The organism is Streptomyces sp. NPDC001904, assembly GCF_040297005.1.
GTDB lineage: Bacteria > Actinomycetota > Actinomycetes > Streptomycetales > Streptomycetaceae > Streptomyces.
Genome location: NZ_JBEOYI010000030.1, coordinates 1 through 56,220, shown reverse-complemented (window position 1 = coordinate 56,220; position 56,220 = coordinate 1). Strand labels below are relative to the sequence as shown.

54 protein-coding genes (1 of these 54 only partly in view) are annotated in these 56,220 nt (G+C 71.5%); 32 read left to right on the top strand and 22 right to left on the bottom strand.

The features are described from left to right. The 4 genes from ABT127_RS33660 to ABT127_RS33645 form a co-directional block, all read left to right on the top strand. Window positions 1–28, top strand: the final stretch of a protein-coding gene (locus ABT127_RS33660; RefSeq protein WP_351458498.1) for a hypothetical protein. 128 nt of this gene lie to the left of the window's left edge; 28 of the gene's 156 nt are visible here — the last part of the coding sequence; the start codon falls outside the window, past its left edge; the stop codon is at window positions 26–28. Beyond that, the gene (locus ABT127_RS33655; RefSeq protein ID WP_351458496.1) at window positions 25–705 is read left to right on the top strand and encodes a hypothetical protein; all 681 of its coding nucleotides are present in this window, start codon (window positions 25–27) and stop codon (window positions 703–705) included. Before ABT127_RS33660 ends, ABT127_RS33655 begins: the two co-directional genes overlap by 4 nt. 131 nt (window positions 706–836) lie before the next feature. After that, window positions 837–1,463, top strand: a complete 627-nt coding sequence (locus ABT127_RS33650; protein ID WP_351458494.1) for an ArsR/SmtB family transcription factor — start codon at window positions 837–839, stop codon at window positions 1,461–1,463. A 6-nt stretch (window positions 1,464–1,469) separates the two neighbouring features. Then, window positions 1,470–2,288, top strand: coding sequence for an SRPBCC family protein (locus ABT127_RS33645; protein WP_351458492.1), 819 nt, complete (start codon window positions 1,470–1,472; stop codon window positions 2,286–2,288). A gap of 23 nt (window positions 2,289–2,311) precedes the next feature. Here ABT127_RS33645 and ABT127_RS33640 read toward each other — a convergent pair whose 3' ends face one another. Then, a complete protein-coding gene (locus ABT127_RS33640; RefSeq protein ID WP_351458490.1) occupies window positions 2,312–4,174 on the bottom strand; it encodes a DUF8508 domain-containing protein in 1,863 nt (620 codons plus the stop codon). Between the two features lie 285 nt (window positions 4,175–4,459). Here ABT127_RS33640 and ABT127_RS33635 point away from each other — a divergent pair, with 285 nt between their 5' ends. Then, window positions 4,460–5,908, top strand: a complete 1,449-nt coding sequence (locus tag ABT127_RS33635) for a hypothetical protein (protein WP_351458488.1) — start codon at window positions 4,460–4,462, stop codon at window positions 5,906–5,908. 188 nt (window positions 5,909–6,096) lie between these two features. On the opposite strand, the gene ABT127_RS33630 is transcribed toward ABT127_RS33635, so the two are convergent. From ABT127_RS33630 to ABT127_RS33615, 4 genes are all read right to left on the bottom strand, one after another. Next, on the bottom strand, window positions 6,097–6,543 hold the full coding sequence (locus ABT127_RS33630; protein ID WP_351458486.1) for a hypothetical protein: 447 nt from the start codon (window positions 6,541–6,543) through the stop codon (window positions 6,097–6,099). Window positions 6,544–6,554: 11 nt separating this feature from the next. Beyond that, window positions 6,555–7,694, bottom strand: a complete 1,140-nt coding sequence (locus tag ABT127_RS33625) for a chymotrypsin family serine protease (RefSeq protein WP_502971826.1) — start codon at window positions 7,692–7,694, stop codon at window positions 6,555–6,557. An 89-nt stretch (window positions 7,695–7,783) separates the two neighbouring features. Then, on the bottom strand, window positions 7,784–8,002 hold the full coding sequence (locus ABT127_RS33620) for a hypothetical protein (RefSeq protein ID WP_351458480.1): 219 nt from the start codon (window positions 8,000–8,002) through the stop codon (window positions 7,784–7,786). 210 nt (window positions 8,003–8,212) lie between these two features. Next, on the bottom strand, window positions 8,213–8,977 hold the full coding sequence (locus tag ABT127_RS33615; RefSeq protein ID WP_351458478.1) for an SDR family NAD(P)-dependent oxidoreductase: 765 nt from the start codon (window positions 8,975–8,977) through the stop codon (window positions 8,213–8,215). Window positions 8,978–9,091: 114 nt separating this feature from the next. On the opposite strand from ABT127_RS33615, the gene ABT127_RS33610 reads away from it, so the two are divergent. Beyond that, window positions 9,092–10,552 (top strand): alkaline phosphatase PhoX, encoded by a 1,461-nt coding sequence (locus tag ABT127_RS33610; RefSeq protein ID WP_351458475.1) that lies wholly within the window; start codon window positions 9,092–9,094, stop codon window positions 10,550–10,552. Between the two features lie 4 nt (window positions 10,553–10,556). On the opposite strand, the gene ABT127_RS33605 is transcribed toward ABT127_RS33610, so the two are convergent. Beyond that, complete coding sequence (locus tag ABT127_RS33605) at window positions 10,557–12,032, bottom strand: amino acid permease (protein WP_351458472.1); 1,476 nt, start codon at window positions 12,030–12,032, stop codon at window positions 10,557–10,559. 502 nt (window positions 12,033–12,534) lie between these two features. Here ABT127_RS33605 and ABT127_RS33600 point away from each other — a divergent pair. The 3 genes from ABT127_RS33600 (at window position 12,535) to ABT127_RS33590 (ending at window position 16,814) form a co-directional block, all read left to right on the top strand. Beyond that, complete coding sequence (locus ABT127_RS33600) at window positions 12,535–14,112, top strand: TROVE domain-containing protein (protein WP_351458469.1); 1,578 nt, start codon at window positions 12,535–12,537, stop codon at window positions 14,110–14,112. A 102-nt stretch (window positions 14,113–14,214) separates the two neighbouring features. Then, window positions 14,215–15,453 (top strand): TerD family protein, encoded by a 1,239-nt coding sequence (locus ABT127_RS33595; protein ID WP_351458595.1) that lies wholly within the window; start codon window positions 14,215–14,217, stop codon window positions 15,451–15,453. A 92-nt stretch (window positions 15,454–15,545) separates the two neighbouring features. After that, entirely contained in the window at window positions 15,546–16,814 is a 1,269-nt protein-coding gene (locus tag ABT127_RS33590) for an amidohydrolase (protein ID WP_351458466.1), read from the top strand. 8 nt (window positions 16,815–16,822) lie between these two features. On the opposite strand, the gene ABT127_RS33585 is transcribed toward ABT127_RS33590, so the two are convergent. From ABT127_RS33585 to ABT127_RS33560, 6 genes are all read right to left on the bottom strand, one after another. Further along, window positions 16,823–17,812: a zinc-dependent alcohol dehydrogenase family protein gene (locus tag ABT127_RS33585; RefSeq protein WP_351458463.1), complete on the bottom strand. Its 990-nt coding sequence runs from the start codon at window positions 17,810–17,812 to the stop codon at window positions 16,823–16,825. Continuing rightward, window positions 17,809–18,642: a carbohydrate ABC transporter permease gene (locus tag ABT127_RS33580; RefSeq protein ID WP_351458460.1), complete on the bottom strand. Its 834-nt coding sequence runs from the start codon at window positions 18,640–18,642 to the stop codon at window positions 17,809–17,811. The genes ABT127_RS33585 and ABT127_RS33580 overlap by 4 nt, the downstream gene beginning before the upstream one ends. Continuing rightward, window positions 18,639–19,577, bottom strand: coding sequence for a carbohydrate ABC transporter permease (locus ABT127_RS33575; RefSeq protein ID WP_351458457.1), 939 nt, complete (start codon window positions 19,575–19,577; stop codon window positions 18,639–18,641). The genes ABT127_RS33580 and ABT127_RS33575 overlap by 4 nt, the downstream gene beginning before the upstream one ends. Further along, on the bottom strand, window positions 19,574–20,944 hold the full coding sequence (locus ABT127_RS33570; RefSeq protein WP_351458452.1) for an ABC transporter substrate-binding protein: 1,371 nt from the start codon (window positions 20,942–20,944) through the stop codon (window positions 19,574–19,576). Before ABT127_RS33570 ends, ABT127_RS33575 begins: the two co-directional genes overlap by 4 nt. Window positions 20,945–21,048: 104 nt before the next feature. Next, window positions 21,049–21,810: a DeoR/GlpR family DNA-binding transcription regulator gene (locus tag ABT127_RS33565; protein ID WP_351458449.1), complete on the bottom strand. Its 762-nt coding sequence runs from the start codon at window positions 21,808–21,810 to the stop codon at window positions 21,049–21,051. 263 nt (window positions 21,811–22,073) lie between these two features. After that, window positions 22,074–22,919 (bottom strand): NAD-dependent epimerase/dehydratase family protein, encoded by an 846-nt coding sequence (locus ABT127_RS33560; protein ID WP_351458446.1) that lies wholly within the window; start codon window positions 22,917–22,919, stop codon window positions 22,074–22,076. Window positions 22,920–23,118: 199 nt separating this feature from the next. Here ABT127_RS33560 and ABT127_RS33555 point away from each other — a divergent pair, with 199 nt between their 5' ends. From ABT127_RS33555 to ABT127_RS33490, 14 genes are all read left to right on the top strand, one after another. Further along, window positions 23,119–24,078, top strand: a complete 960-nt coding sequence (locus ABT127_RS33555) for a 5-dehydro-4-deoxyglucarate dehydratase (protein ID WP_351458443.1) — start codon at window positions 23,119–23,121, stop codon at window positions 24,076–24,078. Continuing rightward, window positions 24,075–25,235, top strand: coding sequence for a hypothetical protein (locus ABT127_RS33550; RefSeq protein WP_351458440.1), 1,161 nt, complete (start codon window positions 24,075–24,077; stop codon window positions 25,233–25,235). Before ABT127_RS33555 ends, ABT127_RS33550 begins: the two co-directional genes overlap by 4 nt. Before the next feature lie 86 nt (window positions 25,236–25,321). Further along, entirely contained in the window at window positions 25,322–25,906 is a 585-nt protein-coding gene (locus tag ABT127_RS33545; protein WP_351458437.1) for a TIGR03086 family metal-binding protein, read from the top strand. A 193-nt stretch (window positions 25,907–26,099) separates the two neighbouring features. Continuing rightward, a complete protein-coding gene (locus ABT127_RS33540) occupies window positions 26,100–26,762 on the top strand; it encodes a GntR family transcriptional regulator (protein ID WP_351458434.1) in 663 nt (220 codons plus the stop codon). After that, window positions 26,759–27,676 carry a dihydrodipicolinate synthase family protein gene (locus ABT127_RS33535; RefSeq protein WP_351458431.1) on the top strand — a complete coding sequence of 306 codons (918 nt, stop codon included), beginning with the start codon at window positions 26,759–26,761 and terminating at the stop codon, window positions 27,674–27,676. Before ABT127_RS33540 ends, ABT127_RS33535 begins: the two co-directional genes overlap by 4 nt. Next, window positions 27,673–29,415, top strand: coding sequence for an L-arabinonate dehydratase (gene araD, locus ABT127_RS33530; RefSeq protein WP_351458428.1), 1,743 nt, complete (start codon window positions 27,673–27,675; stop codon window positions 29,413–29,415). The genes ABT127_RS33535 and araD overlap by 4 nt, the downstream gene beginning before the upstream one ends. Window positions 29,416–29,610: 195 nt before the next feature. Next, a complete protein-coding gene (locus ABT127_RS33525) occupies window positions 29,611–30,558 on the top strand; it encodes a carbohydrate ABC transporter permease (protein WP_351458425.1) in 948 nt (315 codons plus the stop codon). Continuing rightward, complete coding sequence (locus ABT127_RS33520) at window positions 30,555–31,454, top strand: carbohydrate ABC transporter permease (RefSeq protein WP_502971824.1); 900 nt, start codon at window positions 30,555–30,557, stop codon at window positions 31,452–31,454. The genes ABT127_RS33525 and ABT127_RS33520 overlap by 4 nt, the downstream gene beginning before the upstream one ends. Next, window positions 31,451–32,770 carry a Gfo/Idh/MocA family protein gene (locus ABT127_RS33515; protein WP_351458422.1) on the top strand — a complete coding sequence of 440 codons (1,320 nt, stop codon included), beginning with the start codon at window positions 31,451–31,453 and terminating at the stop codon, window positions 32,768–32,770. Before ABT127_RS33520 ends, ABT127_RS33515 begins: the two co-directional genes overlap by 4 nt. Continuing rightward, window positions 32,767–33,618, top strand: coding sequence for a DUF6807 domain-containing protein (locus tag ABT127_RS33510; RefSeq protein WP_351458420.1), 852 nt, complete (start codon window positions 32,767–32,769; stop codon window positions 33,616–33,618). The genes ABT127_RS33515 and ABT127_RS33510 overlap by 4 nt, the downstream gene beginning before the upstream one ends. After that, the gene (locus tag ABT127_RS33505) at window positions 33,615–35,201 is read left to right on the top strand and encodes a glycoside hydrolase family 43 protein (protein ID WP_351458417.1); all 1,587 of its coding nucleotides are present in this window, start codon (window positions 33,615–33,617) and stop codon (window positions 35,199–35,201) included. Before ABT127_RS33510 ends, ABT127_RS33505 begins: the two co-directional genes overlap by 4 nt. Window positions 35,202–35,229: 28 nt before the next feature. Next, entirely contained in the window at window positions 35,230–36,579 is a 1,350-nt protein-coding gene (locus tag ABT127_RS33500) for an ABC transporter substrate-binding protein (protein ID WP_351458414.1), read from the top strand. A 35-nt stretch (window positions 36,580–36,614) separates the two neighbouring features. After that, on the top strand, window positions 36,615–36,764 hold the full coding sequence (locus ABT127_RS33495; RefSeq protein ID WP_351458411.1) for a hypothetical protein: 150 nt from the start codon (window positions 36,615–36,617) through the stop codon (window positions 36,762–36,764). 19 nt (window positions 36,765–36,783) lie between these two features. After that, window positions 36,784–38,082 (top strand): pectate lyase family protein, encoded by a 1,299-nt coding sequence (locus ABT127_RS33490; RefSeq protein ID WP_351458408.1) that lies wholly within the window; start codon window positions 36,784–36,786, stop codon window positions 38,080–38,082. A gap of 132 nt (window positions 38,083–38,214) precedes the next feature. Here ABT127_RS33490 and ABT127_RS33485 read toward each other — a convergent pair whose 3' ends face one another. Next, window positions 38,215–38,910: a rhomboid family intramembrane serine protease gene (locus tag ABT127_RS33485; protein WP_351458405.1), complete on the bottom strand. Its 696-nt coding sequence runs from the start codon at window positions 38,908–38,910 to the stop codon at window positions 38,215–38,217. Then, window positions 38,907–39,224, bottom strand: a complete 318-nt coding sequence (locus ABT127_RS33480; protein ID WP_351458402.1) for a hypothetical protein — start codon at window positions 39,222–39,224, stop codon at window positions 38,907–38,909. Before ABT127_RS33480 ends, ABT127_RS33485 begins: the two co-directional genes overlap by 4 nt. 251 nt (window positions 39,225–39,475) lie before the next feature. Between ABT127_RS33480 and ABT127_RS33475 the strand changes: the two genes are divergently transcribed. Together ABT127_RS33475 and ABT127_RS33470 are read left to right on the top strand one after the other, a co-directional pair. Next, window positions 39,476–40,270, top strand: coding sequence for an HAD family acid phosphatase (locus ABT127_RS33475; RefSeq protein ID WP_351458399.1), 795 nt, complete (start codon window positions 39,476–39,478; stop codon window positions 40,268–40,270). 197 nt (window positions 40,271–40,467) lie between these two features. After that, the gene (locus tag ABT127_RS33470) at window positions 40,468–41,010 is read left to right on the top strand and encodes a hypothetical protein (RefSeq protein WP_351458396.1); all 543 of its coding nucleotides are present in this window, start codon (window positions 40,468–40,470) and stop codon (window positions 41,008–41,010) included. Window positions 41,011–41,022: 12 nt separating this feature from the next. On the opposite strand, the gene ABT127_RS33465 is transcribed toward ABT127_RS33470, so the two are convergent. Together ABT127_RS33465 and ABT127_RS33460 are read right to left on the bottom strand one after the other, a co-directional pair. After that, window positions 41,023–42,483, bottom strand: a complete 1,461-nt coding sequence (locus ABT127_RS33465; RefSeq protein WP_351458393.1) for a peptidoglycan D,D-transpeptidase FtsI family protein — start codon at window positions 42,481–42,483, stop codon at window positions 41,023–41,025. A gap of 116 nt (window positions 42,484–42,599) precedes the next feature. Next, on the bottom strand, window positions 42,600–43,382 hold the full coding sequence (locus ABT127_RS33460) for an IclR family transcriptional regulator (RefSeq protein ID WP_111666988.1): 783 nt from the start codon (window positions 43,380–43,382) through the stop codon (window positions 42,600–42,602). A 170-nt stretch (window positions 43,383–43,552) separates the two neighbouring features. On the opposite strand from ABT127_RS33460, the gene ABT127_RS33455 reads away from it, so the two are divergent. The 5 genes from ABT127_RS33455 (at window position 43,553) to ABT127_RS33435 (ending at window position 48,476) form a co-directional block, all read left to right on the top strand. Then, window positions 43,553–45,070 (top strand): aldehyde dehydrogenase (NADP(+)), encoded by a 1,518-nt coding sequence (locus ABT127_RS33455; RefSeq protein ID WP_351458390.1) that lies wholly within the window; start codon window positions 43,553–43,555, stop codon window positions 45,068–45,070. 5 nt (window positions 45,071–45,075) lie between these two features. Further along, entirely contained in the window at window positions 45,076–45,681 is a 606-nt protein-coding gene (locus ABT127_RS33450; RefSeq protein ID WP_351458387.1) for a DUF1349 domain-containing protein, read from the top strand. A gap of 349 nt (window positions 45,682–46,030) precedes the next feature. Next, window positions 46,031–46,501, top strand: coding sequence for a GNAT family N-acetyltransferase (locus ABT127_RS33445; RefSeq protein ID WP_351458384.1), 471 nt, complete (start codon window positions 46,031–46,033; stop codon window positions 46,499–46,501). Window positions 46,502–46,594: 93 nt separating this feature from the next. Beyond that, complete coding sequence (locus ABT127_RS33440) at window positions 46,595–47,314, top strand: DsbA family oxidoreductase (RefSeq protein WP_351458382.1); 720 nt, start codon at window positions 46,595–46,597, stop codon at window positions 47,312–47,314. An 82-nt stretch (window positions 47,315–47,396) separates the two neighbouring features. Continuing rightward, window positions 47,397–48,476 (top strand): aminotransferase class V-fold PLP-dependent enzyme, encoded by a 1,080-nt coding sequence (locus ABT127_RS33435; protein WP_351458379.1) that lies wholly within the window; start codon window positions 47,397–47,399, stop codon window positions 48,474–48,476. A gap of 10 nt (window positions 48,477–48,486) precedes the next feature. Here the strand turns inward: ABT127_RS33435 and ABT127_RS33430 are convergent, their stop codons facing one another. Beyond that, window positions 48,487–48,987, bottom strand: coding sequence for a MarR family winged helix-turn-helix transcriptional regulator (locus ABT127_RS33430; protein WP_351458376.1), 501 nt, complete (start codon window positions 48,985–48,987; stop codon window positions 48,487–48,489). A 151-nt stretch (window positions 48,988–49,138) separates the two neighbouring features. Here ABT127_RS33430 and ABT127_RS33425 point away from each other — a divergent pair, with 151 nt between their 5' ends. Continuing rightward, entirely contained in the window at window positions 49,139–50,203 is a 1,065-nt protein-coding gene (locus tag ABT127_RS33425) for an alkene reductase (protein WP_351458374.1), read from the top strand. Window positions 50,204–50,277: 74 nt separating this feature from the next. Here ABT127_RS33425 and thpD read toward each other — a convergent pair whose 3' ends face one another. The 5 genes from thpD to ABT127_RS33400 all read right to left on the bottom strand — a co-directional run bounded on the left by thpD (window position 50,278) and on the right by ABT127_RS33400 (window position 54,928). Then, window positions 50,278–51,159 (bottom strand): ectoine hydroxylase, encoded by an 882-nt coding sequence (gene thpD / locus ABT127_RS33420; RefSeq protein WP_351458371.1) that lies wholly within the window; start codon window positions 51,157–51,159, stop codon window positions 50,278–50,280. Window positions 51,160–51,164: 5 nt separating this feature from the next. Continuing rightward, entirely contained in the window at window positions 51,165–51,563 is a 399-nt protein-coding gene (locus ABT127_RS33415) for an ectoine synthase (protein ID WP_018533388.1), read from the bottom strand. A gap of 37 nt (window positions 51,564–51,600) precedes the next feature. Continuing rightward, on the bottom strand, window positions 51,601–52,872 hold the full coding sequence (ectB, locus tag ABT127_RS33410; RefSeq protein ID WP_351458368.1) for a diaminobutyrate--2-oxoglutarate transaminase: 1,272 nt from the start codon (window positions 52,870–52,872) through the stop codon (window positions 51,601–51,603). A 57-nt stretch (window positions 52,873–52,929) separates the two neighbouring features. Continuing rightward, window positions 52,930–53,454, bottom strand: a complete 525-nt coding sequence (gene ectA / locus ABT127_RS33405; RefSeq protein WP_351458365.1) for a diaminobutyrate acetyltransferase — start codon at window positions 53,452–53,454, stop codon at window positions 52,930–52,932. A 373-nt stretch (window positions 53,455–53,827) separates the two neighbouring features. After that, a complete protein-coding gene (locus tag ABT127_RS33400; RefSeq protein WP_351458589.1) occupies window positions 53,828–54,928 on the bottom strand; it encodes a pyridoxal-phosphate-dependent aminotransferase family protein in 1,101 nt (366 codons plus the stop codon). A gap of 78 nt (window positions 54,929–55,006) precedes the next feature. Between ABT127_RS33400 and ABT127_RS33395 the strand changes: the two genes are divergently transcribed. Continuing rightward, the gene (locus tag ABT127_RS33395) at window positions 55,007–56,101 is read left to right on the top strand and encodes an amidohydrolase family protein (protein WP_351458363.1); all 1,095 of its coding nucleotides are present in this window, start codon (window positions 55,007–55,009) and stop codon (window positions 56,099–56,101) included. The last annotated feature ends 119 nt before the right edge of the window (window positions 56,102–56,220 follow it).

The window sequence follows — 56,220 nt, the reverse complement described above, 5'->3', positions numbered from 1 at the left end:
GCCCCTCGAGGTTCCGGCCGTCCGATGAGACTCCGGCTCCCCGAGGAGAGCCCGAGGGAGCCGCCCACCGGATTCAAGATCGCCCACCCCGTGCTCCACACGGACGGTGGGCGCGCCGGTTTCCTGGGCGTCTCGCTCGGCGCCGCAGCGCCCTACGGAGTGCTCGACCAGGCGCGGTGCGTGTACGGGAGGCGGCACCGCGTCCCCCACCGGCGCTGCGACTGCGGCTTCCATTGTGTGCACGAACGCGCCGTCGCCGAGGGGCTGCTGGTGCTCGCCGAGCACCGCAAGACGGTGCTCCTCGAGGTCTCCGTGCTAGGCCGCTACATCCGGTTCGAGCGGGGTTTCCGCTACGCGCGGCAGCGGGTGCGCACCATGACCGTGGGGCCGTGCCCGTGCGGTGCCGCCGCGTCGGTGCTCGCCGACGCCGGGTGGGGGCGCGACGGCCAGCGGGCCCTCGAAGCGGCGTGCGGCGGCTGCGTGGGCGGCCGGGCGCGCTGGACCCTCGCGACGTTCGCCGAGCGCGCGGGCCAGGGGCTGAAGGTGATCGCCGCGCCCGGCGCCCAGGCCGACGGTGATCTCTCCGGCATGCCGGAGCTGGTCGCCGAGGCGGCCCTGCTGCAGGCCCGCCTCGACTGGTTCCAGGGACAGCTGGGCCGGCTCGGCGAGGCGCAGGGCGGGGGTGGGCCGGAGGCGCGGCCTTAGGGCGTGTGTCGAAAGTCGCGCCTGCCCCGCCGGGCGGATGACGGGACTTTCGACACACGCCCTAGGGTGCCGGGCCATCCGAACAGATTCTCCGCCTGGACAAAAAATGTTTTCGGTGGGACGGTGGGGTCATGTTCGACGTCACCGTCATCGAGGATCCGGCCGCCGCCGCGGTCTCGCTCGACCCCGTACGGGCCCGGCTGCTGGCCGAGCTCGCCACGGGGCCCGCGTCCGCGGCGATGCTGGCGCCCAAGGTCGGCCTGCCGCGGCAGAAGGTGAACTATCACCTGAAGACGCTGGAGAAGCACGGCCTGGTCGAGCTGGCCGGCGAGCGGCGCAAGGGCAATGTGACCGAGCGGCTGATGCGGGCCAGCGCCGCCAGCTACGTGATCTCGCCCGGAGCGCTCGGCGCGGTGCAGCCCGACCCGGACCGGGACCGCGACCGGCTCTCCGCGCACTGGCTGATCGCGCTCGCCGCGCGGCTCCTGCGGGACATGGGCGCGCTGCTCACCGGTGCCGCGAAGGCCCGCAAGCGGCTGGCGACGTTCGCGCTCGACGGCGAGGTGCGGTTCGCGTCCGCCGCCGACCGGGCGGCGTTCGTGGCGGAGCTGACGCAGGGCGTCGAGGGGCTGATCCGCAAGTACCACGCGGCCGACGCCGTCGACGGGCGCGACCACCGCCTGGTGATCGCCCTGCACCCGAAGGTCCGTGACGAGGAACCCCGACTGCCCACCAGTGACCAGGAATTGACGGAGTGACAGGCCATGACTGACGAGAAGCGACAGGCCGAGAACGCTGAGAACGCCGAGAACGCGGAGAACGCGGAGAACGCTGAGAACGCGGAGAAGAACGGGAAAGAGTTCGAGATCCCCCGCGAGTTCGAGGTGGGCGCCTCGCCCGAGCAGGTCTGGGACGCCGTCACCCGGCACACCGACGGCTGGCAGTGGCCCATGGAGTTCGAGCCCAAGGAGGGCGGTGCGGGCCCCTTCAACTCCGTACTGACCGTGTGGGAACCGCCGCACCGGCTCACCGTCCGCTCCGAGGACCCGGAGGCGCTGCCCCCGTTCCAGACGAGCAACCAGCTCGACTACACGATCGAGCCGAGGGACGGCGGCACCCGCTCCTGGGTCCGCTACGTGCACAGCGGCATCTTCGTCGACAACTGGGACGAGTACTACGACGGCGCCGACAAGCACACCGACTTCTATCTGCACACGCTGCGCCAGTACGTCACGCATTTCCCGGGCCGCACGGCCGCCTTCGCCACCCTCGACGGACCGGCGACCTCGGCGACCGTGGACGCCCTCGCCGCCGTGGGCCGCGCGCTGAACCTGCCCGAGAACGCCGCGGCGGGCGCGCGGGTCCGGGTCCAGGGCCCGGACGGCACGACCCTGGACACCGTTCTCGACTACCGCAACGACTGGTTCGTCGGCCTGCGCACCGACACGGCTCTCTACCGGATCTTCGGCCGCGGCCGCTGGGGCGCCCCGGTCGGCATCACCGTCCACGACTTCGCGCCGGACGCCGACGCCGACCGCAACGCCACCGACTGGAGTGCCTGGCTCACGGCCGTCTTCCGCTGAGCCGGGCGCTCCAGCCGGCCGGATCACGGACGCAGGCGCAGCACCTGCGGGTCGTGGTCGCTGATCTGGTCGTGGAACTCGCTGTTGATGTGCACGCTGTCGTACGTGAAGGAGCCCTTCGACCTGATCGACGGGCTGACCAGGATCTGGTCGAGGACCTGGCTGTTGCCCTGGTAGTCGTACGTGTAGCGCTCGCTCTTCGGCAGCGACTTGATCGCCGACCAGAGCGCCCCGCCGTCCTCCAGGAGCTTCGCCGTCCCCGAGAACTCGAAGTCGTTGATGTCGCCGAGCGTGATCACGTCGGCGTTCCGCTGGACCTTGAGGATGTCCTTCACGAAGGAGTTCACGACTGTCGCCTGCGCGTGGCGCTGCGTCTCGGAGCTGCGCGTCGGCGGCTGGTACTGCGAGGTCAGGCCCTGGTCGCCGCCCTTCGACGCGAAGTGGTTGGCGATGACGAAGACCGTCCTGCCGCGGAAGGTGAACTCGCCGGCCAGCGGCTTGCGGCTGTTCGTCCAGGCCGTGTTCGCCGGGTCGACACGGCCCGGCGACGCGGTGAGCGCGGCCTTGTTCCTGCCGGCGCTGGTCACGCCGACCGCCGTCGTCGCGTCGCCGCCCGCCCGGTCGGTGAAGGACACCCGCTCCGGGTTGAACAGGAACACCTGGCGGATGTTGCCGCCCGGCTCGCCGCCGTCCGCGTTGTTCACCGGGTCGATGGAGCGCCACTCGTAGCGCGGGCCGCCCGCCGCGACGATCGCGTCGATCAGCTTGCCCATCGTCTGGTCGGCGGCGACGGTGCCGTCGTTCTTCGCGCCGTTGTTGTCCTGGATCTCCTCCAGGGACACGATGTCGGGCGAGCGCAGGTTGTCGACGATGGCGGCGGCGTGCTCCTCGAAGGTGGCGTCGCCCGGGTCGAGGTTCTCGACGTTGTACGTCGCCACGGCCAGCTCGCCCGACTTCTGCGCGCGGGTCGTCTCGCGGGTCAGCCCCGACTTCTTCAGGCTGCCCAACTCCCGTGCCACGAGCGTGTATCCGCCGAAGGAGTTGAAGTCGAGCGGGCCCTCGGTGGTGCCGGTCAGCACGTCGCCGACGTCGGCGACCGGGAAGTCGGCGCTCGCGCCGAGCGACTGGATCTGGAGGCGGCCCGAGTTCTGCGACTCGTACGAGCCGTAGCGGGTGCCGCCGCGCTTCGTCGCGTTCTCGTGCGGCTTCACCGTGACCCACAGCTCCGTGTACGGGTCCGACGCGGTCACCACCCGCGACGAGCCGATCCGGACGTTCTGGCCCTCCAGGGACTCGTAGTAGTCGAGGGCGTACTTCCGCGGCTGGAGCGTCAGCCCGTTGACCGAGCCGTTCGCGGCGCTGTCGCCCGCCGGGGTGTAGGCGTCCGGGACGGACTTCGCGCTGATCGTCGTCACCGGGATCGCGTTGCCGGACGAGACGACCGTCACCGTCGCCCTGGATATCTCGGTGAGCGACTGGTTTCCGGACGAGGCGCCGCCCGGCACGTATTCGGTGACCGTGCCGGAGACGGTCACCGCGTCACCGGCCTTGACGGCCGGGGCGGAGCTGGTGAAGACGAAGACGCCCTCACTGGTGGCGGGGTCGGCGTCCGGGTTCGGGTCCTGGAACCAGAAGCCCTTGGACGAGCCGTACGTGCGGACACCGGTCACCACACCGGGGACGTCCGCGACCGCCTGGCCGGCGAGCGGGGAGGTGCGGGTGCTGCCCTGGATGTCGTGGATGGCGACCGTGGCGGCGTGCGCGGGGGCCGTCACCACGACCGCGTAGGTCGCGCAGCTCGCGGTGGCGACGGCGAGCGCGGCCAGGCGCGAACGGGTACGCGCGGAGTACGCGGGCGATACGGACGATACGGATCTGCTCGACAAGGAATGCCTCCGGGGGCGTGCGTGTGGCGAGCGCCGGGACGAGGGTGGAGCGCGCGCGGACCGGGACGGGGGTCCGTCCCGCTCCGTGCTTCCGACTGACTACTGCCTGTCTACGTCTACGCGCGTCAATCTCTTTCCTGGGCAGGGGAGTTGTCAAGGTTTTCCGGGTGTCCCACAGGCGAGCGGAACCTGACGGGTACATGAACTGGGCGGCAAAGGGTCAAATCCGTCTACGCTGAGCGGTCGCAACGCATGACACTTGTACGGCCCGAGGAGAACCAGCCGATGTCAGACAGCTCCCCCCTGCCGCCGGTGCGGCTGCCCGCCGAAGCGGAGCTGGCGCGGGACGCCCTCGCCAGCCCCCTGCTGTCGCGCGCGGTGCGGCTCGCGCGCTGGGCCGGACCCGGCACCCGGGTCGGCGCGGGCGGCGAACTCGTCGAGGAGCAGCTGCCCGCCGCCGCTGCCGAACTGGGACTCTCCGGCGCCGATGCCGACGACGGCGAGGCCGCCGCGTTCGCGAGCGAGGCCTGGCGGATCGCCGTCGACACCGGGCTCGTGGAGGTCGTCGACGAGGAGGAGGGCACCGTCACCGTCGGCGAGGAGCTGGGTGTGCTCACCTCCGGCGGTCCCGCCGACATCCTGGGCCTGTGGCTCGGCGCGCTCGACAGCGTGCTCGCCGACGCCTCCGTGCCGGACCTGGACGACCTGGTCGGTGCCATGGAGGAGGGCGGCGAGATCGACTTCTCGCAGCTCGACTGGGACCCCGACGCCGAGTCCGAGTTCCTGGAGGGCGTCCTCGGCAATCTGTATCTGCTGACCGTCACCGAGGGCGGTGCGGGCGACGGGCCCGTGCCGCTGCCCGCCCTGGCCGCGTCGATGATCGTCCCCGACGACATGGGGGAGCCCACCGACGACATCCTGGAGCAGGTGTCGGACGCGATGATGCGGCTCGACGACCAGTTCCGGCTGCTCGCCCCGGTCGGGCTCGTGGAGTTCCAGCCGGTCGACGAGGCGCTGATGGCGGACATCGACGAGGCGGCCGAGTCCGTCGCCGAGCCGGTCGACGACTCCGACGTCTCCCGGTACGGGATGGTGCGGCTCACTCCGCTCGGGCTGTACGGGATCCGGGCCCGGATGCTGGAGGCCGGGGTGGACGCGCCTGCCGTCGGCGACCTCGTCGACAAGGGGGCCGATGTGCTCCTCGACAGCACGTCCGCCTTCCCGCAGGCCGCCGCCCAGGCCGAGATCGAGCAGTGGGTCGCGCGGCGGGAACCGCTGGGCGCGGCGCGGGAGTTGCTGGCGGCGGCGCGCGGGGCCGATGACGGGGCGCCGTTGCGGCGGCTGCGGTGTCAGCAGGCGCTGTCCCTGGTCGGGGGCGGGGCCGAGCCGGCACTGCGGGAGGTTCTGGACGATCCCGAGCTCGGGGGGCTCGCCCGGGTCTGGCTCGCCGAGCACGGGTTCGGTGACGTGCCCGCGCCGTCGGAGGACCTGGTCTTCTGGCTCACCGTCGACACCATCGCGGCCCAGCTCTCCCTCGAGGGGAACTCGGACGAGTTGCAGGCGCTGGTGGAGGGGCTTGCCGCGCAGCACAGCGGGTTCTTCGCTGCCGCGTGGCGGGTCGAACATCCGGCCACGCCGGATGTGCTGGAGGCCATGGGGCGTCTGCACCCCGACAAGAAGGTCGCCAAGGAGGCGCGGAAGGCTGCCTTCAAGGCGCGGTCTGCTGCGCAGTAGTAGGCGCCTACCTCTCGGGTTGTGTCGGTCGGCTGACAGCCGGTGGGGCTTCTCGCACAGTTGTTGGTCGGGTGCGGCCCGGTGGCCGCTTCTCGCGCAGTTCCCCGCGCCCCTGAGATGCGCACTTCGTGCGGCATCTCATCGACAGGGGCGCGGGGCAGGAGAGCCCCGGGCCGTTCGTGTGCCCGCTAGCAGAGATATCGCGTGGTGTGCTTGAAGGACGACGTCGCCCCGTCGAAGCCGTACGTGCCCCGGTAGGCCGGCGGATTCTGGTACTCCCCGACGATCGTGATCGTGTTCGCGGACGAGCCCTGCCCGGCCCGCTTGGCGTCGAGGCGGATCGAGTCGCCGATGAAGCCGCCCGTGATGTCCCAGGTCGCCCCGCCGGTACCGGACGTGATCCGGCCCCCGGTCACCACGTAGGGATGCGTGTTCGGGTTGATCTTCGCGGTGATGGTGAAGGTCACCGGGCCGTTGTTCAGCTCCAGTTTGCAGTCGACGGACACCGCCTCGGCGGACACGTCGGCCTGCGCGGCGAACGCCTCGGCGTGGTTCTTGACCTCGACGCCCTGCGGATTGTGGAAGCGGTGCTCGGCGCGTGAAGTGCCCTTCTGCTTGCGTGCCTGAGTGGTCATGACGTCACCCCCTATGCCAGTTGCTCGGCGATCTCGACGCGCAGCAACGCGCGGACGTTCTCGATGTGGTTGACGACCGTCACCTGCGGGGAACCGGCGAACAGCAGGCCCACCGCGACGTTGTCGAGGGAGGCCACCAGGGAGCCGGAGTCGCCGCCGTCCGACATGCTCGTGGTGAGGATCTGGTCCCTGAAGCGGGCCGTGCCCGCGGTGCCGTAGTCGACGTCGATCGTCGTGTCGACCGCGATGATCCGGCCGAAGGAGAGGTTCGTCGTGCGGCCGGTCTTCTTCACGAGGTCGCCGACCGCGACATTCGCCTTGCGCCGCCAGGCACGCGGCGCGCCGCTGAAATACTGCTCGCGCGTGGCGTCCTGGAACCGGATCTCGCCGAGCGCGCAGTCGACCACGTTGTTCTGCTGGTCGAGCGGTGTCTGCGGGGCGAACTGGATGGTGATGAACCGGGACAGCGACGCGATCCGGTCCGCCGGGTCGGTGCCGCCGTCGAACGTGCCGGGCTGCAGGATGACGCTGCCCGGCTGCGCCCGGTTGGAGTCGGCGAGCACATGGTTGTTGGACAGGACGTAGAACTTGGCCGGAGTACCGAGACCGGGCCCCGGCGGGTCCACGGTGGCGCCCGGCAGGAAGTCGTAGACCACGCTGCCGAGCGTGCCCGCGGTGATGGCCACGTTGCCGACCGAGAAGCCGGCCGGGCAGGGGCGCATCCGGCGGACCAGGACCTGCGGCTCGAAGGCGGCGAGACCGCCCAGCTCTTCGAGCACCGGCCGGCTCATGCCGCCGAGCTGCTGGGCGACGCCGCCGTCGGGCCCGTAGGCGATCTCCTGCTGACGGGCCCCGGCGCCCGGCCGGATCGGCCGCCGCTGGGCGGAGATCTGGCCGACGGCCACGACGTCGGTGGGGGTGCCGTCGTCCATCAGACGCGGGATCACGTCCCGTTCGGGCAGCAGGGACTCGGGCACCTTCTGGGTGACCAGGACCAGGACGGCCGGTTCACCGGTGGGCTGCCCGTCGGCCCACTTCACGCCGTGGCCGTAGCCGACCACGTTCGTCAGCGGCTGCTCGTGCCGCAGGAAGTCGCTCTGTGCCTGGCGGCGGGAGCTGTCACTGAGCTGAGCGCCGGCCGTACCTCGCATCGATTCGGGCTGGCTCACGCCAGACCACCTCTTCCCCTGACGTGCACATGGGTGCCGTGCACTGCTGTGCGGGGGTTCCCCGGAGCCGGTCAGCGCTCTTCGGGCGGCTCGCCGGGCTTCTCGTCCTGGGCCCGGACGTCGCCGATCGCGAGCACGCGCACCGGCACGCCGTCCAGCTCCGGTGGAACCACGTCGTCCGCGGGGAGCCGGTCCGGGGGCACCTTCCGGGTGACGAAGACGACGATCACGTCCGCCCCCGAGTGCTCGTCCCTTCCGATCCCGACTCCCGTGACATTGGCCAGCCTCATCAGCCGGCTCTCATGGAGGGTGCGTGCCCGCCGTGCGTCCACTCGGCTCGCCACCCCCTCGGCGGGTGCTGCGGTGATGCAGGTAAGGCCTGTCTAGTGACGGCCGGGAGGGTGGTCAAGGCGTTCTGCGTTAAATCTTCTGATTACCGGTGCTGTGCGCCTGTTGACCTTCTTTACGAAGATTCTTCCGAAGTCTGCGCGCAAGCGCCGTCAGGTCCGCAGGTAGGAGGCGCCGTTGAGGTCCAGGACGGTTCCCGAGGCCCACTGCGCCCCGGGCGACGCCAGCCACAGCACGGCCCCGGCGATCTCCTCCGCCGAGGCGACCCGGCCGAACGGGCTCTGCGCCCGCACCTCGTCCGTCAGCCGGTGCGCCACCCGCTCCGTCTCGATGAACCCGGGAGCCACCGACGCCACCCCGATCCCGTACGGCGCGAGCGCGACCGCGAGGGACTGTCCGAGCGCGTGCACGGCGGCCTTCGTCGCCCCGTACGCCGGGTGGTCCGGCTCGCCCTTGAAGGCGCCGCGCGACCCGACGTTGACGATCCGGCCGCCCGTGCCCTGCTCGATCATGCGCCGGGCGGCCAGGTGGCTCAGGTTCGCGGTGCCGAGCAGGTTCACCGCCACATGGCGCCGCCACAGCTCCGACCACTCCTCGTACGAGGTGGTGGCGGGCGGGTGCGGCAGGTTCACGGCCGCGTTGTTGACGAGGACGTCGATGCCGCCCAGGCCCTCGGCCGCCCGCCCGGCGATCGACGCGGCGCCCGCCGGGTCCGACAGATCGCCGCCGACGAGCACATGCCCGCTGCCGCTGAGCGAGTCGAGGGTGGCGCGGGCCTCGGCCTCCCGGGAGCCGTAGTGCACCGCCACCCGGTCGCCGCCCGCCGCGAACGCCTGTGCCAGCGCCCGTCCCAGGCCGCGCGAGGCGCCGCTCACCAGCACGCGCCGTCCGGATTCCGGCAGGTTCACTGAAGTCATGAAAGGGGGCCCCTCGGCTTAGGACGGTGTTCAACCGCCGTTTATACGCGAGCGAGAACGTGTGGCCGAAACAGGCCCGCCCCCCGCTACACCATCACAACGGGAGACAGCCACATGTCGCTCACTCGCAGGGACTTCGCCAGACGCTCCGCGGCCACCGGTGCCGGAGTCGCCCTGGCCGGCTCCGTCGGCGCCCTCGCCACCGCGCCGAACGCGCTCGCGGCCACGGACCACGGTCACGACCATGACCATGACCACGATCACGACCACGGGCACGGGCACGAGCACGGCGTCGGCTACGGACCGCTGATCCCCGACCCGGCCGGCCTGCTCGCGCTGCCCGCCCACTTCTCGTACAAGGTCATCACCTACAGCGGGAAGACCACGCTGGAGTCCGGCGAGTTCACCCCGTCCAACCACGACGGCACCGCCGCCTTCGAGGGCTCGCGCGGCACCACGCTCCTCGTCAACAACCACGAGCTGGCCGGCGCCCGCGCCGACTGGCCGCACCCGGTGCCGCTCACCGAGGGACTCGTCTACGACCCGGGGGCGGCCGGCGGCTGCACCGTCGTCGAGGTCCGCCGCGGCGGCGAGGTCGCCGAGTGGGTCGGCATCGCCGGCACCGCCACCAACTGCGCGGGCGGCTCCACCCCCTGGGACACCTGGCTGACCTGCGAGGAGACCGAGGACAAGGCCGGTTCCAAGGGCTTCACCAAGGACCACGGCTACGTCTTCGAGGTCGACCCCGCCGACCGCCGCGCCAACCGCTCGCCCAAGCCGGTCAAGGCGCTGGGCCGGTACGCCCACGAGGCCGTCGTCATCGACCCCAAGAACGGTCAGGCGCTGCTCACCGAGGACGCCGCGAGCCCCAACGGCCTGCTCTACCGCTGGGTGCCGCCGCACGGCTTCAAGCACGGGCGCGGTCGCTTGCGCACCCTCGCCGACGACGCGGGCGTCCTCCAGGCGTTCAAGTGCTTCGACTCCGGCGGCCGGTTCGTCGACGACCTCTCCCGTGCCACGAAGATCGGCACGGTCTACGGCGTCGACTGGGTCGAGGTCCCCGACCGCGACGCCAAGACGGTCTCCACCCGCAAGCAGTTCAAGGACGGCGAGGTCACCCGCGCCCGCAAGCTGGAGGGCATGTGGTGGGGTGACGGCGGCGCGTACATCGTCTCCTCCTTCGCCCGCACCGAGAGCCCCGTCCAGCACGACGGCCAGGTCTGGTTCTACGACCCCAAGCGCCGCACCCTGACCCTGAAGGTGCTGCTCGGCGTCAACCCGGACCCGTCGGTGGACGGCGCCTTCGACGGCCCGGACAACATCACCGTCTCGCCCTACGGCGGTCTGGTCATCGCCGAGGACGGCGAGGGCGTCCAGCACCTGTTCGGCGCGACCGACAAGGGCCGGACGTACCCGATCGCGCGCAACGAGCTGAACATCGGCACCGAGGAGGACCCGGAGTACAGCGAGTTCACCGGCGTCACCTTCTCGCCCGACGGACGCACGCTGTTCGCCAACATCCAGACGCCCGGCATCATGCTGGCCATCACCGGCCCCTGGAAGCGGCAGCGCTAGCCGATCAGCTCAGCGGGTCCACCGGCGGCGCCTCGCGTTCCGCGGCGATCCGGTGGACCCGCCTGCGCACCGCGAACCAGCCGATCAGAAGCGCGGCGGCGATCGGGATCAGGGTGAGGACCGTGTCCCGGCCCGCGCCGTCCGTGTCGAACCACATCATCACGACGACCGCCAGCAGGAAGGCGACCGTCGACAGCTCGATCCACGGCGATGCCCACAGCCGGAACGCCGGCCGGTGCACCAGCCCCTGCTTCGCGCGCCGCACGAACAGCAGATGACAGATCATGATCATCGACCAGGTGGAGATCACACCCAGCGAGGAGATGTTGGTGACGATCTCGAACGCCTTGTCGGGCAGCCACGCGTTTAGCGCGACACCGAGCAGCGCCACCACCGCCACCAGCAGGATCCCGCCGTACGGGACATGGCTGCGGCTCATCCGGGCGGTGAAGGACGGCGCCGAGCCCGCCATCGACATCGAGCGCAGGATGCGGCCGGTCGTGTAGAGCCCGGAGTTGAGCGACGACAGCGCGGCGGTCAGCACCACCAGGTTCATGATGCCGCCCGCCGAGGGCACCCCGATCTTCGACAGCACCGTCACGAACGGGCTCTCGCTCGCGGAGTACGACGTCCAGGGCAGCATCAGCGTCAGCATCACGACCGAGCCGACGTAGAAGACCGCCACCCGCCACATGATCGAGTTCACCGCCCGCGGCACGACGGTCGCCGGATCGGCGGTCTCGCCCGCCGTCACACCGACCATCTCCACGGCCGCGTACGCGAAGATCACGGTCTGGGTGATCAGCACGACCGGCCAGATGCCCAGCGGGAACACGCCGCCGTTGTCGGCGATCAGGGAGATGCCCGCCGGATGGCCGTCGACCGGCTCGCGCGAGACGAGGAAGTAGATCCCGATCAGCAGGAAGATCACCAGCGCGGCGACCTTGACGATGGCGAACCAGAACTCCATCTCGCCGAACGCCTTCACCGAGATGAGATTGACCGTGAGGACGATCCCCAGGGCGATCGCCGCGAGCACCCACTGCGGCACCGAGGTGAACATCGACCAGTAGTGCACGTACACCGCGGCCGCCGTGATGTCCGCCATCCCCGCCGTCGACCACTGCAGCACGTACATCCAGCCCGCCGCGAACGCGCCCTGCTCGCCCAGGAACTCCCGTGCGTAACTCACGAACGAGCCGGACGACGGCCGGTGCACCACCAGTTCGCCCAGCGCCCGCACGACGAAGAAGGCGAACACCCCGCACACGAGATAGGCGATGGCGAGCGCGGGCCCGGCCTTGGCGAGATTGCCGCCCGCGCCGTAGAGCAGACCGGTGCCGATCGCGCCGCCGATCGCGATCATGCTGATGTGGCGGGGCTTGAGCGTCTTGCTGTAGCCGAGGTCACCGGCGTCGGCGACGCCTTCGGCGGTGGTCGGGTCGTCGAGCCGCGAGTCTGGATTCCTGTCCTGGTGCACGCGGGGAACTCTCGCAAAATAAATGCCTGGCATGGCTGATGCGCGCCGCCGTACAGTCGTTCTTGTCCAGGTGCGACAGGCAGGACCTACTTCCACTCATAATGGGGAGGCCGCGGGTTCGATTCCCGCCGCCGGCATTTTTCGAGCCGGTGTAGCTCAGTGGCAGAGCACCATCCGTCGGTTCCGCCGGCCTTGATCTCTGGACGCATGCATTCTTCGCACCTCCCGGTGCGAAGGCCACGGCTCCTTCTCTCGACAAGAAACCGATGCCGTGGCCGGCCTGATCTCGGGAGGCGCAGCAGATGGTGTGTGCCCGGTGCGCAGACAACGGGTACTTCCTGGATCTGGCGGTTGCGGGTTCGAATCCCGTCGGTGACTTCGGGTCGCCGTAGCTCAAATGGCGAGAGCACCAGACTGTTTCCGTCGTCGATTCCGACCTCGGGCACGCTCCATTCGCTGTGCCTCCCCCTGTGCGCATCTCAAGAATTCGGGGGGAATTCTCATGGCTCGTTACAACCGCAAGGGCGCCAAGCAGGCGCTGCGTTCCGTCGTCCGCACCACCGGCCGTACCGTGCGCACGCACGAGGGCGGCGCCGGCTTCGAGCGGGACGCCCGCTCCGAGCTCTTCCTGCTCGCGGTCGCCAACTTCGTCTCCCAGCGCACCTTCTACGAGGACGGCGCGGACCGCGACGACCGGTTCGCCACGCTCGTGCGCGGGCTCGCCGTCACCGACCCGGAGTGGACCGCGGGCCTGCTCGGCTGGCTCCGCGGCGAGGGGAACCTGCGCACCGCGTCCCTCGTGGGCGCCGCCGAGTACGTGAAGGCACGCCTCGACGCCGGTGCGAGCGACGGACCGTCGAACCGGGCGGTCGTCGCCTCCGTACTGCGCCGCCCCGACGAGCCCGGCGAACTGCTCGGCTACTGGACGCAGGCGTACGGGCGGGCCGTCCCCAAGCCGGTCAAGCGCGGCGTCGCCGACGCCGTGCGCCACCTGTACCACGGCAAGGCGCTCCTGAAGTACGACACCGCGTCCAAGGGCTACCGCTTCGGCGACGTCCTCAACCTGGTGCACGCGGCGCCCGACCCGGCCAAGCCGTGGCAGGGCGAGCTGTTCCGGTACGCCCTCGACCGGCGCCACCACCCCGACACGGCCGTGCCCCCGGCCGGCAGCGACGTCCTGCTCGCCCACCGGGAGCTGATGGCCCTGCCGGTCGCCGAGCGGCGCTCCGTGCTGCTCGCGCCCGACGGCGCCGAGCGGCTCGCGGCGGCGGGCATGACGTGGGAGGCGCTGGCCGGCTGGCTGCAGGGCCCGATGGACAAGGCGGCCTGGGAGGCCGTCATCCCGTCCATGGGCGCGATGGCGCTGATCCGCAACCTCCGCAACTTCGACGAGGCGGGCGTCTCGGACGAGGTCGCGGCGCGGGTCGCGGCCACGATCTCCGACCCGGCCGAGGTGGCGCGCTCGCGGCAGTTCCCGTTCCGCTACCTCGCCGCGTACCAGCACGCCCCGTCGCTGCGCTGGGCGTACCCGCTGGAGACCGCGCTCGGCCACTCGCTGGCCAACGTGCCGTCCCTGAAGGGCCGTTCGCTGATCCTGGTGGACCGCTCCGGCTCCATGTGGAGCCCGCTGTCCGAGCGGTCGCGGCTCAACCGCGCGGACGCGGCCGCCGTGTTCGGCGCGGCGCTCGCGCTGCGGGCGGAGCGGGCCGACCTGGTGCAGTTCGGCACCGGCAGCACCGACGTGATGTACCGCAAGGGCGAGTCCGTCCTGAAGGTCCTGGAGCGCTTCGGCGACCTGGGCGGCACGAACACCGCCGAGGCGGTGCGGCGGCACTACCGCGGCCACGACCGGGTGCTGATCGTCACCGACGAGCAGGCGCACCACAGCCGGCACGGTGACCCGACCGGGCAGGTTCCGGCACGGGTCCCGGTCTACACCTGGAACCTGGCCGGGTACCGGGCGGGCCACGCGCCCTCCGGCTCCGCGAACCGGCATGTGTTCGGCGGGCTCTCGGACGCGGCGTTCCGGATGGTGGCGCTGCTCGAGGCCGGGCGGGACGCGGACTGGCCGTGGGGGTGATCCCCGGGCGGCTCCGTGCCCCGCCCGGGGGAGCGCCGGAAGAAAAGTCTTCGGTAAGGGAACGGTAAAGCGGAGCCGCTCGTTACCTGGGGCATGACCGCTATGACCCCCGGCTCGAACATCCCGCTCACGGCGCAGCGCGTGGCGGTGGACGTCAGCGCTCCCGTGCGGCTCGACGTCTCGGGCCTGCTGCTCACCGCCGACGGCAAGGTGCGCTCGGACGACGACTTCATCTTCTACAACCAGCCCGCCGGGCCCGGTGTGACGTACGCGTCGGGCGGGGGCGCGTCCCCCGACTCGATCACCGTCGACACCTCGGCCGTGCCGCCCGGCATCGAGAAGATCGTCGTCACCGCGAGCCCGGACGCCGAAGGCCAGACGTTCCAGGGCATCGAGCCCACGGCCACGATCCGGAACGCGGACGACGGCTCGGTCCTCGCCACGTTCACCCCGCCGCAGCTCGGCACGGAGACGGCGCTGGTGGTCATGGAGGTGTACCTGAGGAACGGCGCGTGGAAGGCCCGCGCGGTGGGCCAGGGGTATGCGAACGGGCTGGCGGGCATCGCCACCGACTTCGGCGTCTCCGTCGAGGAGCCGGCGGCCCCGGCCGCGCCCGCCCAGGCCCCGGCCGCCCCGGTGACGTCCCCGCCCCCGCCCACCACGGCGCCGGTCGACCCGCGCATCGCGCCGCCCCCGCCGCAGGCCGCGGCGCCCGCAGCCCCTGCGGCTCCCGCCGCCCCGCCGGCCCCCGCCCCGGGCGCCGGGAAGATCAACCTCGACAAGGGGCGGGTCTCCCTCCAGAAGAACCAGACGGTGTCCCTGGTCAAGGCGGGCCGGCCGCTGCTCAGCCAGGTCAAGATGGGCCTGGGCTGGGAGCCGGCCTACGGCGGCAAGGACATCGACCTGGACGCGTCGGTCATCGCGTACGGTCCGCAGCGCAACCACATCGACAGCTGCTACTTCGGCAAGCTCTCGATCGTGAACGGCGCCATCAAGCACTCCGGTGACAACCTCACGGGCGAGGGCGGCGGCGACGACGAGGTGATCGTCGTCGACCTGGGACGTCTCCCGCAGGACGTCACGGGCCTGGTCTTCACGGTGAACTCGTTCTCGGGCCAGAAGTTCACCGAGGTCGCCAAGGCGTACTGCCGGCTGCTCGACGCGGCGACGGGCGAGGAGCTGGTCCGCTTCGACCTCACGAACGCCGAGGCGCAGACGGGCGTCATGATGGCCAAGCTCATCAAGCAGTTCACCGGTGAGTGGGAGATGACCGCGATGGGCGACTTCGTGAAGTCGCGGACCGTGCGCGGCATGGTGAAGCCGGCGGCACAGGCGCTCTGACGCCCGTACGGCCGATCGGCTGAGGCCGCCCGCACCCAGGTCCTGTCCGGCGTACGGTGGGCGCGTCGGGGCAGACAGCGAGGAGGCCGCTCGTGGCGCATGTGGAGTCGGTGGAGCCGGTGACCGCGGGACTGGCGCGGATCCGGGAGGATCTCGCCGCGTTCTACCAGGACCTGCACCGGCATCCGGAGCTGTCCCTCCAGGAGACCCGGACGGCCGCCCTGCTCGCGGGGCGGCTGCGGGACGCCGGGTTCGACGAGGTCGCCGAGGGCGTCGGCACCACCGGAGTCGTCGGCGTGCTGCGCAACGGCGAGGGGCCCGTGGTCATGCTCCGCGCCGACTTCGACGCGCTGCCCGTCGAGGAGAAGACCGGCCTGCCGTACGCCAGCACGGCCCGCGCGGTGGACCACGAGGGCCGCGAGGTCCCCGTGATGCACGCCTGCGGCCACGACATGCACGCCACCTGCCTCGTCGGCGCCGCCACCCTGTTCGCCCAGGCCCGCGACGCGTGGTCGGGCACGCTCCTTGTCGTCTTCCAGCCCGCGGAGGAACTCGCCGTCGGCGCCCGGGGGATGATCGACGACGGTCTCTTCGAGCGGTTCCCCGCCCCGGAGATCGTCCTCGGTCAGCACGTGGGGCCGCTGCCCGCGGGCTTCATCGGGTACGGCACGGGACCCGTCATGGCCTCGGCCGACTCCCTCCACGTCACCCTGCACGGCCGCGGCGGCCACGGATCGCGTCCGGAGGCGACCGTCGACCCGGTCCTGATGGCCGCGCACGTCGTGACCCGGCTCCAGGGCATCGTCGCCCGTGAGGTCTCCCCGGCCGAGCCCGCCGTCGTCACCGTCGGCCGCCTCCAGGCGGGCACGAAGGACAACATCATTCCCGACCGCGCCGAGCTCGGGATCAACATCCGTACCTACACACCCCAGGTCCGTGATCAGGTGCGGGCCGCCGTCGAGCGGATCGTGCGCGCCGAGTCGGCGGCCGGCGGCGCCGTCGCCGAGCCCGACCTGGTCTGGTCCGCCGCCGCACCCGCCCTGGTCAGCGACCCCGACGCCACGCGCGCCACGATGGCCGCCTTCGCCGGGCACTTCGGCGAGCAGCGCGTCCAGACCCTTCCGCTCGTCACCGCGAGCGAGGACGTCGGCGTGTTCGGCGAGACCCTGAAGGTGCCCACCGTCTTCTGGTTCTGGGGCGGTCTCGACCCGGAGCCGACGATCGCCGCCTTCCTGGAGGGCCGCGCCGACCAGCTCCCCAGCAACCACTCGCCGTTCTTCGCCCCGCTGATCGAGCCGACGCTCAGCACGGGCGTGGAGGCGCTGGTGATCGCCGCCCACACCTGGCTGAGCCGTCCCTGATCCGGCCGCTACGGCACCACGACGATCTTCCGGCCCACCCCGGAGGCGAACTGGTCGAGGGCCTGCGGGTAGCTGTCCAGCGGGAGCCGGTCGCTGATGAAGACGTCCGGGTCGAGGACACCGCCCGCGAACAGCTCGGCCGCGCGCTCGTAGCTGTGCAGGACCGCCATCGAACCGGTGATGGTGATCTCCTGGTTGTAGATGCGGTACGGGTCGATGGTCACCCGGGTCGCGTAGTCGGCGACGCCGAACTGGAGGAACGTACCGGCCTTGGAGACCCGGCCGAGGCCGTCCTGGATCGCCGCCGCGTTGCCGGTCGCGTCGATGACGACGTCCCAGCCGGCCGGCCGGTCGAGTTCGTCGGGGCCCGCCGCCGAAGCCGACACGCCCAGCCGCTTCGCCGTGGCCAGCCGGTCGGGGTTCAGGTCGACGACGTCGACGCTCGCCGCGCCGGTCCGCTTGGCCAGCTCCAGCATCATCAGGCCCATGGTCCCGGAGCCGTAGATCAGCACGTGCGCGCCGAGCCGGGAGTTCAGCACGTCGTAGCCGCGCACCGCGCAGGACAGCGGTTCGATGAGGGCCGCGTCCTGGGTGCGTACGTGGTCGGGGAGGAGGACGCAGTTGGCGACGGGGGCCAGCGCGTACTGGGCGGCGCCGCCCGCGGTGGTCACACCGATCGCGGCCCACCGCTCGCACAGGTTGCCGCGGCCCGCCCGGCAGAAGCGGCACTCGTGACAGTGCAGGGAGGGGTCGACGGCCACCCGGTCGCCCACCCGTACCTCGGTGACGTCGCGGCCCACCTCGGCGACCGTGCCGGCGAACTCGTGGCCCGGCACCACCGGCAGCGTGGGCGCGAACTCGCCCTGGCGGATGTGCAGATCGGTGCCGCACAGTCCGCAGGCCGCGACCTCGACGACCACGTCCCGCGGACCCGGCGTGGGGTCGGGCACCTCGCCGACGGTGACCTTGCCGACGGACTCGACGATCGCTGCCTTCATTTCACTGCTCCCAACGACAGGCCCTGGACCAGCTTGTCCTGGGCGGCGAACCCCGCGGCGAGCACCGGCAGGGAGATCACGAGCGACGCGGCGCACACCTTCGCCAGGAACAGGCCCTGGCTGGTGATGAAGCCGGTCAGGAAGACGGGCGCGGTCTGGGCGACGACCCCGGTGAGCACCCGTGCGAAGAGAAGTTCGTTCCAGCTGAAGATGAAGCAGATCAGGGCCGTCGCCGCGATGCCGGGCAGCGCGATGGGGGCCACGACCCGGGTGAGGACGGTGGGCAGCCGGGCACCGTCGATCTGCGCCGCCTCGATCACCGCGACCGGCACCTCGGCGAGGAACGACTGCATCATCCACACCGCGATCGGCAGGTTCATCGACGTGTAGAGGATGACCAGCAGCCAGATGTTGTCGAGGAAGTCGGTGTTCTTCGCGAACAGGTAGATCGGCAGCAGCCCGGCGACGACCGGCAGCATCTTCGTCGACAGGAAGAAGAACAGGACGTCGGTCCACTTCTTCACCGGCCGGATGGAGAGGGCGTAGGCGGCCGGAAGCGCGAGGAGCAGCACGAACAGGGTCGAACCGACCGACGCCACCAGCGAGTTGATGAGTGCGGGCCAGGGGCTCGCGCCGCCGCCCGCGCCGAAGAAGTCGCGGTAGCCGTCGAGGGTCAGCGCGGCCGCGAAGGACGGCGGGTTGGTCGCGGCGTTCTCCTCCGAGTGGAAGGAGGTCAGGACCATCCAGGCGATCGGCAGGAAGAAGACGATGCCGAGCAGCCAGGCGACGAGACCGAGCCCCTTGCCTTTGAGGACCGTTGCGAACTTCATCCGCGGGCCACCTCCTCGCGGAACAGCGACGACACGACGCGCAGCGCGAACGTCGCGATGATGATGGAGCCGATGACGACGAGCACGCCCGCCGCGGAGGCCAGACCGTTCTCGTGGGCCTGGTAGAAGGTCTGGTAGACGGTGTAGGGCAGGTTCGCCGTGCCCAGGCCGCCGGAGGTGAGGGTGAACACCGCGTCGAAGTTCTGCACGATGTAGATCGAGCCGAGCAGGGCGCCGAGTTCGAGGTAGCGGCGCAGGTGGGGGAGGGTGAGGTGGCGGAAGATCTGCCAGGGGCTCGCGCCGTCCATCCGGGCCGCCTCGATCTGCTCGGCGGAGCGTGACTGCAGGCCCGCGAGCAGGATCAGCATCATGAACGGGGTCCACTGCCAGATCAGCGACATCTCCACGGCGAGCAGCGGCGTGTTCGAGATCCAGTCCGGCTGGGGGCCGCCGACGTAGTGCAGCAGGCCGTTGAGCAGTCCGTACTCGGGGTTGTAGAGGACGTGCTTCCACAGCAGGGCGGCCGCCACGGGCACGACGAGGAACGGCGCGATCAGCAGCGTACGGACGATGCCGCGGCCTCTGAACCTCCGGTCGAGGAGCAGGGCGAGCGCGAGGCCCGCGACCAGGCTCACCACGACCACGGTCACCGTCAGCAGGATCGTCGTCAGGACCGACTTGCGCAGATCGGGGTCGGTGAGGACCTCGGAGTAGTTGGCGAACCCGGCGAAGTGGCGGGCGTCGGGGTAGAGGGCGTTCCAGTCGAAGAACGAGATCACCAGCGTGGCCACGAACGGCAGCTGGGTGACGACGATCATGAAGACCAGGGCGGGGAGCAGCGGCGCGCGGGTGGCCCAGGCGCGCAGCCGTCGGGGCGGGCGCCGGCTCGCGGCGGTCTGCGGGGCGGCCACGGGGGCCGAGGTCACGGTCGTCATCGGCCCTCGTACTCCTTCGCGATCTCGGCGGCGAGCTTCTGGGACTTGTTCAGCGCCGAGTCGACGGACTGGCGGCCGGCGATCGCCGCGCTGATCTCCTGCGAGACCTTGGTGCCGAGATCGGTGAACTCGGGGATGCCGACGAACTGGATGCCCGGTGCGGGCCGCGGCTGGACGCCCGGATCGCGCGGCCTGGCGCCCTCGATGGCGGCGCGGGTCTGGTCCTGGAAGGCGGCGGCCTCGGCGCGGTACTGCGGGATGTCGTACGTCGACGCGCGTTTGCCCGCGGGCACGTTGGCCCAGCCGAACTTCTCGCCGACGAGCTTCTCGTACTCCTTGCCGGACGCCCAGGAGATGAACTTCCAGGCCTTGTCGGGGTTGGGGGACGCCTTCTGCAGGCCCCACGCCCACGTGTACAGCCAGCCGCTCGACTCCGTCTTCTCGGTGGGCGCGGCGACGTACCCGATCTTGCCCTTGACCGGTGACTTGGCCGACTCCAGGGACCCGGCGGCGGACGTGGCGTCGTACCACATGGCGGTCTTGCCCTGGGTGAGGTTGTTGAGGCACTCGGCGAACCCGGACTGCGCGGCGCCCGACTCGCCGTGCTTGCGCACCAGGTCGACGTAGAACCGCGTCGCGTCCTTGAAGCCCTTGTCGTCGAGGCGCGCCGTCCAGTCGTTGTCGAACCAGGTGCCGCCGTAGGTGTTCACCACCGTCGTCAGCGGCGCCATCAGCTCGCCCCAGCCGGGCAGGCCGCGCAGACAGATGCCCTTCATGCCGGACTCGGCCCCGTCGGCCTTCGCCGCGAGGTCCGCGACCTGGTTCCAGGTCGGGTGCGCGGGCATCTTCAGGCCCTTCTTCGCGAAGACGTCCTTGCGGTACATGAGGAAGGACGACTCGCCGTAGAAGGGCTCCCCGTAGAGCTTGCCGTCGTCGCCGGTGAGCGACTGGCGCATGGGCGCGAGGATGTCCTGCTGGTCGAAGCCCGGGTCCTTCTTCACGTACGGGCCCAGTTCGTGCAGCCAGCCGTTGCGGGCGTAGATCGGGATCTCGTAGTTGGAGAGCGTCGCCACGTCGTACTGGCCCGCCTGGTTGGCGAAGTCCTGGCTGATCTTGTCGCGGACGTCGTTCTCCGGCAGGACCGTGAAGTTCACCTTGATGCCGGTCTCGCGGGTGAAGTAGCGGGCGGTGAGTTTCTGCAACTCGGTCATCTGCGGGTTGTTCACCATCAGGACGTTGATGGAGTCGCCGCCCCCGAGTCCGCCCGCTCCGGCCCAGCAGCCGGACAGCAGAGGGGTGAGCAGCGTCCCTGCGGCGGCCGTCGCGAGCAGGGCGCCCGGTGGCCTCCGTCGGCTCTGGGTTCGCATGGGTGCTCCTGGACTTCTGTCGCGTAGGGGATGAATCGCTTGACCGATGGGTGTGCGGTGCCGACTCCCGTGCCCCGCACGGGAGGTGACGGTGCGTCCGGTGTTCAGGCGCGGATGACCTGCGGGCCCATCAGCGAGTAGCGGTGTGCTTCGGACACGGGCAGCTGGGTGCTCGTCACGATCGTCTCCAGGGCGCCCACGGGCGCGAACCGGCAGAAGCTGACCGCGCCGAACTTGGTGTGCACGCCCACGAAGACCGTGCGCCGTGCCGCCCGGATCGCCTGCGCCTTGACCTCGCTGACCGCCGGGTCGGGGGTGGTCAGGCCGTGGTCGCGGCTGATGCCGTTGGCGCCGATGTAGGCGAGGTCGATGACGAAGCCGGCGAGCATCTTCGTCGTCCAGTGGTCCACGGTGGCCAGCGTGCCCGCGCGGACCCGCCCGCCGAGCAGCAGGACCGTGGTGTTCGGGGCCTCGGCCAGGGCGCCCGCCGTGGCCAGGGACGCCGTGACGACGGTGAGCGGCCGGTCGTGCGGCAGCGCCTCCGCGATGAGCTGCGGGGTGAACCCCTCGTCGACGAAGACCGTCTCCGCGTCGCCGAGCAGGTCGGCGGCGGCCGTGGCGATCCGCCGTTTCTCGGGGACGTGCATGGTGGTGCGGAACGCGAGCGTCGTCTCGAACCCGGCGCTCTCCACCGGGTACGCCCCGCCGTGCGTGCGCCGGACCAGACCGTGGTCCTCCAGCGCGCGCAGATCGCGGCGGACCGTCTCCTTGGCGACGCCCAGTTCGGCCGCGAGCTCGGTCACGTCGACGCTGCCGGTGCGGCGCGCCGCGCGTACGATCTCCCGCTGCCGTTCCTCGGCGCTCATGTCGCCCCTCTCCGTGCCCTGGTGCCGTCGTGCCCGTTCGGGCCCGGTGGGGCCCGCTCCGGAATTTCTACCGGGGCTACGAGGTGGTGACCAGGTCTGTCAGGGAGGCGATGCGGCCCGCTTGTGTCCGTTTCGGGGCGTGGCTGCCCGGCTCGGACCAGGGAAGGAGCCGGGGATCATGTGGTTTCGGGCGGGGTGGCTGCCCGTTTCGCGAGGCGAGGGGGCCCGCTTGGTGCCCGAGTGGGGCGCGGGCCGCGCGCGGCTCAGTACGGCCAGATCGGCGGGTCGTTGATGAAACGTCCGCCCATGTGCCGGTGTGCCGGATTGTCGTCGCTGAGCGGGCCGAACTCGGCGAGCAGCTTCTCCGCGTACACCTCGGAGTCGTCCTGCGGCTCGTAGCCGAGGGCGCGGGCGCTCGACAGGTCCCACCAGACGCGGGTGTTGGCGGAGGAGCCGTAGACGACGGTGTGGCCGACGTCCGGCGCGGACAGTGCCGCGTGGAAGAGCCGGGCGCCGTCGGCGGGGCTCATCCAGACCGACATCATGCGGACGTCGGTGGGCTCCCGGAAGCAGGAGCCGATCCGGACCGACACGGTCTCGATGCCGAACTGGTCCCGGTAGAACTGGGCCAGGTCCTCGCCGAACGACTTGGACAGGCCGTAGAAGGTGTCCGGGCGGCGCGGCGTCGAGACCGGGACCACGGGGTCGCCGTCCTCGGTGCGCGGGCGCGGGGTGTAGCCGATCGCGTGGTTGGAGGAGGCGAAGACGACGCGGGGGGCCGTCCCGTCGGCGCGCGCCTCGCCCTCCGCGCGGACCGCCTCGTAGAGCCGCTGGGTGCCCCTGATGTTCGATTCGACGATCTTGTCGAAGGTCGACTCCAGGGAGATCCCCGCCAGGTGCAGCACGCCGTCGACGCCGCGGACGGCCTCGCGCAGCGCCTCCGTGTCGTTCAGGTCCGCGACGATCGCGTCCGGCGCGTCCGGCACGGGTCGGACGTCCAGCAGGCGCAGGGTGTACCCGTACTGCGGCAGCAACTCGCGCATCAGGGTGCCGAGTCCGCCGGCGGCGCCGGTGAGCAGGAGCGTGCGGGGCGCGGAGGGGACTGGCATGTGCGAGATCTCCATGTCCATGCGTGAGCGGCATTCACATTCGTGGACACGCTAGGGAGGCGGCCGCTCGCCGTCAAGGCTCCGCCGAGTGCGGGCGCTTGACCGTCTGCTTTGAGGCGGCTTACGGTGAGTGAGTTCAGAAATATAGACGCGGATCAGAAACATGCACATGTGTGCGTGCAACGCTCAGGGAGAGCCCGTGACGTCAGCCGCCCTCGCCGTTCGACTCGCCGCCCCGAGTGGCCCGCTCTTCTTCCCGGTCACCCCGTTCGGGCCGGACGGCACCGTCGACCTCGACACCTTCCGCACCCATGTGCGGCGCGGCGTCGACGCCGGGGCCGCCGCCGTCTTCGCCTGCTGCGGCACCGGGGAGTTCCACGCGCTCGCGCCCGAGGAGTTCGAGGCGTGCGTGGCCGCCGCGGTCGAGGCGGCGGACGGCCGGGTGCCGGTGATCGCGGGCGCCGGATACGGCACCGCGCTCGCCGTCCACTATGCGCGCGCGGCCGAACGGGCGGGCGCGGACGGCCTGTTGGCGATGCCGCCCTATCTCGTCGTCGCCGGGCAGGAGGGGCTGCTGCGGCACTACACCGAACTGGCCGGGGCGACCTCCCTCGACATCATCGTGTACCAGCGCGACAACGCCGTGTTCACCCCGGAGACCGTCGTCGCGCTCGCCCGCCACCCGAAGGTGATCGGGCTCAAGGACGGACTCGGCGACCTCGATCTGATGCAGCGGACCGTGAGCGCGGTCCGCGCCTCCGGGGTGCGCGACGACTTCCTCTACTTCAACGGGCTGCCCACCGCCGAACTCACCGTGCCCGCCTACCGGGGCATCGGCATCAGCCTGTACTCCTCCGCCGTGTTCTGCTTCGCGCCCGAGATCGCGCAGGCCTTCCACACGGCGGTGAACACCGGCGACGACGCCACGGTGAACGCGCTGCTCGACGGCTTCTACCGGCCGCTCGTCGAACTCCGCAACCAGGGCCGGGGCTACGCGGTCGCGCTGGTGAAGGCCGGGGTACGGTTGCGCGGGCTCGACGTCGGCGAGGTCCGCCCGCCGCTGCACGAGCCGACCGGAGAACACCTCAAACGACTCGCCGAACTCATCGAGGACGCAGGCGCGTTGCTGGAAGCCGCGAGTGAGGAGCAGGGCGCGTGAGGACCTCCGCCTTCGTCTACCCCTGGGACGTCATCGGCGACCCGGACGCCGCCCACCGCATCGCGGCCCTCGGCGTCCAACAGGTCACCCTCGCCGCCGCCTACCACTCCACCCGGGCCCTCACTCCCCGCCACCCCCGGCACCGCGTCGTCACCGCCGAACACGCCTCCGTGCTCTACCCGGTCGACGAGCGGCGCTGGCCGGAAACCGGGTTGAGGCCCTACGCGGCCGGGGACTGGGCCCCCGGTGACGCCTGGGGCGAGGCCGCCGCAGCGCTCGCCGACGCCGGCCTCGACGTCCACACCTGGGTCGTCCTCGCCCACAACTCCCGCCTGGGCGCAGAACATCCGGACACCTCGGTCGTCAACGCGTACGGTGACCGCTACCCCTGGGCCCCCTGCATCGCCCGGCCCGCCATCCGCGACCACCTCGTCGCCCTCGCCGCCGAGGCCGCGACCCGGCCCGGCGCGCGCGGCACCGAACTCGAATCGCTCGGCTGGTACGGCCTCGCCCATCTGCACGCCCACGACAAGACCGGCGGCGTCGGCCTGGGGGAGGCCGGGCAGTACCTGATGTCGCTCTGCTTCTGTCCGGACTGCCGGGCCGGGTACGCCCAACACGGCCTCGACGCGGAGGAGCTGAGCCGCTCGGTGCGCACCGCCCTGGAACCCGTGTGGCGGGGCGATACGGCCGACGACGGCTGGGCGGGCGTGGAGAAGCTGCTCGGCGCCGAGCAGGCCGCCGCCACCCGCGCCCACCGCGACGCCACCGCCCGCGGCCTCCAGGAGGCCGCCGTCGCAGCGGTACGGGAAGCGGCCCCCGCCGGATTTCAGGTGCTGCTCCACGCCGACCCCGTCTCCTACCACTGCGGTGCCAACGCCGGAGTGGACCCCGCACACATCCTCTCCGTCGCCGACGGGGTGGTCGTGCCGTGCACGGGCGGCGCGGGGCTGCTGGCTCCCTTCGCCGCACAGGGCAGGGGAGTGCTCGCCGCGAACCTCACCGTCGTACGGGGCATGGGCGGCAGCCCCGGCACCCTCGCCGCCGACGCGCGGGCCGCGCGCGAGCTGGGCGCGGGCGAGCTGCGGCTGTACCACGCGGGGCTGGCGTCGGACGCGGACCTGGAGCTCGTCACGGCGGCCCTCGCGGAGCTGTGACGCCGGTCCCGGACCGATGAGTTCCGGGCCGTGGCGGGGTCTGTACCGGTGAACAGCGCACATCACGCCTCACCGGAAGGGTCACCATGAGTGACACGACAGTGGACCTCGGCCCCCAGGCCCGGATCGTCGCCCGGCTCGCCCAAGGGGTCCGCGAGGACCAGCTCGACCTGCCGACGCCCTGTCCCGACTACGCCGTACGCCATCTCATCGGACACATCGTCGGTCTCGCCGGCGGTCTGCGCGCGACGGCCCGCAAGGAGCGCCCGGACGACGACACGGCGCCACCCGGCAGCACCCTCCCCGAGCTGTCCCCGGACTGGCGCGCCGCCCTGCCCAAGGCGCTCGACGAACTGGTCGAGGCCTGGCGGGACCCCGCCGCCTGGGACGGCACGACCCACGCGGGCGGCCTCGACCTGCCCGGCGCCGTCGCGGGCCTCGTCACGGCCGACGAACTCGTCGTGCACGGCTGGGACCTGGCCCGCGCCACCGGCCAGGAGTACACCCCCGACGAGGCGGCCCTCGGCGCCGCCCACGCGCTGCTCGCCCCGGCCGCGGACGACAGCGGGCGCGGCGGCCTGTTCGGCCCGGTCGTCCGGGTGGCCGCGGGCGCGCCGCTCACCGACCGGGTCATCGGCCTCAGCGGCCGCGACCCCGGGTGGCGCCCTTAGGCCGCGTTCCGGGGGACTTCCCCGGGGCCGTGCCCGGGCGTCTTGGTGCCGTGTCCCGCCTCAACTCATATGAGAGCGCTCGGACTTCTTTTGCTGGAAGCGTTGACGAACCAGGCCACTGCTTCTAGCTTCAACGCGTCGTACTTCGTACGTCATATATGAGACGCGATACGTGATACACCGAGAGGCGCGCATGACCTCTGTGCCCACCCCGATCCCCTCCCGCACCCAGTTCGTCCTCGACGAGATCAAGCGCCGCATCCTGACCGGGCAGTTGAGACCCGGACAGGCCCTGGTCGAGACCGACCTGGCCGCGCAGTTCGGGGTCTCCAAGACTCCGGTGCGCGAGGCGCTCAAGACGCTCGCCGGGACCGGGCTCGTCGTGATGAACCAGTACAAGGGCGTCACGGTGCGCATGGTGGACGCGGACATGGCCCGCGAGGTCTACGACGTACGCCTCCTCCTCGAACCGGAGGCCCTGCGCCGCACCGTGCGGCGCAAGGCGTCCCTCGACGCCGCCCGCGACGCCCTGAGCGCCGCCGACACCGCGGCCGACACCGCCCAACGGTCTCTGGCCAACCGGGAGTTCCACCGCGCCCTCTACGCCCCCTGCGGCAACCCGCTGCTGGGCCGGATGCTCGACGAGGTGCGCGACCAGGCCGCGCTGGTCTCCGCGGTGGCCTGGGCCGCCGACCCGTCCTGGGAGCGGGAGGCCGCCGAGCACCGGGAGATCCTGGAACTCGCGCTGGCCGGCGACGCCCAGGCTGCCTCGCGCGCACTGCGCGACCACATCGCGTCGTTCGTGGAGCGGGCCTTCCCCGAGGCCCGGGAGGAAGAGGGTGAGCAGCGATCATGACCGCGCCGAAGGCTTCGTACCAGACCCAGCGGGCCGCGCTCGCCGACGTCGTGGCGATCCCGGTGACCCCGTTCGCGGCGGACGGCACCGTCGACGAACCGGTCCTGCGGACCCTGCTGCGGCGGCTGCTCGACGGCGGCGTGCGCATCCTCACGCCGAACGGCAACACCGGTGAGTTCTACGCCCTGACCGCCGCCGAGCGCCGCCTCGTCGCCGAGGTGACCCTCGACGAGGCGGGCGGATCGGCCGCCGTCCTGGCCGGCGTCGGACACGACGTGCCGACCGCGATCGACGCCGCCCGGCACGCCCAGGAGCACGGCGCGAGCATGGTGATGGTGCACCAGCCGGTGCACCCGTACGTCTCCGAGGGCGGCTGGGTCGACTACCACCGGGCCGTCGCCGACGCGGTGCCCGGGCTCGGCGTCGTCCCCTACGTCAAGAACGCCGCGCTGCCGGGTGCCCGGCTCGCCGAACTCGGCGCGGCCTGCCCGAACGTGATCGGCGTCAAGTACGCCGTCCCGGACGCGGCGCGCTTCGCCGCCTTCGCGCGCGACGCGGGCCTGGACCGATTCGTGTGGGTGGCCGGGCTCGCCGAGCCGTACGCCCCCTCCTACTTCTCGGCCGGCGCCACCGGCTTCACCTCGGGCCTGGTGAACGTCGCCCCGAGCGTCTCGCTGTCCATGATCGAAGCGCTTCGATCCGATGACTACCCGGCCGCGATGAAGGTCTGGGAGCAGATCCGCCGCTTCGAGGAGCTGCGCGCCGCCGACGCCTCCGCCAACAACGTCTCCGTCGTCAAGGAGGCCCTCGCCTCGCTCGGCCTGTGCCGCCGCGACGTCCGGCCGCCCAGCCGGGAACTGCCCGAGGCGGAGCGCGCCGAGATCGCGGAGATCGCGGCGGGGTGGTTGACATGACCGGCGAGAGCCGCCTGCGGCTGACCCCGGAGCAGCTCCGCTCCCACCAGTGGTACGGCACCGAGGGCGCCCTGCGCACCTGGTCGCACAACGCCCGGATGCGCCAACTCGGTTACGAGGCGGAGGAGTACCGGGGCCGACCGGTCGTCGCGGTCCTCAACACCTGGTCCGACATCAACCCCTGCCACGTCCATCTGCGCGAGCGCGCCGAGGCGGTCAAGCGGGGCGTGTGGCAGGCGGGTGGCTTCCCCCTGGAGTTCCCCGTCTCCACGCTCTCGGAGACGTACCAGAAGCCGACCCCGATGCTCTACCGCAACCTGCTCGCCATGGAGACCGAGGAACTCCTCCGCTCCTACCCGATCGACGCCGCGGTGCTGCTCGGCGGCTGCGACAAGTCGACCCCCGCGCTCCTCATGGGCGCCACCTCCGCCGACGTCCCCGCCCTCTTCGTGCCCGCCGGGCCGATGCTGCCGGGCCACTGGCGCGGCGAGACGCTCGGCTCCGGCACCGACATGTGGAAGTACTGGGACGAGCACCGCGCGGGCAACCTCACCGACTGCGAACTGCGCGAATTGCAAGGTGGGTTGGCGCGGTCGCCGGGCCACTGCATGACCATGGGGACCGCCTCCACCATGACCGCCGCGGCCGAGGTCCTCGGCATGACCCTGCCGGGCGCGTCCTCCATCCCGGCCGTCGACTCCGCGCACGAGCGGATGGCCGCCGCCTCCGGGCGCCGCGCCGTCGAGCTGGCGTGGACCGCGCTCAAGCCGTCGGCGATCCTCACCCGCGAGGCCTTCGAGGACGCCGTCACCACCGTGCTCGGACTCGGCGGCTCCACCAACGCCGTCATCCACCTCATCGCGATGGCCGGCCGCGCGGGCGTCGCCCTCACCCTCGACGACTTCGACCGCATCGCCCGCACCGTGCCGGTCCTCGCCAACGTGCGGCCCGGCGGACGGACGTACCTCATGGAGGACTTCCACTTCGCCGGCGGCCTGCCCGCCTTCCTCTCCCGGATCCCCGACCTGCTGCACCTCGAACGGCCCACGGTGAACGGCACGTTGGGGGAGCAGATCGAGGGCGCCGTCGTGCACGACGACGACGTCATCCGCACCCGCGAGAACCCGGTCGCCGCCGAGGGAGGCGTCGCCGTCCTGCGCGGCAACCTCTGTCCCGACGGCGCCGTCGTGAAGCACATCGCCGCCGAGCCGCACCTGCTCAAGCACACCGGCCCCGCCGTCGTCTTCGACGACTACAGGGCCATGCAGCGCACCATCGACGACCCCGAGCTGAACATCACCGCCGACAGCGTCCTGGTGCTGCGCAACTCCGGCCCCAAGGGCGGGCCCGGGATGCCCGAGTACGGCATGCTCCCCATCCCCGACCACCTGCTCAAGCAGGGAGTACGGGACATGGTGCGGATCTCCGACGCCCGGATGAGCGGCACCAGCTACGGGGCGTGCGTGCTCCACGTGGCCCCCGAGTCGTACGTCGGCGGCCCGCTCGCGCTCGTCCGCACCGGCGACAGCATCACCCTCGACGTGGCCGCCCGGCTCCTGCGGCTCGACGTGGACGACGAGGAGCTGGCACGCCGCCGCGCCGAGTGGAGCGCACCGCCCGAGCGGTACGAGCGCGGCTACGGCGCCCTCTACAACGAGCAGATCACGCAGGCCGACACCGGCTGCGACTTCGCCTTCCTGGCCAGGCCGGGACAGGTGCCGGACCCGTACGCGAGCTGAGCCCGCCGCCGCGCGGGCCCCGGCCCCGGCTTCCCATGATCGACATCTCGAACAGTGTCCGCGAAGCGCTTCACCACGACCGAGCCACACCCAGAGCCACACCCAGAGCCACACCCAGAGCCACACCCAGAGCCAGAGCCAATGCCCATGCCAGAGCCGCCGAGAACCTGAGCCACTGAGAACGGAGTTCCCGTCATGGCCCAAGCCGCAGCCGTGGCCCAAGCCCCGCCGGCCGCACCACCGCCCCGGCGCCGCCGCCGCACGTCCGCCACCCCGCGCAGGCTGCCGTATCTGCTGATCGCGCCCGCCGGTCTGCTGATGCTGGGCTTCATCGCGTACCCCGTCGTCAGCGTCTTCTACTACAGCCTGCAGCACTACAACCCCACCAAGCCGTGGCGGAACGGCTTCGCGGGCTTCGACAACTTCGTCACCGCGTTCACGAGCGACCCCGACTTCTGGAGCACGCTCGGCTTCAGCCTCCAGTGGGTCGTGGTGCAGGTCGTCCTGCAACTCCTGCTCGGGCTCGGGCTCGCGCTCGTCGTGAACCAGACGTTCATCGGCCGCGGTCTCGCCCGCGCGCTGGTCTTCTCGCCCTGGGCCGTCTCCGGCGTGCTCACCTCGTCCATCTGGATGCTGCTCTACAACTCCCAGACGGGCATCACCCGTTACCTCGCCGATGCGGGCATCGGTTCGTACGGGACGTCGTGGCTGTCCGACACCGCGACCGTGTTCCCGGCCGTCGTCACCGCCGAACTCTGGCGCGGCGTCCCGTTCTTCGCGATCCTCATCCTCGCCGACCTCCAGTCCGTCTCCAAGGACCTGTACGAGGCCGCCGAGGTCGACGGCGCGAGCCGGCTGCGGCAGTTCCTCCACATCACGCTGCCGCATCTGAAGGACGCCATCATCCTGTCCACGCTGCTGCGCGCGGTGTGGGAGTTCAACAACGTCGACCTGCTCTACACCCTCACCGGCGGCGGGCCCGCGGGGGAGACGACGACCCTGCCGCTGCGGATCGCGTCCATCGCCGTGGACAGCCACGACTTCGGCTACGCGTCCGCGCTGACCTCCATCGCCTTCGTGATCCTGCTGTTCTGCTCGATGATCTATCTCCGCCTGAGCAAGTTCGGGGGCGACGACAAGTGACCGCCACCACCACCGCCCCCGTGCGCCCGGGCCCGGCCCCCGGCCGGCACCGCCCGGAGATCAGGCCGTCGAAGAAGGGGGCGTCCTGGGACCACGTGCCGCGCCGGCAGATCTACGTGCCGCTCGGCGTGTACCTCCTCTTCACGCTGATCCCCTTCTACTGGATGCTGCTCTTCGCGTTCCGGCCCACCGGCTCGACCTCGCTCGTGCCGTGGCCGCTCACCTTCGAGCACTTCGACAAGGTCTGGAACGAGCGGGCGTTCGCCACCTTCTTCCGGAACAGCCTGCTCGTCGGCGTCGCCTCGATGCTCATGACGACCGTCGTCGCCCTGGCCGGCGGCTACGCGCTGGCCCGCTTCGACTTCAAGGTCAAAAGGGCCTTCATGCTGGCCCTGCTCTGCTCGCAGTTCATCCCGGGCGCGCTGATGCTCGTACCGCTCTTCGAGATCTTCGCCAACCTGAAGATGATCAACTCGCTGGGCAGCGTCGTCATCGCCGAGACCGTCTTCCAGCTCCCGCTGACGATGATCCTGATCAGCGGCTTCATCCGGAACGTGCCGCCGTCCCTGGAGGAGGCCGCCTGGGTCGACGGCTGCGGACGGTTCCGGGCCTTCTGCGCCGTCGTCCTGCCGCTGCTGCGGCCCGGACTGATCGCCGTGGGCTCCTTCGCCTTCGTGCACAGCTGGAACCATTTCCTGTTCGCCCTGATGTTCCTCTCGGACCAGAGCAAGCAGACGATCCCGGTCGGCCTCGCCACGCTCATGGGCGCCGACTCCGTCGACCTGGGCGCGCTCGCCGCCGGCGGGGTCGTGGCCGCGCTGCCCGTCGTGATCGTCTTCGCCTTCATCCAGAAGTGGCTCGTCACGGGCTTCAGCGCCGGGGCGGTGAAGGGATGACCGCCGACCCGACCGCCGAGCCGACCGCCAGGCCCGTCCCCGTCGTCCTCGCCGGCGCGCGCGGGCACGGCCGGTGGCACCTCGCGAACATCCGGCGGCTCGCCGACGCCGGCCGTGTCACCCTCGCCGGGATCTGCGAGCCGAAGCCGCTCGACGACACCGAACTGGCGGGCTTCACCGGCGTCGCCCAGTCCGCCGACCTCGGCGACCTGCTGGACCGCACCGGCGCCCGGGCGGCCGTCGTCTGCACCCCGATCCCGACCCACACCGACCTCGCCCTCACCGCCGCCGCGCGGGGCGTCCACCTGCTCCTGGAGAAGCCGCCCGCGCCGTCGTACGCGGAGTACGAGCGGATGACCGCCGGTGTCGCCGAGGCCGGTGTCGCCTGCCAGATCGGATTCCAGTCGCTGGGCTCGCACGCGGTGTCTCATATACGAGATCTCGTACGGGACGGAGTCATCGGAGAACCCGTCGGCATCGGCGCCGCCGGAGCCTGGGCCCGCGACGAGGCCTACTTCCGGCGCACCCCCTGGGCCGGCCGACGCCGACTGCCCGGCACCGGCAGCGGTACCGGCGGCGGCCCCGGCGGCAGCACCGGCGCCCCGGTCGACGTGGTCGACGGCGTGCTCACCAACCCCCTCGCCCACGCCGTCGCCACCGGCCTCGCGCTCGACGGGGCGACCGGTGCCGACGACCTGACGGCCGTCCGCACCGAGCTGTACCGCGCCAACGCCATCGAGGCCGACGACACCTCGTACGTCTCGATCACCACCCGCACCGGCTCGCGCGTCACCGTCGCCGCCACCCTGTGCGCCGAGCGGCCCGACGAGCCCTACGTCGTCGTGCACGGCAGCCACGGCCGGATCACCTTCTGGTACAAGCAGGACCGCGTCCTCGTGCAGCGCGCGGGACACGGACCGCAGGAGACCACGCACGCCCGCACGGATCTCCTGGAGAACCTGATCGCCCACGTCACCGACCCCGCCGGGGCCACCGCACTCCTCGTCCCCCCGGCCGTGACCGGTGCCTTCATGCGCGTCGTCGAGGCGGTCCGGTGCGCGCCCGACCCGCTGCCGCTGCCCGCCCCGGCCTGGCGCACGGTGCCCGGCGGCGGGGGCGACGGCACCCTCCGCCGGGTCGTGCCCGGCATCGACGGACTCGTCGCGGCCAGCGCCGACACCCTCACCGGTTACGCCGGGCTCGGTGCCGACTGGGCCCGGCAGGACCAGCGGGTCCACCAGGTTCAGCAGGTTCAGCAGGTTCAGCAGGTTCAGCAGGTTCAGCAGGTTCAGCAGGAACAGGAGGCCGCCCGATGAACCGGCTCGCCGCCGCACCCCTCACCCTGCGCTGCGCGGGCCGCCCGGTCGCCCGCTACGAGGTCCGCGCCGACCTCGGCCGACGCAGCTCACCGCGTCCGTTCCTGCACCCGGTGACCACCCTCGCCGGCACTCCCGTCACCGAGCGCGGACCCGCCGACCACCCGCACCACCTCGGAGTCGGCGTCGCCGTGCCCGACGTCGAAGGGCACAACTTCTGGGGCGGGCGCACCTACGTGCGCGACCGGGGGCCGACGGAGCTGGACAACCACGGCGAGCAGCGGCACCGCGAGTTCAAGCTGCGCGACCCGGACGGCTGCGTCGAGGACCTGGACTGGATCGCGGACACGCGCGTGCTGCTGCGCGAGCGCCGCACCGTCGCCGTGACCCGGCTCGCCGACGACGCCTGGGCGCTCGACCTGACCTTCGCGCTCACCAACCCGGGCCGCACCTCGGTCACCGTCGGCAGCCCCGCCACCAACGGCCGCCCCGGCGCCGCCTACGGAGGCTTCTTCTGGCGGGCGCCCAAGGAGAGCGCCGCCCCCTCGGTGCGCACCGAGGCCGCCCAGGGCGAGGACGCCGTGCACGGCCGCCCCGCCGACTGGCTCGCCCTGAGCGGCGACGGCTGGACGCTGGTCTTCGCCGGGGCCACCGCGGAGACCCGGCGCGACCCGTGGTTCGTGCGCACCGCCGAGTACCCCGGCGTCGGCTCCTCGCTCGCCGCCCGGGAACGCCTGCCGATCGCCCCCGGCGACACCGCCGTACGCCGGATCGTCACGGTCGTCGCCGACGGCCGCCTCGACGGCGAACGCACCGCCGCCCTGGTCAGAAAGGCGGTCTCCGCATGAACACCGCGGCCCGCACCGGAGACCTGGGCGACGGCACGTACCGCAACCCGGTCCTCGCCGCCGACTGGTCCGACCCCGACGTGTGCCGCGTCGGCGACGACTTCTACCTCACCGCGTCCAGCTTCGGCCGGGCACCGGGCCTGCCCCTGCTGCACTCGCGCGACCTCGTCAACTGGACGCTGATCGGCCACGCCCTCGACCACCTCGAACCCACCGAGGCGTTCACGGCGCCGCGCCACGACTGCGGGGTGTGGGCGCCCTCGATCCGGTACCACGACGAGCGCTTCTGGATCTTCTGGGGCGACCCCGACCACGGCATCCACCAGATCAACGCGCCCTCCGTCAGGGGCCCTTGGAGCCGGCCGCACCTGCTGAAGGCGGGCAAGGGCCTGATCGACGCGTGCCCGCTGTGGGACGAGGAGAGCGGCGAGGCGTTCCTCGTGCACGCCTACGCCCGATCGCGGGCCGGCATCAAGAACCGGCTCACCGGCCACCGGATGAGCGCCGACGCCACCGAACTCCTCGACGAGGGAGCCCTGTTGATCGACGGGGACCGGATCCCCGGCTGGTTCACCCTCGAGGGCCCCAAGCTGTACCGGCGCGAGGGCTGGTACTGGATCCTCGCCCCGGCCGGAGGTGTGGAGACCGGCTGGCAGGGCGCCTTCCGCTCCCGCTCGTTCTTCGGCCCGTACGAGGAGCGCGTGATCCTCGAACAGGGCGCCACCGGCATCAACGGCCCGCACCAGGGCGGCTGGGTGGACACGCCATCGGGCGAGAACTGGTTCCTGCACTTCCAGCAGCGCGGCGCGTACGGGCGTGTGGTGCATCTCCAGCCGATGCGCTGGGACGCGCATGGCTGGCCGGTGCTCGGTGCCGAGGACGCGCCCGGCGTCCCCGTGCACGTCCACCGCAAACCGGACCTGCCCGCCCAGCCCGTCACGGCCCCCGCGACCGACGACGACTTCCCCGGCGGGCGGTTCGGCCGGCAGTGGCAGTGGACCGCCAACCCCCGCGACGGCCTCGCGACGGCGCACGGCGGTGACGGACTGCGTCTGACCTGTGTGCGCTCCGCCGACGGGGTGCGCGACCTGCGCCGCGTCCCGCACGTCCTCACTCAGCGCCTGCCCCTGACACCCTCCCGCGTCGAGGTCGGCCTCCGCCTCGACAGCTCGACACCCGGCGCCCGTGCGGGACTTGCCGTGCTCGGCGACGCCTGCTCCTGGATCGGCCTGGAGCGCGCCGCCGACGGCACCGTCCATGTCGTGCACCGGTTCACCGAGGGCCCGGCCGCCGACACCGAGCGCGCCGCCGACCACCCGCGCCCGGCACCGGACGGCACGGCGCGCCTGCGCATCGACATCTCCGACGGGGCGCGCTGCCGCTTCCTCGTCGACACCGGCGACGGATTCCGGCCCTCGGGCCGGATGTTCGCCGCACAGCCGTGGCGCTGGGTCGGAGCACTGCTCGGCCTGTTCGCCGCGGCCCCTGACGGGGCGGCTCCCGGCGGTACGGGACCCGCCGGGACCGCCCTCTTCACCCGCTTCCGCATCACCGACCGAACCCCACCGATCCAGAAGAGCTGAACCCCACCGAGCCAGAAGAGAGCCGATCATGAACATCCGCATGCGCAGACGCGCGCTCCGCACCGGCACCGCCGTGGGCCTGTCCACGCTGCTCGCCCTGACCGCCACCGCCTGTGGCGACGACGGCTCCGGCGCCGGCGGCGACAAGGGCGACGAGGGCTCCGGCAAGGGCACGATCACCTTCTGGGACAACAACACGGCCGTGCGCCGCGACGTCTGGATGGAGATCATCGGGGACTTCGAGAAGAAGTACCCCGACATCAAGGTCAAGTACGTCGGCATCCCCGCCGAGAACGTGCAGTCCAAGTACGACACCGCCATCCAGGGCGGCGGCCTGCCCGACGTCGGCGGAGTGGGCACCGCGATGCTCGCCACGCTCACCGCGCAGGACGCCCTCGAACCGGTCGGCGACCGGCTGGCCACCAGCTCCCTCAACGACAAGCTGAACAGCAAGTTCGTGGACTCGGTGAAGGCGGCCGGCGGCAGCAGCGAGCTGTACACGATCCCGACGTCCGCGAACAACGGCGTCCTGTACTACCGCACCGACCTCTTCGACAAGGCGGGCCTGGACGCGCCGACGACCTGGTCCAAGTTCTTCGACGCGGCGACCGAGCTGACCAACTCCTCGAAGAACCGGTTCGGTTACACCATCCGCGGCGGCGAGGGCTCCATCGCGCAGGCCCTCGACGTGATGTACGGGCAGAGCGGCATCACCTCGTTCTGGGACGGCGACAACGAGAAGACGACCGTCAACGACCCCAAGAACGTCGCCGCGCTGGAGAAGTACGCCGCCCTCTACAAGAAGGCCACCCCGTCGGCCGACGTCAACAACGACTTCACCAAGATGGTCAGCCAGTGGGACAGCGGCACCATCGGCATGCTCAACCACAACCTGGGCTCGTACGCGGGCCATGTGAAGGCGCTGGGCGCGGAGAAGTTCAAGGGCCTGCCGAACCCGACCGGTGACGACGGCATCCGCGTCCAGGTCTCCAACCCCGTCGACGGACTCGGCCTGTTCAAGGCGGGCAAGAACAAGACGGCCGCCTGGAAGTTCATCGAGTTCGCCGCCTCGCACGCCGAGAACAGCAAGTGGAACGAGTCGGCGGGCCAGATACCGGCCAACACCGATGCCGCCAAGGACGCCTGGGTGCAGAAGGCCGAGCCCACCAGGCTCGCCGCCGAGGCGCTGGAGTCCGGCTCCACCAAGATCGTGCAGCTGCCGTACTACCTGCCCGACTGGAACACCGTCTCCAAGGCCGACAACGAGGCCGGCTTCCAGAAGGTCCTGCTCGGCAAGGAGTCCGCGAAGGACTTCCTCGACGCCATGGCCGACCAGCTGAACAAGGCCCAGGCCGACTGGAAGCAGCAGGCCAACTAGCCGTCGCTCGCCGCGGGGCCGGTGCCGGGAGCGCCGTGTCGCCGGCCCGGCTCGTCGCCCGTGAACTGCTGCGCGCGCGAGTGCTGCCCGCCCGCGACGTGCACCGCACCGGCGACGAGATCGACGAGCTCTCCGACGTAGCGCAGCCGCGTCCGACCTGGCTGCCCGGCACGACACCCGCCTGATACCGGCAAGGAGCGCACAGTGAACACACGGATATGTCATGCACGCGCCATAACTGGGCTGATCGGCTGCACGGCCCTGGCCCTCGTCGTCACCGGCACCGCGGGCACCGCCCAGGCGCACGGCCGGGACGTCACCCGCCAGACCCTCGCCGCCGGCGACGGCTGGGCCTCGGCCACCACCGGCACCACCGGGGGCGCCGCCGCCGACGCCGCGCACGTCTACACCGTCACCACCTGGGCCGGGCTCAAGGCCGCCTTCGCCGACGGCGGCACCGCACCGAAGATCATCAAGGTGCGCGGCACGCTCGACGCGGACGGCTCGGCCTGCGACGACTTCGCCGCCGACGGCTACGACCTCGACCAGTACCTCGCCGACTACGACCCGGCCGTCTGGGGCTACGAGGACGAGGTGAGCGGCGCGCAGGAGGACCTGAGAGCCGCGTCGGCCACCGCCCAGGCCAAGGCCGTCAAGGCCGATGTGCCCGCCAACACCACCCTCGTCGGCGTCGGCAAGGACGCCGGGATCGTCGGTGGCAGCCTTCAGATCACCGGCGTCGACAACGTCATCGTGCGCGGCCTGACCCTGGAGTCACCGCTCGACTGCTTCCCGCAGTGGGACCCGACCGACGGTGACACCGGCAACTGGAACTCGGAGTACGACTCCGCCGTCGTCCACGGCTCCACGCATGTCTGGCTGGACCACAACACCTTCACGGACGGCGACCACCCCGACTCCACGCTGCCCACCTATTACGGCCGCCTCTACCAGCAGCACGACGGCGAACTCGACATCGTCAAGGGCGCCGACTACGTCACCGCGTCGTGGAACGTCTTCGCGGACCACGACAAGACGCTGATGATCGGCAACAGCGACAGCGCCGCCGCCACCGACGAGGGCAGGCTCCGCGTCACCCTGCACCACAACCTCTTCAAGAACCTCGTCGAGCGGGCCCCGCGCGTCCGTTTCGGCCAGGTCGACGTCTACAACAACTCGTTCGTCGCGAACGCCGAGTACGGCTACTCGTTCGGCATCGGCTTCAAATCGCAGCTCTACGCGGAGAAGAACTCCTTCACGCTCCCTGCCGGGGTCGGTGCCGGGGCGATCCTCCATCGCTGGAACGACTATCCCCTCACCGAGAAGGGCAACGTCGTGGGCGGCGTCGTCACCGACGTCATCGCCGCCTACAACACGGCGAACGCGTCCGCTCCGCTGCGGTCCGGTGCCGGGTGGGTCCCCTCGCTCCGGCTCCGCGTGGACCCGGCGAAGACGGTGACCCGGTCCGTCGCCCGTTCCGCCGGAGCCACCCAGCTCCGCTGACACCGGCTGACGGCCGGCCCGCACGGTCGTCACGCGCGGCTCTCGTCGTGGCTGGCCGCGCAGTTCCCCGCGCCCCTGAGGCATGCGCTTCGCGCAGCCTCCCCTGATGAGATGGCGCACGAAGTGCGCATCTCAGGGGCGCGGGGAACTGCGCGACCAGCCACGACGTACGTCGCACCCGGCCACCGTCCCGAGCGCGGCGCCCACCACGAGCCCCACCCCGTGATTGTTCGCGAGCAGGCACAGCACCACCCCGGCGACCGGCACCACCACGGCCAGTCGGCGCGCGCCGGGACGGACACCGCGCAGGGCGTACCAGCCGGCCAGCGCGCCCACCAGGCCGCAGACGGCCACGGAGTCGCCGCCGCCCGTACGGCTCCAGCCGGCCATGCTCACCGCCTGCGCCGCGACGCCGCTCACCAGGAACACCAGGAGCATCCGCCAGGGGCCGAACCGCCGCTCGGCGACGGGCGCGACCACGACCAGCGCCGCCAGGTTGAAGACGATCTGGCTCCACCCCGACGACTGCACCCCGAGCGCCGTGACGGCCCGCCACCACGAGCCGCCGGGATGCCGTTCCAGCGCGTCGACCATGCCCGGAAAGACGTTCTGCGCCACGGCGAGCCCCGCCATGAGGACCGACAGCGCGAGCGCGGCGAACGGAAGCGGTGGGCGCCAGGTCCGGAGCAGGGCCACCGGAGGCGGAGCCTCACCCGAGCCCGATCCCGGGCCGGGGTCGTCGTCGGCGGCCGAAGCCACCGCGACCTGGAGCCCGCAGGTGATGACCGCCGCCGCGCACACATAGAGCAGCACGCCGTCGGTCGTCATCGGCCCAGCTGCCACAGCGCGTAGGTGACGAGCAGCAGCAGCACCCCGGCCAGCGCCATGGCTCCGCCCAGGAAGCGGAGATACCCGAGGCTGCCGAAGAAGGTCGTCGGGGCGGTGTCCACCCGGCCCGAGCCCGCCCACACGTCCGCGCTCTTCGCGCGGGCCCGCTCCGACCGGCGGGTGCTGATGCCCTTTATGTCGAACGCCCAGGCCACCCCGCACCAGATCGCGACCACTCCACCGATCAGGAACGCACCGAGCAGCACGGGCGACTCGCCGCCCGACGACGTGGCCAGCGTGGCAGGGACGGACAAGGCGGGGTCTCCGGAAGGACGGGGCGTGCACGGCGCACACGGCTGCGACCGACCCTAGGGCCTCGGGTTCAACGGCAAGTCAAGGCGGTCTTTGCCCAGGGCAATGACTGGGTACCGATCGCGCTCGTCCTCCCGGCCGCCGGTCGGGTATCGATCGGGTAAAAGTGCCTGCCCGCTACATGTGATGCGCGTAGACAGGGGTCGACCTGGCGCGCCCCCGCGCGCCGCGGGCCAGACTTCGGAGACATGACATGCGGAGATCCACCACCCTCACGGGCCTCGCGGCGGCCTGCGCCCTCGCGGGCGGCGTCCTCTACGGCACGGGTGCGGCGAGCGCCGACCGCCCGAGCGGGGACACCACCGCCGAGCCGCACAACATCGGCCTCCTCGTGAACGAGATCAAGAGCTACTACGGCGCCACCCAGGACGCCGCCGGCGTGTGGCAGGCGTCGCCGGACAGCGCGTACGCCGACGACATGGCACGCGTCGTCACCAGGGCCGAGCACGCCATCGACAGGGCGGCCAAGGGGCACGGCAGGCACGGGAAGAAGCCCGCCGTCGTCTTCGACATCGACGACACGCTGCTGCTCAGCCTCGACTACGAGATCAAGACCAACTACACGTACAACAGCGCCAGTTGGGCCGACTACGTGGCCAAGGCCGACCGGCCCGCCGTGCCCGGCACCCCCGAGCTCGTCAAGTACGCCACCCGCAAGGGCGTCACGGTCTTCTACAACTCCGGGCTCAAGGAGTCGCAGCGCGCCGGGGCCGTGGAGAACCTGAAGAAGGTCGGCATCGACGTCGGTCTCGACGCCGGGCACGTCTTCCTCAAGGACACCGCCGACCCGCCCGCCTACCTGAGCGACTGCGCCACCGCGGCCGCCTGGAACTGCACCACCGTGCAGTACAAGTCGGGCACGCGGCAGCACATCGAGTCCCTCGGCTACGACATCGTCGGGAACTTCGGCGACCAGTACTCCGACCTCCAGGGCGGCCACGCCGACAAGACCTTCAAGTTCCCCAACCCCACCTACTACGTCGAGTAGAGGCGGGCCCGTCCTCGAAGTCCACGACGGTACTCACGCCGGATCTCCCCTCGCGGTGCGGCCCGGCGGGATGCGGGAGCGTACCGGCGTGACGTACGGGGATTCGGAGGCCGTCCGCGATACCGGACATGTGAGGGGACGGGATCCGGCCTAGATTGATGACCGGACAGGCACGGAGGGACACAGGGGACGGGCGCGTGGGCGAGGGGACGGCGACGACGGCGTACTGGGACGAGCTCGCCCGGCATCTGCGCGGCCGCGGACTGCCCGACGGCCATGTCACGGCGACGGTCGCCGAACTCTCCGAAAGCGCCGTGCGGTCCGGCGGCACGGACCCGGCGGCCGCGTTCGGCCCGGCGGCGGAACTGGCCCGCAGACTGGCCCCCGGGCGGGCCGCGCCCGACGAGCACGTCGAGATCTGGCGCTGGACCGCCGACACCTACGCCGACGCGGCGCTCCTGGACCGCTTCGGCGCGGAGGGCTGGGAGCTGCGGCGGATCGACGAACTCGGCCGCTTCGTCTGCCACCGCGACCCCGAGCACCCCCGGCGCTGGGAGTACCGCAGAGAGCCGGCCACCCCCGGCGGCGCGGCGCCCGAGGGCTGGGAGCCCTGCGGCGCCTGGGTCGTCTACCACTGGTACAAACGCCCGGCGGCGGCTCCGCCACAGCCGGCGCCCGGCGCCGCGGACCTGCCGTCCCCGTCCCCGGTGCGCCGGCTGTGGCGGAGCCGCCGCCGGTAGCGCGTCCGTGCGTCAGCCCTTCAGCGCCGCCCGCATCATCGCCTTCGCGATCGGCGCCGCGAGACCGTTGCCGCTGACCTCGGAGCGCGCCGCGTTCGACTGCTCCACGACCACCGCGACCGCGACGGACTTCCCCGTCGAGTCGTCCTTCGCGTAGGACGTGAACCAGGCGTACGGCGTCTGGCTGTTGTTCTCACCGTGCTGCGCCGTACCGGTCTTGCCGCCCACGGTCGCCCCGGAGATCCGGGCGTTCGTCCCCGTGCCCTCGTTGACGACCGTCTCCATCGCCGACCGCAGCTGCTTCGCGGTGGACGCGCTGACGATCCGCTCGGTGTCGGAGTCCGGGTACGAGGTGACCGCGTCCCCGTCCGCGTTCGTCACCTCGGAGACCATGTGCGGCGACGCCTGGAGGCCGCCGTTGGAGAGCGTCGCCGACACCATCGCCATCTGCAGCGGGGTGGCCGTGACGTCGAACTGACCGATACCGGACAGGGCCGTCTGCGCGCCGTCCATGCCGGACGGGTAGACGCTCTCGGCGGCCCGCACCGGCACGTCCTGCTTGGCGTCGTCGAAGCCGAACTTGTCGGCCATCGCCTTGAGCTTCTTCTGCCCGAGATCGTGGGCGACCTTGCCGAAGACGTTGTTGCAGGAGTACTGGAGCGCGGTCCTGAGCGTCGCGTTCTCGCAGGGGGCCGACGCGCTCTCGTTCTTCAGGAACTTGCTGGTGCCGGGCAGCGGATACGGATTGGGGGAGTCGGTCTTCTCGTCGACCGACGAGTACAGGCCGTTCTCCAGCGCGGCCGCGGCGACCACCAGCTTGAACGTCGAGCCGGGCGGCAGCGCCTGCTTCAGCGCCCGGTTCAGCGTCGGCTGGTCCTTGTCGGCCGCCAGCTTCTTCCACGCCGAGGCGTCCGACGACCCCGAACCGCTGATCTTCGACGGGTCGAACGACGGCGTCGACACCATGCCGAGGATCTTCCCGGTCTCCGGGTCGATGGCGACGGCGGCGCCCTTCTTGTCGCCGAGCGCCCGGTACGCGGCCTTCTGCACACCCGCGTCGATCGTCGTGATCACGTCACCGGGCGCGGTGCTCTTCCCGGTGAGCATGTCCACGGGGTTCTTGATCTGGTTGTCGGTGCCGTCGAGCACGCCCTGGTAGAGGGACTCCAGCTGGGTGGAGCCGTACACCTGTGACGTGTAGCCCGTCACCGCCGAGTACAGCGAGCCGTCCGTGTAGTTCCGCTTGTACGCGAGATCGCTGCCGCCGCCCGTCTTCGCGGAGCCGGTCACCGCCTTTCCGCCCACGATGATGTCGCCCAGCGGATGCGCGTACTGCTGCATCAGGGTCCGCCGGTTCTTCTTGTCGTCCGCGAGGGCCTGCCCGTCGTAGAACTGCACCCACGTCACCCTGACCAGCAGGGCGAGCACGAGCAGCAGACAGAAGACGGAGGCACGTCTGATCGTCTTGTTCATCCCGCACAGAAGACGAGCGGGGCGAAGGGTTTCGTTCCTGTAGCGACGTGTTTCACACGCTTTCTCAGGAAGCTCTCACCGAACGCCCCGCTCCGGCCCGGCCGGAGCGGGGCCGTTCAGAGGCGGCGCGTGGCCAGGGTCAGCCGGTCCCGGGCGTCGAAGAGCGCGTCCTTGACCATCTGCTCGTGCGCGGGCGTCAGCCGGGCCACCGGCACCGAGCAGGAGATCGCGTCGCGGGCCGGGGTCCGGTACGGGATGGCCACGCCGAAGCAGCGCAGCCCCAGCGTGTTCTCCTCGCGGTCCACCGCGAAGCCCTGCTCGCGCACCGCGTGCAGCTCCTCGATGAGCTTCTCGCGGTCGGTGATCGTGTGCTCGGTCAGCGCGGGCAGCGTCTCGGGCAGCAGCTTGCGGACCTGCTCGTCGGTGTGGGTGGCCAGCAGCGCCTTGCCGAGCGACGTGGAGTGCGCGGGCAGCCTGCGGCCCACGCGCGTGAAGGGACGCAGATAGTGCTGCGACTGCCGGGTGGCCAGGTACACCACGTTCGTGCCGTCGAGGCGCGCCAGGTGGATGGTCTCCGTGGTGTCGTCGGAGAGGCGGTCCAGGGTCGGCCGGGCGGCGGCGACGACCTCGTCGCCGTCGATGTACGACGTGCCGACGAGCAGCGCCCGCACGCCGATCCCGTACCGCGTGCCGGTCGCGTCGGTCTCCACCCAGCCCAGCTCGACGAGGGTCCGCAGCAGCATGTACAGGCTGGACTTGGGATAGCCGACGGCCTCCTGGACCGCGGCCAGGGAGTGCATCCCGGGACGCCCCGCGAAGTACTCCAGCAATTCGACCGTCCGCACCGCCGACTTGACCTGCGCGCCACCCGCCGCGGCCCCCGTCTCGCCTGCCGACATCGCCCTTGACCCCTTCGTTCGACGAGAAATAGTCTCCGTAATGTTCATCGACAGAGACAGCGTTCAGTATATCGAACGACTCTCGGGGTCCGTCCGCCGAGCCGCGAGAAAAGCTGGAGGAAATCGTCGTGGGAGACGTGGCAGTCGAGGCAGCAGCACCAGTCTGGAGTGTGGACCCCCGAACCGGGAAGCAGCGGGAGCAGGTTGCGGTCGAAGCCACGGCCCAGGAGGTGGACCAGGCGGTCCGCGCCGCCGAAGCGGCCCGTCCCGCCCTCGCCGACCGCGCGGTGCGCGCCGCGTTCCTGCGCACCGCCGCCGAGCTGCTCGACGGGGCCGGTTCGACGGGGTCCCACCTGGTGGAGGCGGCCGACGCGGAGACCGCGCTCGGACCGGTCCGGCTCACCGGTGAACTCGCGCGCACCTGCTTCCAGCTGCGGGCCTTCGCGGACATCGTCGACGAGGGCGCCTTCCTCGGCGTCGTCATCGACCACCCCGACGACACGGCGACCCCGCCCGTCCCCGACCTGCGCCGCTACAAGATCCCGCTGGGTGTCGTCGCGGTGTACGCCGCCTCGAACTTCCCCTTCGCCTTCTCCGTGCCCGGCGGCGACACCGCGAGCGCGCTCGCGGCCGGCTGCCCGGTCGTGGTGAAGGCCCACCCCGACCACCCCGCCACCTCCGAGCTGGTCGCCTCCGTGATCCGCCGGGCCGCCGCACGGCACGGCATCCCCGAGGGCGTCCTCGGTCTCGTCCACGGCTTCGAGGCCGGGGTCGAGCTGGTGAAGCACCCGCTGGTCGCGGCGGCCGGCTTCACCGGGTCCGTGCGCGGCGGCCGGGCGCTCTTCGACGCGGCCGCGTCGCGGCCGACGCCGATCCCCTTCCACGGCGAGCTGGGCTCGCTCAACCCCGTCGTCGTCACCGAGGCCGCCGCCGCCGAGCGCGCCGAGGCGATCGGTGCCGGGCTCGCGGGCTCCATGACCCTCGGCGTCGGCCAGTTCTGCGTCAAGCCCGGCCTGGTCCTCGCCCCCGCGGGCGCGGCGGGCGACACCCTGGTCAAGGCGCTCACCGCGGCCGTCAGCGACACCGGGTCGGGCGTCCTCCTCGACCACCGCATGCGGGACAACTTCATCGCCGGGGTCACCGAGCGCGCGGGGCTGCCCGACGTGTCCGCCCCGGTCACGCCCGGCGCGGGCGGCGACCACACGGTCTCGCCCGGCTTCCTCACGGTCCCGGCCGCGCGCCTCGCCGTCGAGGGCGGCCCGCACGACCTGCTCCTGGAGGAGTGCTTCGGCCCGGTCACCGTCGTCGCCCGCTACGAGTCGGCCGACGAGATCACCGCCGTCGTCTCCCGCCTGCCCGGCAATCTCACCGCCACCGTCCAGCTGTCCGAGGCCGAGGCCGCGGGCGAGGGCCGGGGCGCCGAGCTGCTCGCCGAGCTGACGCCCGTCGCGGGCCGCGTCCTCGTCAACGGCTGGCCGACCGGTGTCGCCGTCGCCCCCGCCCAGCACCACGGCGGCCCCTACCCGGCGACCACCTCGACCTCCACCTCCGTCGGCGGCACGGCGATCGAACGCTGGCTGCGCCCGGTCGCGTACCAGACCGCGCCGGAGGCCCTGCTCCCGCCCGAGCTGCGCGACGACAATCCGCTGGGGCTGCCGCGGCGCTTCAACGGCCGCCTGGAAAACTGACCGCCATGGAACTGAACCTCCCTGAACTGCCCTTTCCTCTGACCGCCTACGGCCCCGACGGGCACTGGGCGTACGCCGACGGCGTCCTCACCGGCCGGGCCGGCGCCCGCCAGGACCGCTTCGTGCCGCCGGCCGGTGACGCGCTCGACCCCGCCTCCGACGCGCCCCGGCTGCTGGGCGCGCCGAGCGGCGACTTCCGGTTCAGCGCGCGGGTCACCGTCGGGTTCGCTTCGGACTTCGACGCCGGTGTGCTGTACGTCCACGTGGGGGACCGGGAGTGGGCGAAGCTCTGCTACGAGCGGTCGCCGGCCGACCCGACGATCTGTACGGTCGTCACGCGCGGGCGCTCCGACGACGCCAACTCCTTCGTGGTGCCGGGCAATTCGGTGTGGCTGCGGGTCAGCCGGACCGGGTCGGCGTTCGCGTTCCACGCCTCGGCCGACGGCGAGAAGTGGACCTTCGTCCGGGTCTTCGCCCTCGGCGACGACACGTCGGCGGCGCCGCTGATCGGATTCCTGGCGCAGTCGCCTACCGGCGAGGGGTGCGAGGTCTCCTACGACCACATCGAGTTCCGCCCGGGCTGGCCGAAGGACCTCCGCGACGGCTCCTGAATCCCCGGCCCCCACCGCCCCGGGCTGCGCCCCCGCCCCGCCGCCTTGGGCAGTCTGCCGCCGCCCGGCTTGCCGCCATAGGCTGCGCCCCCGCCCCGCCGCCTTGGGCAGTCTGCCGCCTGGGGCGGCAGGGTGGGCAAGGCGGCACCCCGGTGCGGGGTGAGCGCTTCAGAGGGCGGTGGGTGCAGCGCCGCTGGCGGGTGCGGCCCCGGTGGGGGCTGGTCGCGCAGTTCCCCGCGCCCCTATCGGGGCGGACACCGGCCCGCACTCGCAGTGCCCCCGGCGGGGTGGACAGCAGGCCGCGATCCAGGTCAGGAACCGGGGCGGGGCCCAGCCCGTCTTCCCGGGCATGATCCGCACCGCCGTGACCGCCGACGTTCCCGTCATCGCCGCCCTGCACCAGCGGGCCCGCGCCACCTACTACCCCGAGGGGTTCCCGGACGGCGACACCCCCGAGCTGTGGCAGGAGCGATGGACGGAGGCCGTCCTCCGGCCCCGCGCCCACGTCCTGGTCTGCGTACGCGACGGCGCACCGGTCGGCATCGCCTCCTTCCGCCGCCCCGACGAGGACCCGTACGGCACCACGGTCAAGCTCTTCCAGCTGCACACCGACCCCGCCCACTGGCGCCGCGGCATCGGCACGGAGCTGCACGCCGCCTGCGTCGAGCAGTGGCGGGCGGACGGCATGACCGAGGCCGTTCTGGACGTGCACCGCGACAACGAGCGGGCCCAGGCCTTCTACGCGGCCCACGGCTGGCACGGCGCCCGCACCGGCTCCGGCCACCACCGTGAGCTGCGCCTCGACCTGCCCCGGGAATGAGCGGAGGCCGCATCCGGTTGTACCGGTACGGCGCAGGGCACCCCCTGCCCGACAGGACGTGAACACGCGAACCAGCTGGAGCGAGAGACCCTCATGCGCGTCGAGATCTGGACCGACATCAACTGCCCCTTCTGCTACATCGGCAAGTCCCGGTTCGAGCAGGCCCTCGATGCCTTCCCGCACAAGGGCGAGGTCGAGGTCGTCCACCGCTCCTTCGAGCTGGACCCCACGGTCAAGAAGGGCGAGACCGGTCTCGTCGTCCCGCACATCGCGCAGAAGTACGGCATCAGCGAGGCCCAGGCCGCGGCGAACGAGCAGGGGCTCGGCCAGCAGGCCGCCGCTCTGGGCCTGCCCTACCTCACCGAGGGCCGCGACTACGGCAACAGCTTCGACCTGCACCGCCTGCTCCACCTGGCCCGGGACAAGGGCGTGCAGGACGCGCTGATCGACGCGCTGTACAAGGGCAACTTCGTCGACCAGGAGTCCGTCTTCGCCGACGAGGAGCACGTCGTACGGCTCGCCGTCGGGGCGGGCCTGGCCGAGGCCGACGTCCGCGGCGTGCTCGCCGACCCGGACGCCTACGCCGACGCGGTGCGCGCCGACGAGCGCGAGGCGGCCGAGCTGGGCGCCACCGGCGTGCCGTTCTTCGTCCTCGACCGCAAGTACGGCGTCTCCGGCGCCCAGCCCGCCGAGGTCTTCACCCAGGCGCTGACCCAGGCCTGGGACGCCCGCTCCCCGCTCACCGTCATCGACAGCACCACCGGTGACGCCGACACCTGCGGCCCCGACGGCTGCGCGGTCCCGCAGGCCTGACCGGCACTGATAAGGGCCGCTTAGAGGTACTGCTCAAACATCCGCAATGGACGGGTAGTTGGCGGCGGGGCACAGTGGGGACATGGAGACTTCCGGTGCGCCCCGACAGCTCGACACGGACCTGGTCCGCGCCGAGTACACCCCTGCCACCAGCTACCTGAACACGGCCAGCTCCGGCCTGCTGCCCGCCCGCGCGGTGCGGGCGATGCGCGAGGCGATCACCGCGATGGCCGAGGGCCGCCCGATCGACTCCCTCTTCGTGGACGTGGAGGAGGCGCGGGCGGCCTTCGCCCGGATCGCCGGGGTCCCCGTGTCCCGCGTGGCGACGGGTGCGTCCGTCGCCGTCTACACCGGCCTGATCGCGGCCTCGCTGCCCGAGGGCGCCGAAGTCCTCGTCGCCGAGGGCGAGTTCAGCTCCACCATCAACCCCTTCCACGTACGGCAGGACCTCAAGGTGCGCACCGTGCCGCTGGCGGCGCTCGCCGAGTCGGTGCGTCCCGGCACGGCCCTGGTCGCGGTCAGCGCAGCCCAGTCGGCCGACGGCCGGATCACGGACCTGACGGAACTGCGGGCCGTCACCCGCGCGCACGGCGCCCGCCTCTACGTCGACGCGTCCCAGGCCGCCGGCTGGTTCCCCCTCGCCGAGCACGCCGCCGCGGCGGACTACGTCTCCTCCGTCGCCTTCAAGTGGCTCACCTGCCCGCGCGGCGCCGCCTTCTTCATCGGCCCGCGCGACCCCGACGAACTGGCCCCCGTCTTCGGCGGCTGGGTCGCGGGGGAGAAGCCCTGGGACAGCTGCTACGGACCGGTCACCGAGCCGGCCCGCTCCGCCCGCCGCTTCGACGAGACCCCCGGCCTCATCGCGTACACCGGCGCCCGCCGCTCGCTGGAACTGATCGAGGAACTGGGGCCGGACACGATCCGCGCCCACGACCTGGCTCTCGCCGACCGCTTCCGTGCGGGCCTCGCCGGCCTGGGGCACGCTCCGGTACCGGCCCCGGGCTCGCCCATCGTCTCCGTCCCGGGGCTCGGCGTACGGCAGCCGGAGCTGCACGCCGCCGGTGTCGAACTCTCCGACCGGGCGGGCAACTTGAGGGCGTCCTTCCACCTGTACAACACGGCCGACGACGTCGACCGGCTGCTCGCCGCCCTGTCCCGCTGATCCCGCCCGGTCAGGAACAGTCCCCGGCTCCGGCCTCCGTGCAGAGACTGCCCTCCACCAGCGCGAGCAGCCGGACGAACTCCGTCTGCTCCGCCCCGGAGAGTCCGGCCAGGCTCTGCTCCTCCAGGGCGCACCACGCGTCGGCCACGTCCTTGCGGAGCCCGCAGCTCGTCTCCGTCGCCTCCACGCGCACCGCGCGCCGGTCGTCCGGGTCGGGGGAGCGGCGCACGTGTCCCGCCTGCTCCAGGCGCTGCAGCATCTTGGTGACCGTCGACGGGTCCAGCTCGACGGCCTTGATCAGCTCCGACTGCCGTACGGGTCCCTTGTCCCACAGGTGCATCATCACGAACTCCTGCCCGGGGTAGAGCCCGAGCCCGCGCAGCCGACGGCCGGCCGCGGCGCGGTGCAGCCGGGCCACCCGCGCCAGGGCGAGGCTCACCGGACCGCCGAGGGCGACGGCCGGGACGGGGGCGGTACAGACGGGCTCGCCGTCCTTGGGCGTGGACTCCATGGCTGCTCCTGCGGCTGATTCCGGCCTCATGCGACCGATACCGAATATTACCTTGGTCGGCCAAGTAATGAGCTACAGTGGCGTCAGCACAATTGATTGGCCGACCACATAATTCCGTGGCGGACCCGTACCGATGTTGATCGGAGCAGTCATGACCACCGCTTTCGACCCGTTCGACCTCCCCGGCACCCGGATCGCCAACCGCATCGTGATGGCCCCGATGACCCGCAGCAGGGCCGGCGCCGGCGGTACCGCCACCGAGCTGACGGTTCAGTACTACGCGCAGCGCGCCTCCGCGGGCCTGATCATCACCGAGGGCATCCAGCCCTCCGCGGTGGGCCAGGGCTATGCCTGGACCCCGGGCCTGCACAGCGCCGAGCAGATAGCGTCCTGGCGCACGGTCACGGACGCCGTGCACGCGGCGGGCGGCAAGGTCTTCGCCCAGATCATGCACGCGGGCCGGATCAGCCACCCGTCGCTGCAGCCGGAGGGCGGCCTGCCGGCGGCGCCCTCCGCGATCGCCCCCGAGGGCAAGGCCTTCACGAACGACGGCTTCCAGGACTTCGTCACGCCGCACGAGCTGACCGGCGACGAGGTCCGCGCCACGATCGCCGACTTCGCCACGGCCGCGAAGAACGCGATCGAGGCCGGGTTCGACGGCATCGAACTGCACGGTGCCAACGGCTACTTGATCCACCAGTTCCTCGCCCCGGGCGCCAACGACCGCACCGACGAGTGGGGCGGCAGCGTCGAGAACCGGATCCGCTTCGCCGTCGAGACGGTCAAGGCCGTCGCCGAGGCCATCGGCCCCGAGCGCACCGCGCTGCGCATCTCGCCGCTGAACCCGTACAACTCGATGCCGGGCACCGACACCGCCGAGACCTACCAGGCGCTCGTCGCCGAGATCGAGCCGCTGGGCCTCGCGTACCTGCACGTCCTGGAGGCCACCGCCGACGTCCGCGAGGTCACCACCGACCTGCGCAAGCGGTTCAGCGGCCCCTTCTTCCTCAACGCGTTCACCGCGACCCCGACCGACCACACCGCGCTCACCCTGATCGAGGACGGCCTCGCCGACGTCCTCACCTTCGGCGCCCTCTTCCTCGCCAACCCGGACCTGCCGGCCCGGCTGCGCACCGAGGGCCCCTACAACACCCCGGACGGATCCTCGTTCTTCGGCGGCGGCGCCGAGGGATACACGGACTACCCCGCCCTGTGACACACCGGTGGGGCGGGACCGTCGACCGGTCCCGCCCCACTCGGGTGCGTACGGAGCTCATCCGCGTACGGGGATCACCGCACGGGGGTGAAGTCCCGTGCGCCGATGAACTCCGGCCGCCGCACGGGCGCCGCGAACGGCTCCACCGCGGTGTTCTCCACGCTGTTGAACACGATGAAGACATTGCTGCGCGGATACGGGGTGATGTTGTCCCCGGAGCCGTGCATCGCGTTGCAGTCGAACCAGGTGGCCGAGCCCGCACTGCCGGTGAACAGCTTGATGCTGTGCGCGTCGGCGAACTTGGTCAGCGCCTCGTCCGAGGGGATGCCCGCGTCCTGCATCTGCAGCGACTTCTTGTAGTTGTCCTCCGGCGTCTCGCCCGCGCAGCCGAGGAACGTCTTGTGCGAGCCGGGCATGATCATGAGCCCGCCGTTGGTGTCGTAGTTCTCCGTCAGCGCGATGGAGACGGACACCGTCCGCATGTTCGCGAGGCCGTCCTCGGCGTGCCAGGTCTCGAAGTCCGAGTGCCAGTAGAAGCCACTCGCCCCGAAGCCCGGCTTGACGTTGATCCGCGACTGGTGGACGTACACGTCCGAGCCGAGGATCTGCCGGGCCCGGTCCACGACGCGCTCGTCGCGGACCAGGTTCGCGAACACCTCGCTGATCTTGTGGATCTCGAAGACCGAACGGATCTCCTGCGACTTCTTCTCGACGATGGAGCGCTCGTCGGCGCGCATCGCCGGGTCGTTGACGAGGCGGTTCAGCTCGGCCTGGTAGACGCCGATCTCGTCCGGGCCGATCAGTTCGTCGATCGCGAGGAAGCCGTCCCGCTCGAAGGACGCGAGGTCCGACTCGCGGATCGGACCACGGGTGCCGGGAGCCGACCAGACGACCGGGTCGACACGGGGCGTCGCCACCTCGGAGGTGCCACGGGTCGGATACAGGTCAGTGGTCATCCGGCTCAGCCCTCCTCGGTCAGCAGCGGGTAGACGCCGTTCTCGTCGTGGTCCTCCCGTCCGGTCACCGGGGGGTTGAACACGCACACACAGCGGAAGTCCGTCTTGGGCCGCAGCGTGTGGCGCTCGTGGCCGTTCAGGAGATACATCGTGCCCGGCTCGATCCAGTGCTTCTCGCCGGTCTCCCGGTTCTCGAGCTCGGCCTCGCCCTCGACGCACAGCACGGCCTCGATGTGGTTGGCGTACCACATGTCGGTCTCCGTGCCGGCGTAGAGGATCGTCTCGTGCAGGGAGAAGCCGACCTTCTCCTTGGCCAGGACGATGCGCTTGCTCTCCCAGGTACCGGTCGCCGACTTAATGTGCCGGTCGGTGTTCTCGATCTCCTTGAACGAACGGACAATCACGGTGAGTTGCTGCCTTTCTCGTATTACTGAATAGGTGTCAGGCCGTCTCGCGCACAGCCCTGGTGAGCGTGCGCAGGCCCTCCTCCAGCTCCTCGGGCGTGATCGTCAGCGCCGGAAGCAGCTTGACGACCTCGCTCTCGGGGCCGGACGTCTCGATGAGCAGGCCGAGCTCGAAGGCGCGCTTGGCGACCTTGCCCGCCCGCGCCTTGTCGCGGAACTCCAGGCCCCACACCAGGCCACGGCCGCGGTACTCGACGGTGTCGTCGGGGAACTCGTCGCGCAGCGCGCGCAGCGCCTGGTCGACCTGCTCGCCGCGGGCCAGCGTCTGCTTCTCCATCGCGGCGCCGTCGGTCCAGTACGTCTCCAGAGCGGCGGCGGCCGTCACGAACGCGGGGTTGTTGCCGCGGAACGTGCCGTTGTGCTCGCCCGGCTCCCAGACGTCGAGCTCCGGCTTGAACAGGCAGAGGGACATAGGGAGTCCGTACCCGCTGATGGACTTCGAAACAGTCACGATGTCCGGTGTGATGCCCGCCTCCTCGAAGGAGAAGAAGGCACCGGTGCGGCCGCAGCCCATCTGGATGTCGTCGACGATCAGCAGCATGTCCCAGCGCTTGCAGACATCGGCCAGCTTGCGCAGCCACTCGGCGCGGGCGACGTTGATGCCGCCCTCGCCCTGGACCGTCTCGACGATCACGGCGGCGGGCGTGTTCAGGCCCGAGCCGGAGTCCTCCAGGAGCCGCTCGAACCAGATGAAGTCCGGCGTCTGCCCGTCGAGGTAGTTGTCGAACGGCATCGGGGTGCCGTGCACCAGCGGGATGCCGGCGCCGGCCCGCTTGAAGGCGTTGCCGGTCACGGCGAGCGCGCCGAGCGACATGCCGTGGAAGGCGTTCGTGAACGACACGATCGACTCGCGGCCCTTGACCTTGCGGGCCAGCTTCAGCGCGGACTCGACGGCGTTGGTGCCCGTCGGGCCCGGGAACATGACCTTGTAGGGCAGGTCGCGCGGGCGCAGGATGATGTTCTGGAACGACTCCAGGAAGTTGCGCTTCGCCGCCGTCGACATGTCGAGGCCGTGCGTGACGCCGTCCCGCTCCAGGTAGTCGATGAGTGCGCGTTTCAGCACCGGGTTGTTGTGCCCGTAGTTGAGCGATCCGGCGCCCGCGAAGAAGTCCAGGTACTCGTGGCCGTCCTCGTCGTACATGCGGCTGCCCCGGGCCCGGTCGAAGACGGTGGGCCAGCCGCGGCAGTAGCTGCGCACCTCCGACTCAAGGGTCTCGAAGACGCTCAGGTCCGGCTGGGTGATGGTCACAGCAATAGCTCCTCTGGGGAAGCGAGTGAGGGGGGTTCGCGGTGGGTGGGATCGGGGTCAGGCGGGAGTGCTGCCGGGGCCGATGGGCCCGATGCGGTACAGCTCCTCGGGCAGGTGCCCGTCGTCCGGGAACAGGCCGGCGTCGAACAGGACCTCACGGGCCACACCGGCGCCGTGCCGGCGCGCGTAGGACAGGAACAGCGCCTGGGACGCCGAGTTGTCCGGGGTGATGGTGGTCTCGACCGTGCTGACCGGCCGCCCGGCGCCCAGGACCTTGGCCGTCAGTCCGTCCAGGAGTTCGCCGGCCAGACCGTGCCCGCGATGGGCCTCGTCCACGGCGACCTGCCACACCACGAGGGTGCGCGGGCGCTCCGGACGGATGTAGCCGGTGACGAACCCGGCGACCTCGCCCCGCTCGTCGCGGGCCACCACGGAGGTGGCCGCGAAATCGCGGCACCACAGGAGATAGCTGTACGAGGAGTTGAGATCGAGCACCTTCGAGTCACGTGCGATACGCCAGATCGCAGCGCCGTCGGCGACGCCTGGATGGTCGAGCTGGAATTGCGCTTGTGCGGCGGTCATGCAAATTGAATTTACCGACCTATTTCTTGGATTGCATCCGGGGAGGGGGTTACGTCAGCGGCCGATGTGTGTTATCGCGTGCGGGTGGGTGCGCGCACGAACGAGGTGCGCAATATGGCGATTTGCGCCGACCATAAGGGACAAAATGCTGCGCTTGTGGAGTGCGTCACAACGTTGTAACCGGTCCGGTACCCGCCCGAATTACGCCGCTCCGTGCTGTCGAAATCTTGGTGTTTACGCCCCGAGAAAGCGGGCAGAAGTCATACGGGAAGCTGCTCCCGTAATTACGTGAAGAATATGTTGGAGAAGAATAAAGAAAAGCGCCGCCCTCATGAAATCCCGTGAAGGCGGCGCTGCTTCTGCGTGCGGGGAATTACTGCCAGGCGGCCGCGACCGCCTTGCGCGCACCCTCCAGGTCCACGGCGAAGCCCGCCTCCGCGAGCGCCCCGCCGAGCGCGGCCAGCGAGGACTGCACGACACCGCGGGTGGCCTGCGGGCCGTAGTGGTTGACGCGGATCATCTCCTGCGCGAGCGCGCCGCCGCCCGCGACCAGCGGCAGCACCGGGTCCACGGCGAGCGCCCTCGCGACCAGCTCGCGGGCGTCGGTACCGGCGGGCGCCCGCAGCGTCGTGGCGACCGGCGCGGCGTCCCGCGCCTCGTGGACGTACGGCTCCAGGCCCCCGCCCAGGGCCAGCGTCCCGGCGCGGGTCGCGGCCGCCGCACTCGCGTGCCGCGCCATCAGCGCGTCGAGACCCTCGCTCTCGATCCGCTCGACACACGCCTCGAGCGCGAGCATCTCCAGCTGCGCGGGCGCGTGCAGCAGCGCCTTGCGGCCGCCGTCGATCCACCGCTGCTTCCAGTCGAGCAGCGACAGGTAGGAGTGGCGCGGCGCCTGCTCGTTGGCGGTCATCCGCTCCCAGGCGCGGGCGCTCACCGACACCGCCGAGACACCGGCCGGGCCGCCCATCGCCTTCTGCGCGCCGATCACGCACAGGTCCACGCCCCACGCGTCGGGCAGCACCGGCTCGGCGGCGATCGAGGCGACGGCGTCCAGGTAGAACAGCGCGCCGTGCTCCCGCACCACCTCACCGATCTCCGCGACCGGGTTGGTGTTGCCGGTCGCGGCCTCCGCGTGCACCAGGGACACGAAGTCGATCTCGGGGTGCTCGGCGAGGGCCGCCCGCACCTGCTCGGCGGTGACGGCCGTGTGGAAGGGGACCGCCAGATCGTGCACGGTGGCCCCGCAGTCGCGCAGCCAGTCGCCGAAGGTCTGCCCGTACGGGCCGGTGATCACGTTCAGGGCGACCGTCCCGGGCGCCGCCGTCCCGCGGATCGCGCCCTCCAGCGGCAGCAGCGCCTCGCCCTGCATGATCACGACATCCTGCGACGTGTCCATCAGCCGGGCCACGCGATCCTCGATGGAGGCGAAATGCTCGGCGCTCAACGGGGCCAGGTCGAGAAACGGGTGCGTCACGGTGGTGCTCTCTTCGCTCACGGGTTCGGACAGGATGCCGATGACGAGCGTACCCACCGCGCCTCTAGGCTTCTGTCCATGACCGATGGCGGGGTGCTGCATGTGAGGGGCCGGGTCCTGGCGGGGCCCGACGACGTACGCGACGAGCTGTGGGTGATCGGCGGCCGCGTCACCTACGACCGCCCGGTCGCGGCGGGGTCCGACGTGACCACGGTCGACGGCTGGGCGCTGCCCGGCCTGGTCGACGCGCACTGCCACGTCGGCCTCGACGCCCACGGGCCGGTCCCCGCCGAGACCGCCGAGAAGCAGGCCCTGACCGACCGCGACGCGGGCACGCTCCTCCTGCGCGACGCGGGCTCGCCCTCCGACACCCGCTGGATCGACGACCGCGAGGACCTGCCGCGGATCGTCCGGGCCGGCCGGCACATCGCCCGCACCCGGCGCTACATCCGCAACTACGCGCACGAGATCGAGCCCGAGGACCTCGTCGCGTACGTGGCCCAGGAGGCCCGGCGCGGTGACGGCTGGGTCAAGCTGGTCGGCGACTGGATCGACCGCGGCACCGGTGACCTGGGCGCGTGCTGGCCCCGCGACGCGGTCGAGGCGGCGATCGCCGAGGCCCACCGGCTCGGGGCCCGGGTGACGGCCCACTGCTTCGCCGAGGACTCGCTCCGCGATCTGGTGGAGGCGGGCATCGACTGCATCGAGCACGCCACCGGCCTCACCGACGAACTGATCCCGCTCTTCGCCGAGCGCGGTGTCGCCATCGTCCCGACCCTGGTCAACATCGCCACCTTCCCGGATCTCGCGGCCGGCGGCGAGGGCAAGTTCCCGCGCTGGTCCGCGCACATGCGGCGGTTGTACGAGCGCCGTTACGACACGGTGCGCTCCGCGTACGACGCCGGGATCCCGGTGTTCGTCGGCACCGATGCCGGCGGGTCGCTCGCGCACGGTCTGGTGGCCGCCGAGGTCGCCGAACTGGTCCGCGCCGGTATTCCCGCGCGGGAGGCGGTGTCGGCCACGGCGTGGGGAGCCCGTGCCTGGCTCGGCCGCCCCGGCCTGGAGGAGGGGGCCCCGGCCGACCTGGTGGTGTACGGGGCCGATCCCCGGGCGGACGTCGGGATTCTGGCCTCTCCCCGTCGGGTGGTGCTCCGCGGCCGGGTGGTGGGCTGACCGCTCCTCGCGGCTGCGGGCCGGTGGCCGCTTCTCGCGCAGTTCCCCGCGCCCCTGGACGAGCGCAGGAGCGGTGCTTCAGCCGCTGTGCGACACGCTCCCCGAGCAGCAGGCCGCCC

Bases quoted from the DNA above. Each gene is read 5' to 3' on its own strand.
- ABT127_RS33655 (WP_351458496.1), top strand. From the start codon at position 25: ATGAGACTCCGGCTCCCCGAGGAGAGCCCGAGGGAGCCGCCCACCGGA.
- ABT127_RS33650 (WP_351458494.1), top strand. From the start codon at position 837: ATGTTCGACGTCACCGTCATCGAGGATCCGGCCGCCGCCGCGGTCTCG.
- ABT127_RS33645 (WP_351458492.1), top strand. From the start codon at position 1,470: ATGACTGACGAGAAGCGACAGGCCGAGAACGCTGAGAACGCCGAGAAC.
- ABT127_RS33635 (WP_351458488.1), top strand. From the start codon at position 4,460: ATGTCAGACAGCTCCCCCCTGCCGCCGGTGCGGCTGCCCGCCGAAGCG.
- ABT127_RS33630 (WP_351458486.1), bottom strand. From the start codon at position 6,543: ATGACCACTCAGGCACGCAAGCAGAAGGGCACTTCACGCGCCGAGCAC.
- ABT127_RS33625 (WP_502971826.1), bottom strand. From the start codon at position 7,694: ATGCGAGGTACGGCCGGCGCTCAGCTCAGTGACAGCTCCCGCCGCCAG.
- ABT127_RS33620 (WP_351458480.1), bottom strand. From the start codon at position 8,002: ATGAGGCTGGCCAATGTCACGGGAGTCGGGATCGGAAGGGACGAGCAC.
- ABT127_RS33615 (WP_351458478.1), bottom strand. From the start codon at position 8,977: ATGACTTCAGTGAACCTGCCGGAATCCGGACGGCGCGTGCTGGTGAGC.
- ABT127_RS33610 (WP_351458475.1), top strand. From the start codon at position 9,092: ATGTCGCTCACTCGCAGGGACTTCGCCAGACGCTCCGCGGCCACCGGT.
- ABT127_RS33600 (WP_351458469.1), top strand. From the start codon at position 12,535: ATGGCTCGTTACAACCGCAAGGGCGCCAAGCAGGCGCTGCGTTCCGTC.
- ABT127_RS33595 (WP_351458595.1), top strand. From the start codon at position 14,215: ATGACCCCCGGCTCGAACATCCCGCTCACGGCGCAGCGCGTGGCGGTG.
- ABT127_RS33585 (WP_351458463.1), bottom strand. From the start codon at position 17,812: ATGAAGGCAGCGATCGTCGAGTCCGTCGGCAAGGTCACCGTCGGCGAG.
- ABT127_RS33580 (WP_351458460.1), bottom strand. From the start codon at position 18,642: ATGAAGTTCGCAACGGTCCTCAAAGGCAAGGGGCTCGGTCTCGTCGCC.
- ABT127_RS33575 (WP_351458457.1), bottom strand. From the start codon at position 19,577: ATGACGACCGTGACCTCGGCCCCCGTGGCCGCCCCGCAGACCGCCGCG.
- ABT127_RS33570 (WP_351458452.1), bottom strand. From the start codon at position 20,944: ATGCGAACCCAGAGCCGACGGAGGCCACCGGGCGCCCTGCTCGCGACG.
- ABT127_RS33565 (WP_351458449.1), bottom strand. From the start codon at position 21,810: ATGAGCGCCGAGGAACGGCAGCGGGAGATCGTACGCGCGGCGCGCCGC.
- ABT127_RS33560 (WP_351458446.1), bottom strand. From the start codon at position 22,919: ATGCCAGTCCCCTCCGCGCCCCGCACGCTCCTGCTCACCGGCGCCGCC.
- ABT127_RS33545 (WP_351458437.1), top strand. From the start codon at position 25,322: ATGAGTGACACGACAGTGGACCTCGGCCCCCAGGCCCGGATCGTCGCC.
- ABT127_RS33540 (WP_351458434.1), top strand. From the start codon at position 26,100: ATGACCTCTGTGCCCACCCCGATCCCCTCCCGCACCCAGTTCGTCCTC.
- ABT127_RS33535 (WP_351458431.1), top strand. From the start codon at position 26,759: ATGACCGCGCCGAAGGCTTCGTACCAGACCCAGCGGGCCGCGCTCGCC.
- araD (WP_351458428.1), top strand. From the start codon at position 27,673: ATGACCGGCGAGAGCCGCCTGCGGCTGACCCCGGAGCAGCTCCGCTCC.
- ABT127_RS33525 (WP_351458425.1), top strand. From the start codon at position 29,611: ATGGCCCAAGCCGCAGCCGTGGCCCAAGCCCCGCCGGCCGCACCACCG.
- ABT127_RS33515 (WP_351458422.1), top strand. From the start codon at position 31,451: ATGACCGCCGACCCGACCGCCGAGCCGACCGCCAGGCCCGTCCCCGTC.
- ABT127_RS33510 (WP_351458420.1), top strand. From the start codon at position 32,767: ATGAACCGGCTCGCCGCCGCACCCCTCACCCTGCGCTGCGCGGGCCGC.
- ABT127_RS33505 (WP_351458417.1), top strand. From the start codon at position 33,615: ATGAACACCGCGGCCCGCACCGGAGACCTGGGCGACGGCACGTACCGC.
- ABT127_RS33500 (WP_351458414.1), top strand. From the start codon at position 35,230: ATGAACATCCGCATGCGCAGACGCGCGCTCCGCACCGGCACCGCCGTG.
- ABT127_RS33485 (WP_351458405.1), bottom strand. From the start codon at position 38,910: ATGACGACCGACGGCGTGCTGCTCTATGTGTGCGCGGCGGCGGTCATC.
- ABT127_RS33475 (WP_351458399.1), top strand. From the start codon at position 39,476: ATGCGGAGATCCACCACCCTCACGGGCCTCGCGGCGGCCTGCGCCCTC.
- ABT127_RS33465 (WP_351458393.1), bottom strand. From the start codon at position 42,483: ATGAACAAGACGATCAGACGTGCCTCCGTCTTCTGTCTGCTGCTCGTG.
- ABT127_RS33460 (WP_111666988.1), bottom strand. From the start codon at position 43,382: ATGTCGGCAGGCGAGACGGGGGCCGCGGCGGGTGGCGCGCAGGTCAAG.
- ABT127_RS33450 (WP_351458387.1), top strand. From the start codon at position 45,076: ATGGAACTGAACCTCCCTGAACTGCCCTTTCCTCTGACCGCCTACGGC.
- ABT127_RS33445 (WP_351458384.1), top strand. From the start codon at position 46,031: ATGATCCGCACCGCCGTGACCGCCGACGTTCCCGTCATCGCCGCCCTG.
- ABT127_RS33440 (WP_351458382.1), top strand. From the start codon at position 46,595: ATGCGCGTCGAGATCTGGACCGACATCAACTGCCCCTTCTGCTACATC.
- ABT127_RS33435 (WP_351458379.1), top strand. From the start codon at position 47,397: ATGGAGACTTCCGGTGCGCCCCGACAGCTCGACACGGACCTGGTCCGC.
- ABT127_RS33430 (WP_351458376.1), bottom strand. From the start codon at position 48,987: ATGGAGTCCACGCCCAAGGACGGCGAGCCCGTCTGTACCGCCCCCGTC.
- ABT127_RS33425 (WP_351458374.1), top strand. From the start codon at position 49,139: ATGACCACCGCTTTCGACCCGTTCGACCTCCCCGGCACCCGGATCGCC.
- thpD (WP_351458371.1), bottom strand. From the start codon at position 51,159: ATGACCACTGACCTGTATCCGACCCGTGGCACCTCCGAGGTGGCGACG.
- ectA (WP_351458365.1), bottom strand. From the start codon at position 53,454: ATGACCGCCGCACAAGCGCAATTCCAGCTCGACCATCCAGGCGTCGCC.
- ABT127_RS33395 (WP_351458363.1), top strand. From the start codon at position 55,007: ATGACCGATGGCGGGGTGCTGCATGTGAGGGGCCGGGTCCTGGCGGGG.